The following is a 54,122-nucleotide window of genomic DNA, read 5'->3' as shown; positions in this document are numbered from 1 at the left end:
ACCGCCGGTCAAGGATCCGTAAACCATTTTCAGGCGAACTATCTTGCCTGTTTCCACCGGTGCCGGCCCACAGGCTCTCGCTTCGAGGCTCGGGCAGGCACCACGCTCGCTTCCCGGGGTTTGCGCCCCACACCCAGGATTTCTCCCAAATGGATCGCATTCGTCTGGTCGGCGGCAATGAACTGCGGGGCGAAATCCCCATCTCGGGCGCGAAAAACGCCGCCTTGCCGCTGATGATCGCCTCGCTGCTGACCGATGAGCCGCTGGTGCTGCAAAATGTGCCGCGCCTTGCCGACGTCAAGCAGCTCGAGCGTATTCTCGAGAATCACGGCGTCGATATTGCCGTGCATGGCCGCCGCCGCGGCGAGGAAGACGCTGTTGGCCAGCGCATGACGTTCCTCGCGGCAGATATCGTCGACACCACGGCCCCCTACGACCTCGTCAGCAAGATGCGCGCCAGCTTCTGGGTGATTGGCCCCTTGCTGGCTCGCTGCCACGAAGCGCGGGTTTCACTGCCCGGCGGCTGCGCCATCGGCACGCGCCCCGTGGATTTGTTCCTGTTCGGGCTCAAGCAGCTTGGCGCCAGCATCGATATCGACGACGGCTATGTGGTCGCCCGCGCTCCCAAGGGCGGCCTGCGAGGCGCCCATATCGTTTTTCCCAAGGTTTCGGTTGGCGCCACCCACACCATCCTGATGGCAGCCACGCTCGCCAAGGGCACGACGGTGATCGAAAATGCCGCCCAGGAACCCGAGATCACCAATGTCGCCGAGTGCCTAGTCGCCATGGGCGCTGACATCACCGGCATCGGCACCCGCACGCTGACCGTGGTCGGCGTCGACAAACTCCATGGCGCCACCGTGGATGTGATTCCCGACCGCATCGAAACCGGCACCTTTGCCATGGCCGCGGCTATGACCGGTGGCGATGTGCTGCTGCGCGGCGCCCGCGCCGAGCACCTGCAGTCAGCCTTGGGCATTCTGGGCCAGACCGGCTCGGAGATCATCATCGAGGACAAGGGCATTCGCGTGCGCCGCAACGGCAACGGCATTCAGCCCGTGGATGTGGAAACCGATCCTTTCCCGGGTTTTCCGACCGATCTGCAGGCCCAGTTCATGGCGCTGATGACCATGTCGACCGGCGTATCCAAGATCCGCGAAACCATCTTTGAGAATCGCTACATGCATGTGGCCGAGCTCGCCCGCTTTGGCGCCGATATCCACGTCGATGGGCAGGTGGCGACCATCACCGGCAAATCCCAGCTCAAGGGTGCCCAGGTCATGGCGACCGATCTGCGCGCTTCGGTGTCGCTGGTGATCGCCGGGCTCGCTGCGCGCGGGGAAACGGTGGTCAACCGCATTTACCATCTGGACCGGGGTTTCGAACGCCTCGAAGACAAGCTCAGCCGCTGCGGCGCCGAGATCGAGCGCATCGCGGGCTAACTGACGAGGGCCGGTTCTGTTGTGAACCGGCCCTATTTCTTGGCAAGTGCCTCAGCGGCAGGAGGCCACATCCACCAGGGCGTCCCGCTCGCGCGGGCCAACAACGCTCACGAGCTCGATCCGGAATGGCTTGCCAGATAGGGCAATCGCCGTGGCGCGGTGATTGCCGTCGAGGATGAAGTGCTCGCTTGGCGCGAACCGGTAGGTCGGCAGTTCAAGCTGGAGTGGCCCCGGGCTGCTTGCCCACTGCGCCACGAAATACTCGACGCTCGCCCGGTGCTCGGCCGGTATGCGGGCGAAGTTCTCCACCACATCGCCCATCCGCATCTGCTGCGAGGCGAGCCAGTGCAGGAAATGCGGCATGATCCGCCCGAGGCTCTTGCGGAAAAATGTATGAAAGCCGAGCAGTTCCTGGCGATTGGTCAAAATCCGACGCTCAATGGGCCAGCGTTCGGCGGCGAATCGCTCCCAGTTCAACCCAACCGTGATGTCGGGAAACCGCTCCCGGTAATCTGCGGCGGTCAGCTCGGGAGGGCGGAGCAGCGTTTGAGTCATAGTCGATTTGTATTTGTGACAATAACGTGACGCAAGAGCTCTGCCGCGCCCGGGCAATGCTCCGGGCCAGCACAGCTTTTCTGAGGGTCGTGACATTGCCCGCGAGGGGGCAAGCTTGTAGATCAGCTAAAGGGTGCCCAGATAGGCGTATTCCCACCCATACAAGGCTTGCCCCATGACCGTTCTGAAGCTCCTCGCGCTTGATAGCGAAGATCTGGAAGTGATTTCCGCCCATGTGCAGGATGCCGTGGTGCGGGTCAGCGACATGGGCTATGCCCGCGCCGATCGCCGCTTCGCCCTGCTGATGAACCGCTTCGATTGGGAAAGTGCCGATGCCCGCGGCAAGGGCTTGCGCAAGCGGGCCGGCCTGCACTTCGATAGGGTCAGCCATGTGGCGATTGCCGGTTTTGATCCCAATGCGCGCGATGGCGTCCTGGAATTGCTCGCCGTTACCTTTTCGGTTACCGACGATCCCGCTGGCATTGTCGAACTCAGCTTTGCCGGCGGTGGCACGGTGCGACTGACGGTGGAGTGCCTTGAGGCCCGGCTGGCTGATCTCGGCGCCGCCTGGGCGGCCGCTGCCAAGCCAGCCCACAGTCTCGAGTAACCATAAGGCCGCCTGATGCCCCTTCGCCTAAACACTGTCCAATCCGATTTTGAAGCGCAATTTGCCGCCCTGCTGGGTGGGAAGCGCGAAGCCTCGGTCGAGGTGGGCGATGTTGTTGCCGGCATCATTCGCGATGTGCGCACTTCAGGCGATGCGGCCGTGGTGGAGCTGACCAATCGCTTCGACAACGCGGGCGTGACCGCCCAGACCCTGCGCTTCACCCCCGAAGAAATCGACGCTGCCGCGGCCCAGGTGAGCGCCGATGTGGTGGCGGCGCTGCAAACCGCCCATGACCGAATTCGCTCGCATCACGAAAAGCAGTTGCCGCAGGATCATGTCTATACCGACGCGTTGGGCGTAACGCTCGGCAGCCGCTGGACCGCCGTGGATGCCGTGGGCATCTATGTGCCGGGTGGCCTGGCCTCATATCCTTCCTCGGTGCTGATGAACGCCGTGCCCGCGCGCGTTGCAGGTGTTGACCGCATCGCCATGGTAGTGCCCACGCCCAACGGGCAACTGAGCTCCTCCATTCTGGCGGCAGCGCGCATTGCCGGGGTGTCCGAGATTTATCGTGTTGGCGGTGCCCAGGCCGTGGCCGCTTTGGCCTATGGCACGGCAACCATCGCCCGGGTCGACAAGGTCGTGGGCCCCGGCAATGCCTATGTCGCGGCGGCCAAGCGCCAGGTTTTCGGGCAGGTCGGCATCGACATGATCGCCGGCCCGTCCGAAGTGCTGGTGATCGCCGACGGCTCCGCCAATCCCGCTTGGATAGCGGCCGATCTTATTGCCCAGGCCGAGCATGGCGGCGGTGCCCAATCCATTCTCGTCACCACCGAGCCGGACCTGGCCGACGCGGTTGCGGGCGAAGTGGATCGCCAGCTTTCCTTGCTGCCCAAAGAGGGCCTGGCGCGTGAAGGCTGGGACGTATTTGGCGCCATTATCGTCGTGCGTTCGCTCGGCGAAGCCGTGGAACTGGCCAACCGCATCGCTTCCGAGCATGTGGAACTGGCCGTCGACGATCCGCAGGCGCTGGTGCCCCGCATCCGCCATGCCGGCGCGCTGTTCCTGGGCCATCACACCCCCGAAGCCATTGGCGATTATGTCGGTGGCTCCAACCATGTGCTGCCCACCGCCCGCTCTGCTCGCTTTGCCTCGGGGCTGGGGGTGCTCGACTTCATGAAGCGCACCTCTATCCTGGGCTGCACGCCGGGTTCGCTCGCGGCGCTCGCTGACCCAGCCATCACCATTGCCAATGTGGAAGCACTCGAAGGACACGGGCGCTCCATCGCTATTCGGCTAAACCGTTGAGCATTTCGATGGAGCTACGATCGGCAAGCGCGGAAACGGACCGCCTCGTGACGGTCACGCTCGATCCCAACACCATCACCTCGATCAATCCCGACGAGGTGCATGAATGGCGCATTGCCATCTATGACCTCCTGGAAGACAACAGCTTCCGCCCCGCGCGGGTGGATGCTGTGGGACCCTTTGCGCTGCATATGTCGATCATAGGCAACTATATCGTGCTCGATGTGCGCCATCCCGAAACCTTCCAGCCCATTGCGGCCCATTACCTGTCGCTGACCCCGTTCCGCAGCCTGATTCGCGATTATTTCCGCATTCGCGACAGCTATTACGAGGCGATCCGCTCGGCCCAGCCGTTCCAGATCGAAACCGTCGACATGGCCCGCCGGGGCATGCATGACGAGGCGGCTGAGCTGCTGCGCACGCGCCTTGCCAACAAGCTCATTATCGATCTGCCCACCGCGCGGCGCCTTTTTACCCTGGTGTGCGCCGTCCAGCCCTATGCCAGCCGGATCGACCAGCGCAAAAGTGAGCTGCCGAGCGTTTTGTTCGTATGCTCGATGAACTCGGTACGCTCACCGATTGCCGCCGCGCTCGCGCGCCAGCTGTTCCCCGGGCGCCTGCTGGCCCGCTCGGTCGGGGTGAATGGCGGGGTGGCCGACCAGTTCGTCCATGAGGTCATGGCCGAAATCGGCATTGATATGTCGGTGCACACGCCCCATATCCTGGATGAACTCGTCGCCAACCGCTTCGACCTCGTTGTCACCCTTTCGGATGACGCCCCCGGGGCCGTGGAGCGCAAGGGCCTTGAGGCCAATGAGGTCCAGCATTGGCCCCTGGCTGATCCCTCCAGTGTGGAAGGCAATCGCGAGACAGTTCTTGGGGCCTATCGCGAGCTTCGCGACAGCCTGCGCCGGCGCGTGCGCGAGCAATTGGAGCCACTGGTTTCCGGTGGTTCACAAGTCCCTTGAATTCCGTTAGGTTGCGCGCAATTTCAGGACCCCGGCCGGCAGAACCTGCCCGCTGGGTTTCTTTTCAGGAGTTTTCATGGCGAAAGAAGAAGTCCTTGAGTTTCAAGGCACCGTAGTAGAGCTGCTTCCCAACGCGACCTTCCGGGTCAAGCTGGAAAACGATCACGAGATCATTGCGCACACTTCGGGTCGTATGCGCAAGAACCGCATTCGCGTGCTCACCGGGGACAAGGTGTTGTGTGAAATGACCCCTTATGACCTGACCAAAGGCCGCCTGACTTTCCGCTTCCGGTAAGGCCATTTGATGGCCACCCGTCCGGAACTCATTCTGGCATCTGCCTCGCCCCGGCGTTTGGCTCTGCTCAATCAAATCGGCATCGAGCCTGAGCACCTGGTGCCCACCCATGTCGATGAAACCCCCGAGAAGGCCGAGTTGCCGCGCAAGCTGGCAGCCCGTTTGGCTGATCTCAAGGCACTGACTGCCCAGCACAAGGCCCGCACGGCCGGCTTTGGCGGCGAAGCCTTGGTGCTGGCCGCCGATACGGTGGTGGCGGTGGGCCGGCGCGTCCTGCCCAAGGCCGAAACCATGGAAGAGGCTGCCAATTGCCTCAGCCTCTTGTCGGGCCGCTCGCATCGCGTCTTCACCGCGATCACCGTGCTCACCCCCGGCGGGGCCAAGCGCCAGCGCATTGTGGAAACGCGCCTGCGCTTCAAGCGCCTGTCGGTGCGCGAAATGGAGGCCTATCTCGCCAGTGCCGAATGGCAGGGCAAGGCCGGCGGCTACGCCATCCAGGGCATCGCGGGAGCTTTCGTGATCAAGCTCTCGGGCTCCTATTCCGGGGTTGTCGGGCTGCCCCTGACGGAGACTGCCGCGCTGCTGGCCGGCGAGGGCTATCCCGTGCACTTCAACTGGCTCAACAAATCCAGCCATTCAGGCGTGTGATGGCCCGGTTACCCACAACCAAGCCCTGTCCCATCTGCGGCAAGCCGCCGGTGGAAAAATTCCGCCCCTTCTGCTCGGCGCGCTGCGCCGACGTGGATCTCAACCGCTGGTTTACCGGCGCTTACGCCATCCCGGCCGAGCCCATTGGCGATGGGGAAGGGGGCGCTGGCGTGCCCGACGGCAGCGAGGAAGACGACGAGTTCTAAGCCCAAGACACGATTTGGTTTTCCACACGCTGCTTTGGCTCTTGCACCGGCAAAACCGATCTCCTATAAGGCCCTCGGCTTCAGCCAAGGCGGTTCACCCCGCCACTGCCCGGGTAGCTCAGTTGGTAGAGCAGCGGATTGAAAATCCGCGTGTCACTGGTTCGATTCCGGTCCCGGGCACCACTTCTTTCTCCAAAATCTGCTAGTTCTAAGTGGTCCCCTTCTTGGGACCAGCTTTCGCCATACGCACTGCCGTCTTTCTCGACACTTTGTGCCATTCATGGCAGATGGAGGCCAGCAAGAGGAGTGGCGATGCACGTCTATGTTTTCAGCGGCCAGGGATCGATCATCGGCTATTCCCCCGATCTGTCCGGGGCCAATCTGCCTGAACGGTTTGGGCCATGGGCCATGACCCGTGCACTCGACATGGTGGCGGGGGAAACCCAGCGGCCTTCCGTGGATACCGAGGCTTGCCTGAACGACATCGAGGCAGTCGGCTATCATCTCACCGAGCGGGGCCAGAGGATCACTGCCGACCAGGAAGCGGTCCGCACCACCGCACCCGTGCGCCGCACCTCGGCTTAGGCGCAAGTCGTTAGGCTTCGAGCTTGCCACCCACCGGTAGATAGGGGCTGCGAAAACCCATGGCCATCCATGCTCCCAACAGCTTGGCAAAGAACGACACGGACTGATGCTTGCGATTGGGCACGTCGCCGGGAAGCACCGAGGGATCGGGCAGGTCGGAGGTCATGGTGCGCATCTCCACCGGCGGCAGCGCCTCTTGGGGCCAAAGGCCAGCGTAAAGGCTGAACCAGTGCCCGCCCTTGAAATCAAGAAACACCGGCGTGTTGCAGCATGTTGCCACGACGCGCCGCGTGCCCGCGTCGGGCGACAGGCGGAATTCGCGTAAACTGCCGAGCCCGCCCAGGAACGTGACCCGGTCCTTGCGGTAAAGAACGAACCTGGTGGTACCGTGTTCGCCAAGGATCGGCGCTGCGCCCTCCAGTTGTTCGAGCCGGGCCCCGGCTTGCCGGCAACTGCTGCAGCAGCATTCGGTGCTGATGATGGGTGCGCCGCTCAGCACAAGGCGCACCTGGCCGCAGCGACACCCGATCTCGTTTATCCCCTTCATTGCCGGCTTCTCCCTTTCTCGTCTGGCCCGCCACGCTATGAAGCACAGGACGTTGACGGGGCGGTGATTCCGACACGGCAGCGGCAAGCTTTGCCGGGGCAGGGCCGGGTGACGCCAGCCAAGGCTGACGCCGCCCTTGTTTGCCCCAGCAAATGGCTTTTCGAGGGAAAACCAATCAGGCGGTAGGGCGAACCAGGCGATGGGCAATGGCAAAGCCGATGCGGCCGGTGAACAGCGTCAGCACAAAGGCGATGGGCCAGGCGGTGATGAACTGGCGTGGCCAGGCCTGCAGCCACTCGGTGGTCGGCCCCATCACCAGCAATCCCATGATGCCGGACATGGAAAGGGCCATCATGAAGGTGATGCAGAGCTGGGCTACGAGGAGGGTCTTCTTGTCGGTCATTGCGGTTCTCTCAAAGGAGGACGGCACATGACGAAAGCTCGCTTCCGCCAGGCACCATCCCGATATGGGTTGATGCCGTGGGTTCGCTGGAGCGACTGTATCCCGCTTGCGCAGGGGCCGGAATAACCACACCGGCCTCACAATTTTTTCGACTCGAAAGTTTTAGCTCAAAACGCGCCTGGCCGCAAACCGCCAGCTCACCGTCTTGTGCGGCTTCTTGACTGAACCAGGGTTGGACGCGGGCGTTAGCTGGCATTCCATTCAAAGGTGCACAATGCCTGCCAAGCTCAAACCTCTCAGCCAGCAGGTGATTGTGATCACCGGCGCGACCAGCGGCAATGGCCTGGCTACCGCCGAGCAGGCGGTGCGCCGCGGCGCCAAAGTCGTGCTCGCTGCCCGCAGTGCCGATGACCTGGAGCGGGTGGCGGTCCGCCTGCGAGCTGGGGGAGGGGAGGTCGCGATCTGCCCGGCCGATATGGCCGACGATGCTGCGGCCGAGCGCATCGCGCAAGCGGCCATCGACAGCTTTGGTGGCTTTGACACCTGGGTCAACAATGCGGCGGCGGCCACTTATGGAACCATGGAACAGGTGACGCTCGCGGATCATCGCCGGGTATTCGAGGTGAATTATTTCGGCGTGCTGATGGGCTCGCTGGTCGCCGCGCGCCATCTGCGCGCTAAGGGAGGCGCGATCATCAATCTAGGCTCAGTGCTGTCGGACCGCACCATGATCTTGCAGGGTCCGTATTCAGCCTCCAAACACGCCGTGCAGGCGGTGACGGACGCCCTGCGCATGGAACTGGAGGAGGAGGGGGCGCCCATTTCGGTCACCCTGATCAAGCCCGGCGCCATTCATACGCCGTTCCCCGAACATGCCCGCAATTATCTCGATGCGCCCCCGCGCCTGCCGCCCGTGCTTTATGATCCTGAGCTGGTGGCCGACGCGATCCTGTTTGCCGCCGAGCATCGGCGGCGGCAGCTTTATGTCGGGGGCGCCGGTTTCCTGATTACGCTGGCCGGACGGCTGGCGCCGCGCTTAACGGATCGTTTGCTGGAGGGCGTGGGGCGGCCGCTGCAGATTGCGCCCCGGGAGCCGGGCGACCCAAGCCTGCGCGACAATCTCTATCAGCCTCGTACGGACGGCAAGCGCGAGGGCAACCAAAACTTCCATGTGCGCCGCCACAGCACTTTGCTGGCGGCGCAAAAGCATCCCCTGGCTGCCACGCTGATCGCCGGGTTGGTGGGCGCGGTGGTTCTCAGTGCGCTGCAAGGGAGCGGGGGCAAGTCCCCGCACAGCTAAAGCGCTCCCCGCCGGGCAAGGCGGGCAAAAGCTGTTGATCCCGGCAGCTTTTTGCTTGCTGGCGATTAATCCTTCTTGCCGTTGTTCGCACCGGGCCCGTTGCCGTTGCCGTTGTTGGAGCCAGGGCCGGTGTCGCCTCTGCCAGGCCCCTTGTCGTCTTGATCGTGGTTGTGACCCGGCCCGCCGCCTGGATTGCCGCCATTGCCTTTGCCGTTGCCGTTATTGCCCTTGTCGTTGCCGTGATCATCCTTGTCAGGTTTGTCGGGGCCATTCCCATGGGCGTTCCCGTTATTTCCTGGTCCGGGACCGCCATTGCCGGGGCCGTTACCACCGTTGCCTTGGCCCCCGCCGTTGTTTCCACCGTTGCCGTTGCCGTTGCCGTTGCCGTTGCCCTGGCCATTGCCATTGTTGCCGTTCCCGGCTCCGCCGTTTCCGTTTCCGTTTCCGTTTCCGTTTCCGTTTCCGTTTCCGTTTGCGTTCCCGCTGTTTCCGTTCCCGTTATTGCCACCGTTGCCGCTGTTGCCAGAACCATTGCCGTTGCCGGCACCGTTGTTCCCGCCGCCATTGCCGGTGCTGCCCCCGTTATTGTCGGATGGCGTTGTGCCGGGTCGTCCTGGATCGGGTTGGGTGCCGCCGTCCGGTTGAGGGTTCGACTCGCTCGCCGTCGTGGAGGTGCTGGCCGGTTCGGCGGGAGCGCTGGATGGGGCAGCACTTGGCTGAGTGACGATCTCGCCGACCTCGGGGCCGACCGAAGCGGACTCGCCGGCTGCAACGCTGGCAACCTGCCCGCTATCATTGTCGCTGACCGAAACCTCGCCGCGCTCCACATCGACGCGCGATGCGGTGTCGCTGGTTTGCACGGAAAAGCGGGTGCCCTTAACTACGGCCGCGAGATAAGGTGTTTCCACCGCGAAGTGCTCGACATTGCGCACTTCGGCTTCCACGCCAACTTCGCCGAAATACTGGCGCACAGTAGTATAGGGCAACGCGCCGGCAGCCGCGTCAAAGATCTGAACCTGGGTGCCCGGGCTAAGATCAAGCCGCTCTTTGCCGCGCGTAAAGGTAACCCGCCCATCGGTAGCGGTCTGGATGGGTCGGTTGTCGGGCACCACGTCGCCGCGTTGCAGCTGCACCCATTGGCCGTTTTCAAGCGCGAACACCCCGCCGCGCAGCCGCTCGGCGACCCAATCGTCCGCCCAGCTTACACTTGTGGCCAAAGCAAAGGCGGCAACAGTCAGGAGGCCGGTACGCATGAACCGGCGGGATAAACTTGGGGAACGCATGAAAACACTCCAGAATTCATGGTAATAATGCCAGTGGAGTACCAGTAAACCCTTAAGATGTTCGGCAAAGTGGCGGCCAGCTGCGCGCGATATTTTAAGGCAATGTTAACCACGTTTGGTGCCAAGTGCGTGGATCACCGGAGCGCTTCGCATGAATCCCAAGTCCCTTGCCCTGCTTGCCTGCATCTCGCTGGCGGCTGTTCCAACCGTCGCGCAGGGCGCCGAGGCCTTTGCGCAGCTCGATGTGCCGGCGCTGCCGACCGAGTACGAAGTGGCTGTCGACTGGAGCGGCTTTTACGCCGGTGTTCTGGGGCAAGCCGTGGTCGGCCCGGACTCCACTGGCGGCATCGCCGCCGCTCTCGGCTATAGCTGGGCCGCTGGTGAACTGATCCTGAGCGGTGAAGCGGGCGTAGCCAGGTTTGGCGACGGCAGCGTCGATCTCTTCGCCCTGGCTCGCGCCGGCTTTCTCCCAAGCGAAACCCTGATGATCTTTGCCCTGGCTGACCTCGGCACCAACTCGGACACGGATGCCTTTGCCGGCCTCGGCGCCGGCGCCGAACTGGCGCTGTCCGCCAATTTTTCGCTGCGTGGGCAGTATGAGTACCGCACCGATCTCTCGTCGGACGATGCCCGCCACCTCGCCGCCTTCGGCTTTGCCTATCGGTTCTAGCGCGCTCGCCCCCCGTAACTCTCCTTTTCTCGCATCCAGTGCCTCGCCTTCGCGGCGAGGCATTGTTGCATCAGGCATGAGGCTGCCGAGTTACTTAGCCAGCCGCAACTGCGCCAGCTGCCCAGCAATGCGCCGGAACACGTCCTTGAGCTCGGCCGGGGTCTTTGGGAAATAGGCATATCCCTCCCCCGAGGAGCAATCAGTCAGCACTTTGGTCGCCTGCGCATTGGGGGAACTCAGCCCAATCGTAAACACCTTCATGTCCGCCGCCTTGGCCGTGGCGCAGGTGGTTACGGTTTTAGCATCCATGGCAGCTGTCATGGCAGCCGTGCTTAGAATGTTGCGTTCGTTCTCGTTGTTGGGAATGCCGTCGGTGTCCGCCAGCCGACCGTCTTTGGGAAACCCCCACGAAAAGTAGCTGTCGCTTCCGGGAGGTTGGTTATACCCATCGGTCATGATGATCAGGTTCTTGGACACAGCGGCGTTGGTGTTCACTAGAGCCTCGGTTAACGGCTCGGTGGGGGAAAGCGCATGCACGCCCCACATTGCCCCTTGCTGGATGTTGGTCTGGCCGTCAGGTGTCATCGCCCGAATACGCGCAAGAACGTCTGTAACCGAATGGGTCAGCGGCAGCAGGGGAACGCTCGGGCAGTCGGCATTGGGGCCGCTACCGGCCGCGTCAGCGACCGTGGTGCCGTTGTATTTGCACACCCGCTCCTGCAACTCGCGCGCGCTGAGCGGGCTGAAAGTCGAAGTGGTGGTCAATACCCCATTGGAGATGGAACTCTGTGTTTCCTCCGCATAGGTCCAGTTGGTGCCGATGCAACTCGACGTAGAATTCGTCGTCGAGTTGCCCACGCGGTGACTGTAAGTCGTCGTCGTCGGTCCGGTGCAATAGGCATAACCAAAGATGCTGCGACAGTCGGTTTGTTTCACAGTGCGGACGCAGTGGTCGATAGCGCAGCGTCCCGCGGTGATGTTCAGGTTGCCCAGGTCGGACAGATAATCATTACCGCCGTTCCGGTTGGTGTCAGGCGAGAACATCGGCAGGAACTTGAGCTGCGGTGTGTTCGGCTCCGCATCCGTGGTGTCATGCGGAGCCCGCCGGGCCTCCACGCAGCCGCGCCACGGCACTTTGGTTTGCTCGAACAGCTTTTTGCGATCGACGATGCCATCAAAGACATTGCTGTCATTGTCGTCATTATCGAAATTCGCCTTGGCGATCGCTGATGCCCCAGCCCAGTCGAGCCAGGCCGCATTGCTGAACTGCGTGCCCACATTGACCATGATGGTGAAGGGCACGATGCTGATGGCGACATTCTGGGCGGGGTTGCGCGTATCGAGCGGTGCACAGGCGTCGTTCACCTTGTCATAAAACAGGATATTGGTGGCGCAGGCGGCCGCTTCCTTGAGATATTCCATGCGCCGGCTCTGCCCCATGGAGCCGGAGTTATCCAGCACCATCGCTACTTCCAGCTCCAGCATCTGCCTGGTGGCCTCCGAAACGATCCGCGCTTCCAGTGAGGGAACCCCCACGAGCTGCACAAAGGCGGTGGGCACTTTGATATGCGCTTGCAAGAACAGGGTGCCGCTCGCCGGATCAGTCCGAATCGTCTCGATGCTTGCTTCCACCCGGAGATCGCCAATGCGTTCTACCAGCAGCGCCTCGGCCTTGTTCTCGATGTCCGCCCTGTTGATCGGAACCTTGAAGATCTCGCCTTGCAGCGCGAGTGCCGCCGCATCGAGAGCTAGCTGGCCGCGGTTGCGGGTCTGCTCCAGCGTCACATAATCCACCACGGCCCCGCCCATGGCCACCAACACAATGGCCATCAAGCCAAAGATCACGGCAAAGACCCCGCGCTCGTCGGAGCCGAAATTGCGGAGCAGGCAAAGCAAGCGAGGCATGGCGGGCGCACCCATGGCTAGAGGCCCCGGTGGCGAGGCCCCGCCATTTTGCGTGACAAACCCTTACTAAAGCACAATCACCTTGGTGCGCAGCTGCACCCGCTCATACAGGTCAACCACATCGTCATTGGTCATGCGGATACAGCCCGAGGAGACGTTCTGCCCAATGGTCCAGGGCTCATTGGTGCCGTGGATGCGATACAGGGTCGAGCCCAGGTAAAGGGCGCGGGCGCCCAGCGGGTTGTTGATGCCCCCTTCCATGTGGCGAGGCAGGTCTGGCCGACGCTTGAGCATGGCTGCTGGCGGCGTCCAGCTCGGCCATTCTGCCTTGCGGCTCACCCGGTGCGTGCCGCGCCACTCAAAGCCGCTCTTGGCCACGCCGATGCCATAGCGCAGCGCCTGGCCATCGCCGAGGATGTAATACAGGAAGTGCTCGGAGGTATCGATGATGATGGTTCCGGCGCGCTCCTTGGTCGTGACCTGCACCACGGTGCGTTGAAACTGCGCGGGAATGCGATTGCTGGATCGCACCATCACGACTTGCGGGGGTGGGCTGTAGCCGCCTGTCACGCCCGGAGGAGGGAGGAACCGCCAACCCGGAGGCAGGGCCTGCGCCGGCAGCGACACTGAAAGGCAAAGCATCAGCGCCAGGGCGCTTTTGAGGTAAGGTAAACCCATAGCAACAGCTCCAATCCGTTTATTGCCGGCCAATATGGCGTTAAATACCCAAAGCCTGATAAACCCAGAACGTTAATGGCCACCAAGCTGCCACAATTCGCTTTGGCTAAAACTGAACCAAGACCCGTGTTGTGACAACCATGCCTGAAGCATTGCCGGAGAGTAACCGGTGTCCATGGGCGGGCGCCGACCCGCTTTATCAGCATTACCACGATGCCGAGTGGGGCCGCCCCGTTACCGATGACCGGCGCTTGTTTGAAAAGATCTGCCTGGAGGGCTTCCAGTCCGGTCTGTCCTGGATCACCATCCTGCGCAAACGCGAGCGTTTTCGCGCGGTGTTCCATGATTTCGACATCGCGCGGGTTGCGGCGATGTCGACCGAAGACGTGGAAACCCTGCTGCTTGACCCCGGCATCATCCGCCACCGTGGCAAGATCAACGCCACGGTTAACAATGCCCGCTGCGCCTTGCAACTGATCGAGGAGTTCGGCTCGCTTGCCGCCTATTTCTGGCGCTTCGAGCCAGCCCCCGACCAGCGTCCCACCGACCTGAGTTGGGACGCCTTGCGTCTCGTCGCGCAAACCGATGCCTCGCGTGCCTTGTCCAAGGACCTCCGCAAGCGCGGCTTCAACTTTGTCGGCCCGACCACCTGCTACGCCTTCATGCAGGCAATGGGTCTGGTTAATGATCACGTTCACACTTGCTTTTGCCGTGCCGAAGTCGAGGCCGCGCGGGCAAGCCTGGTGCGCCCCAGCTTAGTTGTTGCTGGGGCGCAACAGCCCTGACCTTCTGCGACAACCTGCCGCATTCCCGCTTGCTCCTCGCAAGTTCGTGAGCTAAACGAGCGGGGTCCAGTAACGCCATTCGGGAGGCACCAGCAATGACAGTTTGCATTCGCGTACGCCGCCGAATGAATTCCATGCAGCTCCGACACCGAGGCTAAACCCTCCGTTTCCCCCCTGCCGGCACTCGTGCCACTAGACATCATCCAGCCTCCACATCGGTGATGCGCGTAAATCGGGTCGTTTGCGGCCAGGATTCCGCTCATCACCACCATCCAATAGAAGGCCGGCGCCTAATCGCGTCCGGAAGTTTGACGGGCGCAGCATTGTGCTGCGCGTTGAATATTCCATCGCCGATGCCGTGCAGCAGCGCGGCCTCGTCCCCGTGCTCATCGCGGCGCTGCGCGCTTATTGGAGCCGGCCACGCCTGCCTCCAGACCTGCCCGCTTACCTGCGGGCCGATATCGGGCTAGGGCCCGTGTCGGAGCCCGCGCACTGGCTTGACGTGCCGATCAATCCTCATGGTGGCGGTCCCACGCCGCCGCCGCCCTTGTGAGGGCAGGGGTGGGCTGGATTGACCCGGCCCACCCCTGTTGTCACCCCTTGGCCGATCCGCTAAGGACGACGCGTGCCCCAGGACCGCCCAATGACCCAAAAAGCCAAGCTGATCGCTCCGCGCCTGCCGCGCGGCTTTGAAGACCGCACGTCCGGCGAGATCGCGGCCGTTGATGCCATGGTGCAAACCATCCGCCAGGTCTATGAGCGCTATGGCTTTGATCCGGTGGAAACGCCGCTGTTTGAATACACCGAAACCCTCGGCAAATTCCTGCCCGATACCGACCGGCCCAATGCCGGCGTGTTTTCGCTCCAGGACGATGACGAGCAGTGGCTGAGCCTGCGTTATGACCTGACCGCGCCCCTCGCCCGCCACTTCGCCGAGAATTTCGAAACCCTGCCCAAGCCCTATCGCTCATATCGGCAGGGTTATGTGTTCCGCAACGAAAAGCCAGGCCCCGGCCGCTTCCGACAGTTCATGCAGTTCGATGCCGATACCGTTGGGGCCGCCGGCCCCGAGGCGGACGCCGAGATGTGCATGATGATGGCCGATGTCATGGATGCACTCGGCCTGCAGAACCAGTATGTGGTGCGCGTCAACAACCGCAAGGTGCTCGATGGCGTGCTGGCGACCGCCGGCGGCGGCACTGAAGAGCAAAAGCTCATCGTGCTGCGCGCCATCGACAAACTCGACAAGTTCGGCATCGACGGCGTCAAGCTGCTGCTGGGCGCCGGCCGCAAGGACGAAAGCGGCGACTTCACCAAGGGCGCCGGCCTGTCGGCCGAACAGATCGAGCCTATCTTGGGCTATCTCGAAAGCGGCACTCCGGCCCCGGGCGTCGAAAAGGGCAGCAACGCCCATGTGATCGCCACCATCAACAATCTTGCCGGCCTTATCGGCGGCTCAGCTACCGGGCTCGAAGGCGTTCAGGAACTTGCGTCCATCTTCGGCTTGGTCAGCGCCGCCGGCTTTGGCGGTCGCGTCGTGCTCGACCCTTCGGTCGTGCGTGGCCTCGAATATTACACCGGTCCAGTTTTCGAGATCGAACTCACCTTCAAGGTGCAAAACGAAAAGGGTCAGGACGTGGTGTTCGGCTCGGTAGGGGGCGGCGGGCGCTATGATGGCCTCGTGTCCCGCTTCCGGCGCGAACCTGTTCCGGCCACCGGCTTCTCCGTTGGCGTGTCGCGCCTGGCCAATGCCCTCAAGCTCACCGGCAATCTCAAGTCAGCCGAACCGGTCGGCCCGGTTGTCGTGCTGGTGATGGACAAGGACCAGACCGCCGGCTACGCGGCCATGGTTTCGGAACTGCGCGCCGCCGGCATTCGCGCCGAAATGTTTTTGGGCAACACCAAGAATTTCGGCAAGCAGGTCGCCTATGCCGACAAACGCAATTCTCCTGCCGTGATCATCGAAGGCTCGCTCGAGCGCGAAGGGGGCATTTTGCAGGTCAAGGATCTCGTGGCCGGCAAGCAGGCCGCCGCCGCCATCACCGACAATGCCGAATGGAAAGCCGCGCGACCCGGCCAGTTCGAGATCAAGCGCGAAGACCTGGTAAGCGCCATCCAGCAGCTGCTGAGCGAGCAATGACCGGGGGCCTGATCGGATCGGAAAGCACACCAGGAGCTCAAGGCTCCTGCCCTCCCTCCCCCTTGAGGGGAGGGCCGGGGAGGGGGTCATTCAGTGAGTTACCCAGCCAGGCTTATCCTCGATCCGGAGCGGTCGCATGACGCACGCCGCTTACCGTCGCGCCCAGCTCGAATCCCTGGTGGAGGCTCAGGGCGCCACCCGGGCCGCGCCGCCCCTGCTGCTGCCGGCCGATCCTTATTTCGACCTGGCCGGCGAGGAATTCGGGCGGCGCTTGTTGCTGACCTCGGGTGCCAGTAGCGCGGAATACTGCCTGCGCCCCGATTTCACCCTGCCCATCGTGGCCGATTACATCGCCAATGGCGCCGGTGAGCCGGCCGCTTTTTCCTATCTGGGTCCGATCTTTCGCCAGCGCGAGGGCCTTCCCGCCGAGTTCGACCAGGCGGGGCTTGAACTCGTCGCGCAGCCCAATGGCGATGTAGCCCTCGATCAGGTGCTGACCTTTGCCCGCGCCGCGCTCGACCTTTATGGCGTGCGCCCGCACATCCGGCTCGGCGGTGTTGGCTTGTTCGAGGCCTTGCTGGCCCAGGCCGACATGCCCGCGCCCTGGCGCCCCCGCATCCGCCACCGCTTCGGCCACACCGAGGCCATGGCTCGGCTGCTCAGCCGGCTGGAGGCCGCCCCGGACGCTCCCCGCGCCGAGCAGCCCACGCGCGAAGCGCTGATCGGCGAGATTACCGAAAACATGGTGGCGGCGGGCCTCAGCCTGTCGGAAGGACGCACCCCCACCGAAATCGCCGACCGCTATCTCGAGCAGCAGGCGCTTGATGCCGCCCATGTGCCCCCCACAACCCTGGCGCTGCTGCGGGACTATCTCGCCATTTCCGGCCCCGTATTGCAGGCGCTGACCCGGCTCGAAGCGCTGGCGGCGCGGCACCGGCTGATGCTGGGCGCCCCCATTCGCACTATTCGCCGGCATCTCGACAATCTGGGCGAAGCCCATGTGAGCTTTGACGCCAGCTTCTCGCCCCGGCTCGATTATTACACGGGCATTGTTTTCGAGATGCGCGGTCCCGGCGGCGCCGTCCTGGTGTCGGGCGGGCAATATGATCGGCTGCTCGAGCGCCTTGGCGCTACGGCGCCCATCGCCGCCTCCGGCTGCGCCGTGTGGGTTGATCGTTTGGAGGCCGAGTTAGCGCAATGACCGGCCTTACCCTTGCCGTGCCCTCCAAAGGGCGTCTTGAAGAGCAAACCCGCGACTGGTTCGCCGCCCGCGGCCTCGAGATCACCCGCCCCGGCGGCGCGCGCTCTTATCTGGGCGCAGTGGACGGACACCCCGAGATCACCGTGCGCTTTTACCCTGCGGCCGAGATTGCGCGCGAATTGATCCGCGGCACCATCGATCTGGGCGTCACCGGGCTCGACCTGATCCACGAAACCAGCGAAGTCGGGCCGGCCGCCGTCGCGGTTGCCGCCGAGCTGGGTTTTGGCAATGCCGATGTGGTGGTCGCAGTGCCCGATAGCTGGATCGATGTCACTCATCTCCATGATCTGGCCGATGTCGCTTCCGACTTCCGCTCCCGCCACGGCCGTTGGCTGCGCATTGCCACCAAATATATCACCGTCACCCGCCAGCATTTCGCCCGCGCCGGCATTGCCGAATACCGGACGGTGGAAAGCCTCGGGGCCACTGAAGCCGCGCCCGCATCCGGGGTGGCCGATATCATCGTCGATATCACCAGTACCGGCTCGACCCTTGCCGCCAACGGCCTGCGCGTATTGGAAGACGGCGTGATGTTGCGCAGCCAGGCCTGCCTGTTTGTGTCGCGTGGCGCCGATTGGACGCCCGAGCGTCGCGTGGCGCTCGAGAACATATTGGGCACGTTAGGGGCCGCCGCCGACTTCTAGCGCTGCGCCCCATTGCCAGCCCTCCCCATTGGCGGCTAAGCCAAGTGCCGACTCTTCCGCCCGCCGCCTAACCCCCGGACCCTGATATGCTGCTCGATCCCCTTGTGCTGCTGGCGCTCGCTGGCGCTGGCATGCTGGCTGGCTTTGTTGACGCCATTGCCGGGGGAGGGGGTATGATCTCGCTGCCCGCGCTGCTTTCGGCCGGCGTGCCGCCCGTGGCCGCGCTCGCGACCAACAAGCTGCAGGGCGTGGTGGGAACGAGCCTTGCGGCGCTGACCTATTGGCGGCGCGGCTTTGTCACCCTGCGCAAGCTGGTCCCGTCACTCTTCACCACCTATGCCGGCAGCCTTGTTGGCGCTCTCGTGGTCAAGCAGATCGACGTGACCCTACTCGATGTCGCGGTGCCGGTGGCGCTGATCGGGGTGGCGCTGTATTTCCTTTTCGCCCCCAACTTGTCCGACCTCGACCGCGCGCCGCGCCTGCGCTTTGAGCTTTTCGTGCCGCTGATGGGCTTTGTGCTCGGCTTTTACGATGGGGTGTTCGGTCCGGGCACTGGCTCGTTCTTCACCATCGGCTTTGTGATGCTGTTCGGGCTCGGCATTACCCGCGCTGCCGGCAACACCAAGATCCTCAACCTGACCTCAAACCTGTCGGCCCTGATCATCTTCATCATCGCCGGGGACGTGGTCTGGCCAGCCGCCATCGCCATGTCGGTTGGCCAGGTCGTGGGCGGCTATGCCGGCGCGCGCATCGGCATCCGGTTCGGGGCCAAGATCATCCGCCCGCTGGTGGTGGTCGTCTCGATCATCCTCGCCCTGCGCCTGCTGATCTTCCGCTAAAAAACCTAGTCCTCGGGCTCCAGCCCGGCGGCCTGGCGCAGCGCCGCGTTGATGCGCTCCTGCCAGCCCGGCCCATCCTCCTGAAAATGCTCCAGCACCGCCCGGTCGAGCCGCAGCGACACCAGTTCCTTGCCACCCGGTGGCGTAGCCGCCTTGGCGGGTGCCGCAGGTGCAGCTGGTTTGCTCGTGGCGCTCTTGAAGGCGGCTTCCGCCTGGTCGTAAGCGCTTCCGCGTCGTGGCGTCCGCATACAATCCTCGTGGGTTGAGAGCCCTCACTCTAGCGCGGGATCGGCGCAAGAAAAAGGCGCAGTGTTTCCACTGCGCCTTTCCAACCAAGATCGTGACTGGGAAGAAACGATCCTGAATTTTTTGCCTGAATGGCTGGACTAGAAGTCCATGCCGCCCATGCCGCCCATGCCGCCGCCGCCCGGCATTGCCGGTGCTGCGTCCTTGGGAGCCTCGACGATGAGGGCTTCGGTGGTGATCAGCAGCGAAGCAACCGAAGCTGCGTCCTGCAGAGCCGTGCGAACCACCTTGACCGGGTCGATAACGCCCAGCTGCACCAGATCGCCATACTCGCCGGTTGCGGCGTTGTAGCCGAAGGTGAGCGAGGAGTTCTCGAGGATCTTGCCCACAACTACGGAGCCTTCAGCGCCGGCGTTATTGGCAATGGTGCGTACGGGCTCCTGCAGAGCGCGCTTGACGATGGCGATACCAGCGTCCTGGTCGGCGTTGATGCCCTTGACGGTCATTGCGTTGGAAGCGCGCAGCAGCGCCACGCCACCACCAGCAACAATGCCTTCTTCAACGGCAGCACGGGTTGCGTTCAGAGCGTCGTCGACGCGGTCCTTGCGCTCCTTGACTTCCACTTCCGTGGAGCCGCCGACGCGGATCACGGCAACACCGCCAGCGAGCTTGGCCAGGCGTTCCTGCAGCTTTTCCTTGTCGTAGTCCGAAGTGGTTTCCTCGATCTGCGCCTTGATCTGGCCAACGCGACCCTGGATGTCTTCCTGGGTGCCGGCACCATCAACGATCGTGGTGTTTTCCTTGGTGATCTCGACGCGCTTGGCAGTGCCCAGCATGTCGATGGTCACGTTCTCGAGCTTGATGCCGAGATCTTCGGAGATCACCTGGCCACCGGTCAGGATGGCGATGTCTTCCAGCATGGCCTTGCGGCGGTCGCCAAAGCCAGGAGCCTTGACGGCAGCAACCTTGAGACCACCGCGCAGACGGTTGACGACGAGGGTCGCAAGAGCCTCACCTTCAATGTCTTCGGCAATGATCAGCAGCGGGCGCTGGCTCTGCACAACCGACTCGAGGATCGGCAGGATGGCCTGCAGGTTCGAGAGCTTCTTTTCGTGCAGGAGGATCACGGGATCTTCCAGAACGGCAGTCATCTTCTCGGCATTGGTCACGAAATAGGGGCTGAGATAGCCACGGTCGAACTGCATGCCTTCAACGACATCGAGCTCGGTCTCGGCAGTCTTGGCTTCCTCGACGGTGATCACACCCTCGTTGCCGACCTTCTGCATGGCTTCGGCAATCATGTCGCCGATGGACGATTCGCCATTGGCCGAAATGGTGCCGACCTGGGCGACTTCGGACGACGACTTGATCTTGGACGAAGCGGCCTTGAGCGAAGCCACGACTTCTTCCACGGCCATGTCGATGCCGCGCTTGAGATCCATTGGGTTGAAGCCGGCGGCAACAGCCTTGACGCCTTCAACAACAATGGCCTGACCCAGAACGGTCGCGGTGGTGGTGCCGTCGCCGGCGATATCGTTGGTCTTGGAGGCGACCGAACGCAGCAACTGCGCGCCCAGGTTCTCGAACTTGTCTTCCAGTTCGATTTCCTTGGCAACGGTCACGCCGTCCTTGGTGATGCGCGGAGCACCGAAGGACTTTTCGATAACGACGTTACGACCCTTGGGGCCCAGGGTCACCTTGACCGCATTGGCCAGGATGTTGACGCCACGCAGCATCTTGTCGCGCGCGTCGGTGGAGAACTTTACTTCTTTAGCTGCCATGTGAGGCGCTCCTTAAAGTGCAGACAGGGAAAAGGGCAGGGAAGCGGGCTATTTGACTGAGCAAATCGCCTTACGCTTCGACGATGCCCATGATGTCGGATTCTTTCATGATCAGCAGGTCTTCACCGTCGACCTTGACTTCGGTGCCGCTCCACTTGCCAAACAGCACGCGGTCGCCGGCCTTGACGTCCAGCGCCACAACCTTGCCGCTGTCATCGCGGGCACCTGGGCCAACTGCAACAATAACGCCTTCGGAGGGCTTTTCCTTGGCGGTGTCGGGAATGATGATCCCGCCTTTAGTCTTTTCCTCGCTGTCGAGACGGCGGACGACCACGCGGTCGTGGAGGGGACGGAAGCTCATGATTGCTCCTATAGCATCATCGGGACTGCAAATTCGCGCCCTTTGGCACTCACCGAGTGAGAGTGCTAACAGGGTGTCGCTGATATATGCAGGGGGCGCATCCGAGTCAAGCCGGGGCAGGGTGAACCCCGGGCGGGGATGATGCGTTGAGCACCGATACGCACAGCTAGAAAGGCACGAGATCATGACCGTTCAATGTCTTGATAAGGACATCAAGATCCGGCCGGCCGAAGGCCGCGTCCACGTCATCTTCGATGACGCGGAAATTGCCGATTCCATCCGGGCGCTGGAAGTCGATGAGCCCGGCTCCCCGCTGCGCATTTACCTGCCGCGCGAGGACATCCAGCCCGGTATTCTCGAGGCCACCGACACCCACACCACCTGCCCCTATAAGGGCGAGGCCTCCTACTACACCATCAAGACCCTGACGGCGACTGCCGAGGATGCTGCCTGGTATTATCCCGATCCTTGTCCACTGGTGGAGCCCATCCGCGATATGATCGCCTTCTGGGGCGACAAGATCGAATATCGCCGCACAGCGGTTTAACCGCCATTGCGGGTTGCCTTGGGGCTTTCATCGCCCCAGGGCTTGGGGCATAAGGGAAGCCATGAACACACCAGCTCAACCCCTCCAGATCCGCCTGCGCCTCAAGGGCGGCAGTGGCCAGAACGCCAATTGGCAATGGGAACTGCTCGATGCCGCCGGCGCCGTTGTCAAATCCGGCAGCGCCATGGGCCCCGAACACAAGGCCTTCGCCACCGCCCGCCAGGCCAAGGAAAAACTCGAAAAAGCCGCTGCCAACTAAGCCAGCGCAAACGAGACGCAAGTGACACTTTCCGGCGGGGCCAACCCGGCTTTTTCTCCACCTGCCACGGTTGCTCCGCTACGCGGCATCACCCTCAAGGTTGCTTCGGTCTGCGTTTTCGTAGCGATGTCGGCCCTGATCAAGGCGGCCGAGAACATCCCCGCGGGCGAACTCGTGTTCTACCGCTGCTTTTTCGCCATCGTGCCGGTGCTGGTTTATCTCGCGTGGCAGGGCAATCTGCGTTTCGGCCTGCACACCAACAATCCGTTCGGCCATGTGCTGCGTGGCCTCATCGGCATCGCCTCCATGGGCCTGAGCTTTTACGGGCTCACCATGCTGCCGCTGCCCGAGGCCATTGCCATTGGCTATGCCGCGCCGCTGGTCGTGGTGGTGCTGGGCGCCGTGCTGCTCAAGGAGCGGGTGCAGCTTTACCGCTGGACGGCGGTGATCGTGGGCCTCGTCGGCGTGATCATCATGCTTTGGCCGCGGCTCACCATCCTGAGCGGGCAAACCGCCATGGGCACCGGCGAAACCCTGGGGGCGCTCGCCGCGCTGCTTGCTGCCATCTTTTCGGCCTTTGCCATGATGCAGGTGCGCCGCCTCGTGCAAACCGAGCGCACCGAAACCATCGTGCTGTATTTCTTCATCACCGGCTCGGTGCTGTCGCTGTTGACCCTGCCGTTCGGCTGGGTTTGGCCGACGCTGGAGCAGACGGTGATCCTCGTCCTGGCGGGCATTGCCGGCGGCGTCGGGCAAATCCTCCTCACTGCCAGCTATCGCCATGCCGAAATGTCGGTGATCGCTCCGTTCGAATATACCTCGCTGCTGCTCGGCCTGGCGGTGGGTTACTTCGCTTTCGGCGACATCCCGACGCTGCCCATGCTGGGCGGCGCTGCGATCGTGATCGCCTCGGGCATCTTCATCATCTTCCGCGAGCACCGCCTGGGGCTCGATCGGAACAAGGCCCGCCAGGCCAGCAGCCTTTAGGCCGCATTGCCGGGGACGCGATAGCGCGATTGCACCAGGCCCGATGGAAAGGCCTGGGTTTCCACATGCTCGAGCACCAGGTCGGCCCCAAGCGGCCCGAACAGGGGAATGCCCTCGCCGATCAACACCGGAATACGGCTAATCACCAGATCCTCGATCAGCCCGGCGCGCAAAAACGCCTGGATCAGTTTGCCGCCATCCACATAAGCCGCGCGCCAGCCCCGGCCCGCGACCCGCTGCATCGCCTCCTCGGGCGTTGCATCCACAATCTCGACTTTGTCGGCAATCTCCTCGGGCAGATCGGTCTGGGTGATGCTGCCGCTCAGCACCAGCACGGGCTTGGAATAAAACCACGGCCGGAAATGCTTGATCACCTCATAGGTGCCGCGCCCCATGATCACCCCATCCACTCGTTCCATATGGGCGTTGAAACCGTGATCCTCGCCAAGCGTCGGGTAATCCGTCAGCCAGGCGATGTCGTCATTCTTGCGCGCGATAAAGCCATCCAGGCTGGTGCCGATAAACACATGACCAGTGGTCACAACTCACCTCCATTGCTGAACCGGGCTTGATCTAAATCCGTGCCCTGTCAAACCCTGGCAGCAGGCTAGCTGGCCACCTCCAGCCCAGCCCAGCCCTGGCGCTTGCGGTAGATGGTCGAGGGGCTGATCTCCAGGGCCGCTGCCGCCAGCGAGATATTGCCGCCAAAGCTGGCAATGGCATCCTCGATGATGCGCTGTTCCTGCTCCCACATTGGCCGCACCGGCGAACGGCGCTCGGCCCGATTGCCGCCGGGGCCCAGTTCGCCCACTGCAGCGCTCGAAGCCACCATGGCCGCACTGACCTCGCCGCCATCGGCGAGCACGGCGATGCGCCGCATCAGATTCTCCAATTGCCGCACATTGCCGGGCCATTCCGATCCGCCCAGCACCGCAACCGCCTCGGGCGAAAACCCGGAGAACTGCTTGCCCTGCTCGCGCCCGAACCGCTCAAGGAAATGGCGGGCGAGGGGCAACACGTCGCTTGGCCGTTGCCGCAGCGGCGGCAGGTGGATCGGCAACACATGCAGCCGGTAAAACAGGTCTTCGCGCAATTGGCGGGTTTCGATCAGCTGCGTCAGCGGCTCCTTGGTGGCGCAAACCACTCGTATATCGAGCGCGTTGGTTGGCGCCTCGCCCTCGCCAGTGATCCGGCCGGTCTGCAACAGGTGCAGCAGCTTGGCCTGCAGTTCGGGGTCGAGTTGCGCAACTTCGTCAAGAAACAGCGTGCCGCCATCCGCCCGCCGCGCCGCGCCCACGCCATCCGAGCCGGCGCCGAACAATTCGCGTGCCAGGGAATCAGCGTCGGCTGCCGCGCAGTTCACCACGACCATGGGGCGGCCAGCGCGTGGGCTGCTGCCATGCAGCGCCTCGGCGCACAAATTCTTGCCAGTGCCGCTTTCCCCGGTGATGAACACCGGGGCAGGGGAAGGCGCGATCCGCATGATCTGCTCGTAAACGGCCTGCATCGCCCCTGAGCCACCCACAAAGCCGGCAAAGTCGGCCGAGGGCGGGGGCAGGGCGGGCTCACCCAAAAGGGCACTGGCCTTGCCGTGGCGCTGTGCCAACTCGCCGATTCGCGTCAACAGCGTCGCCCCGTCAACCGGCTTGGTCAGGCAATCATGCGCCCCAGCCCGCATCGCCACCAGCGATGCCGACACCGAACCACCATCCGACAGGGCAATCACCAGCGCGCCATCGGCCAGTTTGACCAGTCGCGCCATCGCCTCGTCAGTGCCGGGATCTTCAAGGCTTCCGAGATCCACCAGCACCAGGTCAAAGGCTTCGCGCCGCAAGGTTTCCGCCCCGGTCCGGCCGCAGGCCGCCAGGGCAAGCTGTGGCGCTGGCCGCAATTGCCCCGAGAGAGCTTCTTTGAGATGCCGCACCGATCGCTGATCACGCTCGATCAGGAGCAGCCGGCCCGGCACTGCCAGGGGTCCCCCAGTGTTTGTCCGCATTGCGGCTTTGCCTTTGGTATAGTTCGACGCCCGCCGATTGTTCTCCAACAGGGTAAATATTCCGTTCCAGCCCGGGCCGGGGCGATGCTAAGAACATTGGGGCCGAATCCCGGCGTCCGTTAGGGGATCGCATCGCGCTGTGCAGGGCCTGGTTTACACCTTTATCGCGGTTTCAGCGGCAGCAGCCGGAACTGCGGCCTATTTCGGGCTCGCCTTCACCCCCGCCCAGGCGATTCTCGCCGCGCTGGTTTTCGGCTGCATCGCCGTGACCGCCCATGAGCGTGTCCTGCGCCAGCGCGCCGAGCAGCGGCTCGAGCGCGCCATCGAGGAATTGTCGCGCCTCCTGTCCACCGATGCCAAGGCCGGCGCCGTGCTCGGCCAGCGCATCAACGCCATGGCCGACCTCAATGCCGGCCCGCGCCTAGGCGCCGTCGAAGCCGACATCTCCGTTCTGGGCACCGTTATCCGCCAGGTCGCCGAAGCCGTCGCCGATATCGAGGAAAGGGCGGCCCAACCTCAGACCGCACCCGCCGCGCTGCGACCTGCCCCAGCCGCGACCATCGTGCCGCCACCACGCGATCCTACGATTCCGCTCGAAACCGTGCGGCGCGCCTTTGGCGAAGGGCGGCTGCTCTTTCACGTCCAGCCCGTCGTGACCTTGCCCCAGCGCCGCCCCACCGGCTTTGATCTGGTGCCACGCCTCGCCCTCGAAGCGGGCGCATTGGCTGAACCGGCCGATTTCCTGCCCCGCCAGGGCGGCGCCGATGTGCTGCGTCAGCTCGAAAGCATCGGTTTGCTCGAAGCCGTTACCCTGGCCCGCCGGGCCCGCACTGCCGGGCAAAGGCCCAATCTCTTTGTGCCGCTGTCGCGGGCGACCCTGGGCGACGGCCAGGCCGCCGAAGGGTTGATCGCTTCGCTCGAAGCCAATCGCCCCGTCGCGCCCAGCCTGATCTTTGCGATCGAAGAAGCAGAATGGCTGTCCCTGACCACCGCCGAGCGCGCCGTGGCCGACGCCGTCCACAAGAAGGGCTCAGGCTACAGCATCCTGGCCGTGCAATCGCTGCGCCTCGATGTGGGCGAACTTGCCGCCCGCGGCGTGCGCTCCCTACGGATCGATGCCGCCCGGTTCCTCCACGCCCCCGAATCCCTCACCGATTTCCACGCCGCCGATATTGCCGATTATCTCGCCCGTTTCGGGGTGATCCTGCTCGCCACCGGTGTGACCGCCGAAGCACAGATCCCCGAGCTGATCGATGCACGCATCAGCCTCGTGCAGGGGCCCCATCTGGGCGCTGCCGCCCCGCTGCGCGGCGATCTGCTGCTCGATGGCGGCCGCCAGCCCGGCCCGCCCCTGCGTCGGGCCGAGGGTTGAGCCGACCACTCCCGTGCTGTTTGGGCTTGATCGGCGCCCCCAAGCTGCCACATAGCACGCAGCAGTTTATTTCGGAGTTCCCCATGACGCCCCATCCCGCCTCCATTTCCGGCCTGTCCGATCTTGCCGGGCGCTATGATGCGGTGCTGAGCGATGTGTGGGGTGTGATCCATAATGGCGTCTCCGCCTTCCCCAGCGCCGTCGACGCCCTGGTCAAATACCGCGAAGCGGGCGGCACGGCGGTGCTGATCACCAATGCCCCGCGCCCTTCGGGCCCCATCGTCGAGATGCTCGATCGCCTGGGCGTGCCCCGCACCGCCTATGACGCGATCGTTTCCTCGGGCGATGCCACCCGCACCATGATCGCTAGATATTCCGGCCGCGCGATCCACCATGTCGGCCCCGCCACCGAAGACGATGCCCTTTACGAGGGCCTCAATGTTCGCCGCGCCAGCGCCGACGAAGCCGAAGTTGTCGTGGTCACCGATCTCGATGACGATACCCACACCCCCGAAATGTATCGGGAACGCGCCGAGCACTGGCTCGCGCGCAAGCTCCCCATGATCTGCGCCAATCCCGACCGCGTCGTGGAACATGGCGACCGCCTGATCTATTGCGGCGGCGCGCTGGGCGACCTCTACGAAGCCATGGGCGGGATCGTGCACATGGCCGGCAAACCCTATCGCCCCATCTATGAGGAAGCCTTCCGCCTCGCCGAACAGGCCGCTGGCAAGCCCCTCGACAAAAGCCGCGTGCTCGCCATTGGCGACAGCGTGCGCACCGATGCCACCGGCGCCGCCCAGTTCGGGCTCGACCTGCTGTTCATCACCGGCTCGATCCACGCGGCCGAACTCGATGCCTTTGGCAGCCCCGATCCGCAGCTGATCGCCGATCTCGTGGCCCCCAGTGGCGCCCGCCTTGCCGGCTTCCTGCCGCGCCTCACCTGGTAGGCGCGCGTGGCCTTTATTCGACTATCCAGCCTCGATGACGTCCCCGCCGCCCTGCGGGGCGCCTATGTCGCCATCGGCAATTTCGATGGCTTTCATCGCGGCCACCAGTCGATCCTGGCCGCCCTCAAGACCGAAGCGGCGCGGGCCAAGGCGCCCGCGGTGCTGCTGACCTTCGAGCCGCATCCGCGCGATGTGTTTGCGCCCTCGCCCTTCATGTTCCGCCTCACCGATGGCGACGCCAAAGCGCGGCTGGCGGAAGCCCTCGGGCTCGATGGCATCGTCATCCTCCCCTTCGATCGCGCCTTTTCCCAGATCGAGGCGGAAGACTTCGTGTCCCGCTTTCTCGTCGATGCCATGAACGTCGCCGGCGTCATTGTCGGCTCCGACTTTCATTTCGGCCGCGGCCGGCGCGGCACGCCCACTTTCCTCAAGGCGGCGGGGGAGGCGGCGGGCTTTGCCGTCCAGACCCTTGATCTGATGGACGAGGGCGACGAGCCCATCTCCTCCTCGCGCATCCGCGCCGCCCTCTCGGAAGGGGCGGTCACCGCGGCCAATCGGCTTTTGGGCTACCACTGGTTCTTTGATGGTTGCGTCGTGCGCGGGGACCAGCGCGGCCGCGAACTGGGCTACCCCACGGCCAACACCATGACCCCCAACGGCTTCCAGCTTGCCCAGGGCGTCTATGCCGTGCGCGCCCGCCTCGGCAATCGCCTTTTTGGCGGCGTTGCCGCCTATGGCAAGCCCATGTTCGACAACCAGCGCCCGCCCTTTGAAACCCACCTCTTCGACTTCGACGAGGACATCTATGGGCAAACCATCACCGTCGCCCTGGTCGGCCATATCCGCGGCCAGGAAGTGTTCAGCGGCCTCGATGAACTGATCGCCGCCATGGACCGCGACTCGGGCAAAGCCCGCACCCTCCTCACCCAAGCCACCCCCCTCAGCCCGCTCGACGAACAGCTGGGTTTCGTCGGCTAGCCCAAGAACTCGGCCCCATGAGCCATCGCCTCCCTCCCCCCTTGAGGGGAGGGACCGAGGGTGGGGGTTCCGGCTTTGCCTCCGAGTGGAGCCTGGGTACGGTTCCCCTTCGCTCCTCCACTCAAGCTCAGCCGCCTGCACCCCCACCCTAGCCCTCCCCTCAAGGGGGAGGGGACCTATCGTGCCCAACTCCTTGCTCTCGGCTCCTGCCCTCCCTCCCCCTTGAGGGGAGGGCCGGGGAGGGGGTGGTGCGGTGGGCCACTGATGAACCCCCACCCCCAACCCCTCCCCTCAAGGAGGAGGGGAGGCTCTCCACCGGGCTCTAGGCGGGAGTTCAGCAAGCGGTCCACTGCGCTTAAATATCTCCTCGCAAGCCAAATCCCGCAGCCATCGCCTCCCTCCCCCTTGAGGGGAGGGCCGGAGAGGGGGTGGTTATGTGGGCCACTGATCGACCCCCGCCCCCAACCGCTCCCCTCAAGGGGGAGAACCCGCCGCACTCCGCGTCCGCCGGCATTCACGCGGAACTGACGGCCCCCATCACCCCCACCCACCGCAAATCAACCTTTGCCCCTCGCGCCTCACCTTGCTAAAAGGCCGCCAACCTCCCCCAAAGATTGCCGCCTCCATGACCGATACCGCTGCAAGCGCCACCGAAACCGATTATTCGTCGACGCTGTTTTTGCCGCAGACCGAGTTCCCCATGCGCGCCGGGCTCCCCGATCGCGAGCCGCTCTGGCTCAAGCGCTGGGAAGAGATGGATCTTTATGCCCGCCAGCGCGAACAAGCGGCCGATCGTCCGCTGTTTACGCTCCATGACGGCCCTCCCTATGCCAATGGCAACATCCATATCGGCCACGCGCTCAACAAGACGCTCAAGGACATGGTGTCGCGCTCCATGCAGATGCTCGGTTTCAACTCGGCCTATGTGCCCGGCTGGGACTGCCATGGCCTGCCTATCGAATGGAAGATCGAGGAGCAGTATCGCGCCAAGGGCCGCGACAAGAACGAAGTGCCGATCATCGAATTCCGCCAGGAATGCCGCGCCTTTGCCGAGCAATGGGTCGATATCCAGCGCGACGAGTTCAAGCGTCTGGGCGTGCTGGGTGAATGGGACAATCCCTATCTGACCATGAGCTTTGACGCCGAAGCCCAGATCGCGCGCGAGCTGATGAAGGTTGCCGCTTCCGGCCAGCTTTATCGCGGCTCCAAGCCGGTGATGTGGTCGGTCGTGGAGCGCACCGCCCTCGCCGAAGCCGAGATCGAATATCAGGATTATGAAAGCGACACGATCTGGGTGAAATTCCCGGTGCATGGCGCTTCAGCCGAAGCCGGCGCGGATTTCGCCGCCACCGCCCGCCAGGTGCGCGACCTCGGTTCCGCCTTTGTGCTGATCTGGACCACCACCCCCTGGACCATCCCCGCCAACCGGGCGATCTCCTATTCCTCCAAGGTCGCTTATGGTCTCTACGAGATCACCGCGGCTCCTGAAGGCAATTGGGCCACGACTGGCGAAAAATACGTCATCGCCGACAAGCTCGCGGCCGAAGTCTTTGCCAAGGCCAAGGTCGAAAGCTTCACGCGCCTTGGCGATGTTGATCCCGGCCAGATCACCGCCTGCCACCATCCGCTGCGCGGCCTTGCCGACGGCTACACTTTCGATGTGCCGCTGCTCGATGGCGAACACGTCACCGATGATGCCGGCACCGGCTTTGTGCATACCGCGCCCAGCCACGGCCTCGATGACTTTGAAATCTGGATGAACTCGGGCCGGCTCCTCGCCGAGCGCGGCATCGACACCTCCATCCCCTTTGCCGTGGACGATGCCGGTTTTTACACCGCCGAAGCCCCGGGCTTCGAAGGCGCCCGCGTCATCGATGACAACGGCAAGAAGGGCGACGCCAACAATCGCGTGATTGCAGCCCTGGCCGAGCGCGGCATGATGGTTGCCCGCGGCCGCGTCAAGCACTCCTATCCCCATTCCTGGCGCTCCAAGAAGCCGGTTATCTTCCGCAACACGCCCCAGTGGTTCGTTTACATGGACCGCGCCATCGAGGGCGTTGCCGGCGATACCTTGCGCCACCGTGCGCTCAACGCGATCGACGCCACCAAATTCTATCCGCCTGCGGGGCAGAACCGCCTGCGCTCGATGATGGAAGACCGCCCCGATTGGGTGCTGTCGCGCCAGCGCGCCTGGGGCGTGCCGATCACCGTCTTCGTGCATCGCCAGACCAACGAAATCCTCAAGGACGAAGCGGTCAACCATAGCATCGCCCAGGCCTTTGAGGCCGAAGGCGCCGATGCCTGGTACGCCGAAGGCGCCGCCCAGCGGTTCCTCGGCGAGAGCTACGACGCGGCGGACTACGAGATGGTCCGCGACGTGCTCGATGTGTGGTTCGACAGTGGCTCGACCCACGCCTTTGTGCTGCGCAACAAGCAGAAATGGCCCTACCTCAAATTCCCCGCCTCCATGTATCTGGAAGGCTCGGACCAGCATCGCGGCTGGTTCCATTCCTCGCTGCTCGAGAGCTGCGCCACCAACGGCTTTGCCCCCTATGAAAGCGTGCTGACGCACGGCTTCACCATGGATGGGGAAGGGCGCAAGATGAGCAAGTCCCTGGGCAACACCGTTGCCCCGCAGGACATCATCAAGCAATACGGCGCCGATATCCTGCGCCTCTGGGTGGCGTCCTCCGATTATTCCGAGGATCTGCGCCTGGGCAAGGAGATCGTCCAGACCACGGTGGATGCGTATCGCAAGCTGCGCAACACCCTGCGCTGGCTCCTGGGCAATCTTGCCCATTACCAGCCCGCCGATGCGACCGAGCCCGCCGACATGCCCGAGCTCGAGCAGCTGATCCTGCATCGCCTGGCCCAACTCGATGGCCAGGTGCGCGCCGCCTACAAGGAATATGACTATCGCCGTGTGGTGACGCTGCTCACCAATTTCATGAATATCGAGCTGTCGGCGTTCTATTTCGATATCCGCAAGGATGCGCTCTATTGCGACCCGATCTCCTCGGTGCGCCGCCGCTCTGCCCTGACCGTGCTCAATGGGCTTTTTGATTGCCTCACGGCCTGGCTCGCGCCCATCCTCGTTTTCACCATGGAAGAGGTTTGGCTCGAGCGGCACAAGGAAGCCGATGCCTCCGTGCATCTGCGCTTGTTCCCCGAAGTGCCCGCCGCCTGGCTCAACGACGAACTGGCCGCCAAATGGCAGCTGATCCGCAATGTGCGCCGCGTCGTCACCGGGGCGCTCGAGATCGAACGCCGCGAAAAGCGCATCGGCTCCTCGCTCGAAGCGGCCCCCAAAGTGTTCATCAGCGACCCCGCTTTGCTCGCCGCAGTGCAGGGTGAAGACCTGGCCGACATCGCCATCACCTCGGCGGTTGAACTGGTCGGGGGCGAAGGCCCCGCCGATGCCTTCCGCCTCGATGATGTGCCCGGCGTAGCGGTCGTGCCGGCATTGGCAGAGGGCCGGCGTTGCGCCCGCTCCTGGAAGGTTCTGCCCGAAGTGGGCAGTGATCCCGACTTCCCCGACGTCACCCTGCGCGACGCCCAGGCCCTGCGCGAACGCGCCGCCGCCGGTCTCTAGCCTGGTGCCCGAGCTTCGATCTCAGCTCCGCACGTCCCTTCACCTCCCCCTCCGTGGGGGAGGCCGGGTGGGGGCGAACGACTCCCGATCTTCGCACGACCCCGCGACATCCCCCAATTGGTTGGACGCCTCCCGATGAATCTGCGCGCCCTTGCCGACCCCTCCGTTTACGTCTCGCTCGCCGCAGCCGTGCTCGTTTTCGGCCTCGATCGGGCGCACAAGACCATGCAGGTGTCCGCCAACTGCATTTCGCTTCTGGCGGGTGCCTGCGTTGATCACTTCGAGGCTTTCATCCCCTTTTCCATGAGTGGCTGGAGCGGCGGGGAAGTGGTGCGCGTCACCCCGTTCTTTGATTATGTCCTCGTCTGGAACACCGGCATTTCCTATGGCCTGCTCGACGGCTTGCCGGTCTGGACCCTGGGGCTCGTCATGCTGGTCGCCGTCGTCGCCCTCGCCATCTGGTGGGTGCGCGCCGATAGTGCTCTGCTGCGTCTCGGGCTGGGCCTGTGCATTGGCGGCGCGCTGTCCAATGGCGTTGACCGGTTGATCTACGGCGCCGTGGCCGATTTCTTTCATTTCCACTGGGGCACGCTGTCGTTCTACATCTTCAACCTGGCCGATGTGGCGATCACTGCCGGAGTCGTCTTGCTGTTGCTCGACATGCTGGGCGTTGGCCGTCCACGCCCCGCTACGCCCGCTGCTTGAACATGCTCGCGCCCCAATCTGGTTTTAGGCGCGGAACTAGTTTATAAGCACTCCCGACATTCTGAAGGACGTTTCATGCGCATGGGATCCACCGGGCCACAGACTGCTGCAAAGCGAGCTTCCCTTTGGGGCAAAGCCGGCTTGGCTCTGCTGCTGACCCTGACTATGGCGGCCTGCACCACCGTGGAAGGCACCAATGCCTTGACCGATGTCGGCACTTTCGAGCGCGAGGTGATGACTTCGACTGCCCGCGGAGTCGGCCTGCTCAACCGCGCCGACCCTAAGGAAGATCTGACCCAGGCCCGCGCCCCGCTGGTGCTGCCGCGCGATGCCGCCTCGCTTCCGGCGCCGACCCAGTCGGCTGCCGCCCAGTTGCCCGTCAACAGCGATCGCGTCCAGCTCAACACCGCCGGCATGAGCGAAGCCGAGATCAAGCGCCTGCGCAATGCCCGTGTCGTCGATACCCGCACCATCGCCGGTCGTCCCCTGACCGAGCAGGAAACCTCGGCGCTGACCGCCCGCATGCAGGGCGCCAATATGGAGGTCAGCACCACCGGCAAGCGCCCGCTTTATCTGCCGCCTGACGACTATTTTACTCGCGTGGGTGATGCCGATTTGCTGTGCCGCACCCCGAGCGGGGAAGTGGTCTCGCTGCGCGACCGCCGCTGCCCGGCCGATGTGCGCCGCGCCATCGAGGCCCAGCAGCCCCAGGTCACGAGCCCTGGCACTTTGGGCGCCGGCCCCAATGCCAGCATGAAGAGCATGACCAGCAGATAGGCTCAGGCCGCACTCGTTATTCAGCCCCGCCCATTGCGGCGGGGCTTCTTGTTTCCGCGCCGCCCCTTTGGGTCCCGCATGAAAGGCACCGAACTCATGGCCGACCAACCAGCCTCCCCCGATACCGGCGATCGTCTCGCCAAGGTCATCGCCCGCTCCGGGCTTTGCTCGCGCCGTGATGCCGAAGTGTGGATCACCGAGGGGCGCGTCGCCGTCAACGGCAAGAAGGTCATCACCCCCGCCTTCAACGTCACCGACCGCGACAAGGTCACCGTCGATGGCGCCCCGCTCGCCGCCCGCCAGGGCACCCGCGTGTGGCTTTATCACAAGCCCGCTGGCCTCGTGGTCACCGAGAAAGACCCTGAAGGCCGCCCCACCATCTTTGAAGCGCTCGAAACCCACGGCCTGCCACGCGTCGTGTCGGTCGGCCGGCTCGACATCAACACCGAAGGCCTTTTGCTCCTCACCAATGATGGCGGCCTCAAGCGCGTGCTCGAACTGCCCGCCACCGGCTGGCTGCGCCGCTATCGCGTGCGCGCCCATGGCACCGTGACCCAGGCCGCCCTTGATCGCCTCAAGGACGGCACCGAGATCGATGGCGTCAAATACGGCTCCATCGAAGCCACCCTCGAGCGCGAGCAGGGCTCCAATGTCTGGCTCGTCATGGCACTGCGCGAAGGCAAGAACCGCGAGGTCAAGAACGTGCTGGGCGCGCTCGGACTTGAGGTTAATCGCCTGATCCGCGTCTCCTATGGCCCGTTCCAGCTCGGCGACATCCCTGTCGGGGCCATCGAAACCGTGCGGGCGGCCACCCTGCGCGACCAGCTCGGCAAAAAACTCGCCGAAGCGGCCGATGTGGATTTCGACAGCGAAATGCCTGAAGCCAATGCGCTGATCGGCAAGCCCACGCGCGACCGCCTGACCGGCCGCGGCACCAACACGGTCGAGATCGCCCGCCAGCGCTTCCGCTTCACTGACCACGCCGAAAAAACCGAGGAAGAACTGCGCGCCGAACGCCCGCGTCAGGATCGTCCGGGTCGGTTTGACAACCGCAAGCCCGGCCCGCGCCGCGTCGAGGAGCGCGAGGAATACGAGGCGCCACCGCGCCGCGTGATCTTTGATGATGGCCGTGAAGAAGAATTCGTGGCCAAGCGTTCCACCCGCGCCCCCGCCTTCCGCGACAGGGACGACCAGCCCGCCCGCAGCTTTGGCAAGGCCCCCGAGCGTCCCGCCAAGCCCGCCTTCGACAAGCCCCGCGGCCCTGGCCGCGAGGATGGTGACCGCAGCGGTCCAAAATCTTTTGGCGACAAGCCCAAGCGTTCATTCGGTGACCGTCCCTCCGGCGGCAAATCCTTTGGTGATCGCCCCGGCGGCGCCAAGTCCTTTGGTGATCGCCCCGGCGGCACCAAGTCCTTTGGTGATCGCCCCGGCGGCACCAAGTCCTTTGGTGATCGCCCCGGCGGCAAGTCCTTTGGTGGGCGTCCTGGTGGCAACAAGTCCTTTGGCGATCGGCCCCGTCCGCCACGCTCCGAAGGTGGCGCCGAGCGCCCAGCGCGGGAGTTCACCGGCACGCCCCGTGGTCCGCGCCGCAGCGATGCCGAACGCCCGCAGCGCGATTTCCAGCCGCGCACGCGCGCCGACGCCGAGGCCGCGGGCGCGCCCCGCGCTTACACCCCGCGCCCCGACACCGATCGTGCGCCCTCGCGCCCTGGCCGCAATTTCTCCGACAAACCGCGCGGCAATCGCCCCGATGGCGATCGCCCACAGCGCGGTCCTCGCCCTGCCGGTGATCGGCCGCAACGCCCAGCTGGTGCTCGCCCTGGTGGCCCTCGTCCCGGCCGCGACGAGTTCGGCTCGGAAGCCAAGACCTATGGCAAGCCCAAGGTTCGCCCCGACGGCAAGCCCCATCCCAAGCGCGAAGGCGCGGCCCCGGCCCGCGGTCCGCGTCCCGGCGGCTTCGGCAAGCCCGGCGGCTTCGGCAAGCCCGGTGGCGCCCGCCCCGGTGCTTCCGGTGGCGCCCGCCCTGGTGGCGGCGGTCGTCCGGGTGGTGCTGGTCGGCCAGCGGGTGGGGCAGGGCGCCCATCGGGCCCCCGCCGGCCAAAACCCTGACCGCAAGCGTGCCGAAAGGGGTTTGAGCTAGATGCGCATCGTTGCTGGCCGCTTTCGCGGCAAGGGGCTCAATTCGCCATCCGATCTCTCGATCCGGCCCACCGCCGATCGGGTTCGCGAATCCATGTTCAACATCCTCGCGTCCCGCCTTGGGCCGGTGTTGGATGGTGTTCGCGTGCTTGATTTGTTTGCCGGCACCGGCGCGCTGGGGCTCGAAGCCCTGTCGCGCGGCGCCAGTCACGTCACCTTTGTCGATACCGGCGCTGAAGCCCGTGGGCTGATCCGCGACCATATCGAGGCTTTTGGCGCCGGGGGCATCACCAAGCTCCTGCGCCGCGACGCCACCGATCTGGGCGTGCCCGGCTCGATGAAGCCCTTCAACCTCGTTTTTCTCGATCCGCCCTACGGCCAGCAGCTCGGCGAACAAGCGCTTGCGGGCCTGCGCGATAACAACTGGCTCGCCCCCGGGGCCACCATCGTCTGGGAAGAAAGCCGCGACGCCACCCTCGACATCCCCGCCGGCTTCACCCTCACCGACCGCCGCGAATACGGCGCCGCCGCCATCCACTTTTTGGTCTTTGGCGAGCCGGAAGCAGCGGTCGAGGCGTAGGTAAGCCGGTGGCGAGGCCCCATCGCCTCCCTCCCCCTTGAGGGGAGGGATCGAGGGTGGGGGTTCAGGCCGTCGGACAAACTCGTCACGGGGGAAGACCCACCGCTCGAACCCCCACCCCAGCCCTCCCCTCAAGGGGGAGGGGGCGCATCGCGCATCTGGACGGTCAGGAGTACTTAACAGCGTGGGAGGTCCAATCTCTCCCACCCACCAGCTGTCACCCCGGTTTTGAGCCGGAGCCCATCCCGAAATTCTTCCGCTTGCCCCAACGGCCCGGCCCCATCGCCTCCCTCCCCCTTGAGGGGAGGGATCGAGGGTGGGGGCCGGCCGTGGGATACACTCGAAACGGGGGAGACCCACGGCTCGAACCCCCACCCCAGCCCTCCCCTCAAGGGGGAGGGGGCGCATCGCGCATCTGGACGGTCAGGAGGACTTAACAGCGTGGGAGGTCCAATCTCCCTCGCCCCCAGCTGTCACCCCGACCCTGAGCCGGGGCCCGTCCCGAAATTCTTCCGCTTTCGCCAACGGCGGGGCCCCATCGCCTCCCTCCCCCTTGAGGGGAGGGATCGAGGGTGGGGGTTCAGGCCGTCGGGAAAACTCTTAACGGGGGAAGACCTACCGCCCGAACCCCCACCCCAGCCCTCCCCTCAAGGGGGAGGGAGGGCATCGAGCCTAGCCCCTACACCCCCACACAAGCCTCGCACCGCCCGCGAATTTCCATCGTCGTGCGCTCAACCTTGAACCCGGTCTTGCCCGCCCATTCCCCCAGCCGGCTTTCGATCACGGGGTCAGCAAATTCATCGACCTTGCCGCACCCTTCGCAAATGGCAAAGGCAATCAGCCCCTTGCGATGGCAGTGCTCGTCCGCACAGGCAACGAACGCATTGAGCGATTCCAGCCGGTGGGCGAGGCCCCGTTCCACCAGCTTGTCGAGCGCGCGATAAACCTGCAGCGGCGCCCGCAAACCGTCCTCGCGCAGCCGGTCGAGAATGTCATAGGCGCTGAGGGGAGCCGAGGACCCGGTCAGCGCGCCCAGCACCAGCCCTTGGTTGCGCGTCAGGTCGGTGGGTGCGGCGTGGCTATGCGCCATGAATTTTCCTCCCAAACAATTTGTGGACCGGCACGGCGAGCGAAACCAGAAACACCAGCAAGGCCGCCACGACGATGGAGGGTCCGGAGGCCGTATCCCAGTTGCGCGAGCCGAACAGCCCTCCCACCACGGCAATCACCCCGAGCCCCGCCGCAACCGCGGCCATGCCTTCAGGCGTTGCGCTTAGGCGCCGCGCGGTTGCCGCCGGAATGATCAGCAAGGAGGTAATCAACAGCACGCCCACCAGTTTCATAGCAATGGCAATGACGCTGGCCATCAGGATCATGAGGATGATCCGGCTCGCTTCCGGGCGCAGCCCTTCGGCTTCCGCCAGCTCGGTGCTGACCGTCGAAGCCAGCAGCGGCCGCCAGGCCAGCGCCAGCACGACGAGGATCGCCGTGCCCCCGCCATAGATCACCATGATATCCTCGACCGAAACGGCAAGAATATCGCCAAACAAAAAGCCCATCAGGTCGATCCGCACCGTGGTCAAAAAGCCCACCAGCACCAGTCCGACCGCGAGGGTCGAGTGGCTCAAAATGCCCAGCAGCGCATCGGTCGAGAGCGTCGCCTGCCGCTGCAACAGCAGCAGCGCTCCGGCGACGAGCGCCGCAACCGCAAACACGCCCAGCGTCATGTTGAGTGACAAGATGATCGACAGCGCCACGCCGAGCAGCGCCGAATGGGCCATGGTGTCGCCGAAATAGGCCATCCGCCGCCACACCACAAAACACCCCAGCGGCCCCGCCACCAGCGCCAGCCCAATCCCGGCGATGAGGGAGCGCGAGAAAAAGTCACCCAGCATATGTGTGTTCCTCGATAATCGATGGGCGGGAGATGAAGTCACCGGATACTTGCGCCTCTCCAACGACCCCCACCCCAACCCTCCCCTCAAGGGGGAGGGAGGCCCTAGCTCTTACACCTCGGCATGATTTTCGGTCAGAGGGAAAGAACTCCAGATCACTGCCCCCGGTGCTCTTGTCCTCCCGCCCCCTTGAGGGGAGGGGTCGAGGGAGGGGGTCGTCGAAACCGCCCCGATCCGCCAAACGCGCGGTCCCGTTCCCTCCCCCTTGAGGGGAGGGCTAGGGTGGGGGTTCGGGCGCCTCCAACATACTCGGCTTTCATGCCCCTAGTGCCCATGCCGGTGCCCCCCATGCCCGTGCGAATGAGCATGCTCATGCACCGCCCCCGCCGCCACCACGCACCCATCATCATGATGCTCATGGTCGTGGTGGTGCTCATAAATCGCCAGCGTTTCCGCCGCGCGCGGCCCGAACAGCGCGAGATATTCCGGGCTGCGCTTGACCGCCGCCGGCGTGCCCGTGCAGCACACATGTCCATTGAGGCAGATCACCGTGTCGGTTTCCGCCATCACCACATGCAAATCATGGCTGATCATCAGGATACCGGCGCGCGAGCTGTGGCGGATCTGGCGCACCAATTCATAGAGCGCCACTTCGCCGGCAAAATCGACGCCCTGCACCGGCTCGTCCAGCACCAGAAGGTCCGGCTTGCGGATGGTGGCGCGGGCAAACAACACGCGCTGGAATTCCCCGCCCGACAATTCCTGCACCGCCGCTCCGAGGAGCCGCCGCGCCCCGACCAGATCGAGCGCCGCCTCGATTTCGCTGCGGCTGAAGCGGCCGGTCAGCGTCATCAGCCGCTCCACCGTCAGCGGCAGCGTCCAGTCGATGGTCAGCTTTTGCGGCACATAGCCGATGCGCAGCCCCGGCAGGCGCGCCACCGTGCCCGTTGTCGGCTTGAGCACGCCCGTCGCCATCTTGGCCGTGGTGGATTTGCCCGAACCATTGGGCCCGATCAGCGTCACGATCTCGCCGCGCCGGATGGCCAGGTCGACCCCTTCCACCAGCACGCGCGCGCCCCGGCGCACGCCGGCGCCGCTCATGCTGATCAATGTTTCGCGTCCTGCCTGCCCGTCCATTTCCGCTCCATCACGTCGCTTGACAGCGTTCTAAACGTTATAGCATAACGCAGCAAGAACGTAATAACATAACAGGATTGCGCCGATGAAGCTGCTCCCCCTTGCCTTGGTTTCGAGCCTGCTGCTGGGCAGCACGGCCATGGCCGCGCCCAATGTGGTAGCCTCGATCAAGCCGGTGCACTCCCTCGTTGCAGCAGTAATGGAGGGGGTAGGGGAGCCGACCCTCATCGTGCGGGGCGCCGCTTCCCCCCACACCTATGCCCTGCGTCCGTCCGATGCCGGCGCGCTGCAGGATGCCGATCTCGTGTTCTGGACCGGCGCTGGCATGGAGCTGTTCCTCGCCGATGCACTGACCACGCTTTCAGGCGAAGCCGAAGTGGTGGAACTGAGCCAGGCGCCTGGCATCACCCTCCTGCCGGTCCGCGAAGGCGGCACGTTCGAAGCCCACAGCCACGAGGGCGAGGGTCATGACCATGAGCACGACCACGAGGGTCACGATCACGAAGGCCATGATCACGAAGAGCACGACCACGAGGCGCACGATCACGAAGAGCACGCCCACGAAGGGCACGACCACGACCATGGCGGCGACATGCATTTCTGGCTCGATCCGCAAAACGCCATGCACATGGTCGATGCCATCGCCGCAGCGCTGAGCCAAGCTGATCCCGGTAACGCCACGGCCTACGCCGCCAATGCCGAGCGCGAAAAAGCCGACCTCGTCGCGCTGCAAGCCGAACTGACCGCGACCCTCGCGCCCGTTGCCGACAAGCCCTTCCTCGTCTTTCATGACGCTTACCAGTATTTCGAGAACCGCTTTGGCCTCACCGTCGCGGGCTCCGTCACCGTCACCCCCGACGTTATGCCCGGCGCCCAGCGGATCGACGCCCTGCGCGCCCGCGTGGCCGAACTCGGGGCCACCTGCGTCTTTGCCGAACCCAATTTCGAGCCGACCATCATCGCCGCCATCACCGAGGGCAGCACGGCCAAAGCCGGTGTGCTCGACCCCGAAGGCGGGGCCCTCACCGAAGGTCCCGACCTTTACCCCGAACTGCTGCGCGGCCTCGCCAATGGGCTCCTGGACTGCCTGGGCTAGCTAACCCAGCGGCCCCTTGAAGATAAAGAATGCCCCGAGCGCAATGAGCCCGAACCCGATCCCGTGGTTCCAGGTGAACTGCTCGCCCAGATACGTGGCGCTGAACAGCACAAAGACCGACAGGGAAATCACCTCCTGAATGGTCTTGAGTTCGGCGCCGCTATAAACCCCGTAGCCGATGCGATTGGCGGGCACCGCCAGCCAATACTCGAAAAACGCGATGCCCCAGCTGGCCAGCACCACCACCCACAGCGCCGTGCCGGGGAATTTGAGGTGCCCATACCAGGCAAAGGTCATGAAGAGGTTGGACGCGATCAAGAGCCCGATCGGCGCCAGCGTGGCGAAGTTCCAGCCCATCGCGATTACCGCGCGCCCTTGGTGGGCTGCTCGAGCGCATACAGCGCATCGCTGATCGACTCGACCTTCTTGCGCAGCAGCTCCTGGGCGTCATGCAGCCCGCGATTATAGTAATAGGCGCCCATCTTTTCGGCGAAAAAGGTCATCAGCATCTCGGCCGGCATCGGCCCGATGGTCTGGTCCAGTTCCAGCCGGAAATAATCCTGGATCTCCGCCACCATGGCCTTGGTTTCGTCGCGGCTGAACTTGATCGGCTTCATTGCGGGCAGGGCTCCAGAATCGGCGGCACGATAATGCCGCGATCGCCCGTCCGGCAAGCGCCACGCCGCGATTGACCCCTCCGGCCCGCCATGCGAGAACACAGCCTGTGTCGGTTCCCCAAGCCCGTTGTGGCGCGGGGATCAAAAGGGAACACGGTGCGGATTACCCATCAGGGGCCAAAACCGTGGCTGCCCCCGCAACTGTAAGCGGTGCGCTCCTCTCCTTATGCCACTGGCAGCCAAGCTGCCGGGAAGGCGGGAGGCGCTCTATTCACCGCAAGCCAGGAGACCTGCCGGCACAGCAACGAGCTTGTAAGCTCTTTTTCGTTCCGCGCACGGAGGGTGCCGCATGAATACCACCACGGTTTCGACTGGCCTTCAGTCTCTTTCGTTGTCCCAGCGTCTTGTCGCCGGCTCGCTCGCGCTCCTGCTTGGGCTGACCCTCCTGGTCGGCACCGGCTTTGCCGGCGATTATCGCCTGCACAACGGCGCCCATGACACCCGCCACGCCATGGGCTTTCCCTGCCACTAGGGCGGGCACGAGAGACGACCAAAAATGTTCCGCAATCTGTTTTTTGCTGCGCTGGTCGCAGCCCTTTGTGCTGCCCTTGTGGCATCTACGATCCAGCATTTCCGCGTCACCCCGCTGATCCTGCATGCCGAAAGCTTTGAAGGGGAGGGTGGCCATTCCCATGGTGAGGAGGCCACTCCGGCCGAGCATACCCACGCCCCCGGCACCCCGGCCCATGATCATGGCGCCGACGAATGGGCGCCCCAGGATGGTCTTGAGCGCACCCTCTATACCGTGCTCGCCAATCTGCTCGCCGCCGCTGGCTTTGCCCTCGTGATCGGCGCCGTAGGCCTCCTCGCCAATATTCCCAACACGGCCGGTAATGCTCTGCTGTGGAGCCTGGCCGGCTTTGCCAGCTTCACCCTCGCGCCCGCCTTTGGCCTGCCGCCCGAACTGCCCGGCATCCCCGCCGCCGATCTGGGCGCCCGCCAGCTCTGGTGGGTCGCGACGGCCCTTGCCACCGGCGCCGCCTGCCTGCTCCTCGCCAAGACCCGGGCGGGCTGGGCCATTGCCGTGGCGCTCGCACTCGTCCTCGCGCCGCACATCGTGGGCGCCCCCGCGGCTCCCGAAGAGCCAAGCGCCGTTCCCGCCCATCTCGCCACCGCCTTTGCCGCCGCCACCATCGGCACTTCAGCCGTGTTCTGGCTGGTGCTGGGTGTCGTCTTTGGCCTCGCCAATGATCGCCTCGCCCGCCGCGAGGCTTCCCACCCCATCGGAGCTCCCGCATGACCACCAAGATTCCTACCACCGTCATCACCGGCTTTCTGGGCGCGGGCAAGACCACCCTTGTGCGTCACCTCCTCGCCCATGCCCCCAGGGGCAAGCGCATCGCCCTCATCATCAATGAATTCGGCGATCTCGGCGTCGACAAGGACATCCTGGCCGGCTGCGGCGACGAGACCTGCCGTGAAGAGGACATGGTCGAGCTGTCCAATGGCTGCATCTGCTGCACCGTGGCCGACGAGTTCATCCCGACCATGCAGGCACTGCTGAATCGCCCTGAAAAATTCGATCACATCGTCATCGAAACCTCGGGCCTCGCCCTGCCCCAGCCCCTGATCCGCGCCTTCAACTGGCCCGAGATCAAGGCGCAGGTGACCGTCGATGGCGTCGTGACCGTCGCCGATGCCGCCGCTCTTGCCGAGGGCCGCTTTGCCGCCGATGAAGCCGCCGTCGACCGGCAGCGCCGCCTCGACGAAATGCTCGACCACGAAACGCCCTTGGGCGAGCTCTTCGAGGATCAGCTGGCCGCCGCCGACATGGTCATCATCAACAAGACCGATCTGGTGGATCCCGCCACCCTCGAAAAAGTCGAGCAGAACATCCGCGCCGAGCTGCGCCCCGGCGTCGGCATTGTTCGCGCCGCCAATGGCCATGTCGATATCGCGGCGCTTCTGGGCCTTGGCATGGCTTCGGAAGACGACATCGCCAACCGCCCCAGCCACCACGAACTCGAGCACGAGGGCGAAGGGCACGAGCACGACGATTTCGACAGCTTTTCGCTCCAGCTCCCCGCCATCGCCGGCAAGGACGAGCTGCTCGCCATCATCGAGGACACGATCCGCACCCATGACGTGCTGCGCCTCAAGGGCTTTGCCGCTGTCCCTGGCGCCGCTGCGCGCCTCGCCGTCCAGGCCGTCGGCCCTCGCATCACCGCCTATTTCGACCGCCCCTGGGCACCCGGCGAAGCCAGGCAGACCGCGCTCGTCGTCATCGGCCAATCCCCGCTCGACCACGCCGCCATCACCCAAAGCCTGCGCCGCGCCGAACCCGTGGCGGCATAAGTTCCAAGAGAATGGCTCCACGCACCGGGACAGGTCTGCACCCCCGCCCCAGCCCTCCTCCCAAGGGGGAGGGGGCCGCATTGCGCCTTGGGCACGATCTAGCCCAACCCACCAGCCCAAAGCCCCTCCCCCTTGAGGGGAGGGGTCGGGGTGGGGGTGCAGGCGCTTCCGCCAATCCGGTCTTCGTGGGAGCCTGACCATGCACCTCCTTTCCGCCCAGGCCGGTGCCATCCAGCAGGAAGGCGAGGCCATCGATCTCGCCCAAACCCCTGGCGCCTTCATCTTCGCCTCCTCGGCCGATAGCGAACTCGCCATGCTCGCCGCCGCGGCCGATCGCGCGGGGGAAACCGAACTGCGCCTCGCCAACACGCTGCGCCTTTCCAACAATCTGTCCGTCGATCTCTGGCTCGAGCAGACCGTCCGTCACGCCCGCCTCATCGTCCTGCGCCTCATCGGCGGCGCCGCCTATTTCCAGTATGGCGTCGATGAGATCACCGCCCTCTGCGCCAACCGCAAGATCCCCCTTGCCCTGCTGCCCGGCGACGCCAATCCCGACCCCATCCTGCAAGCGCGCTCCACGCTCCACCCCGAAGACTGGACCCGCCTCCACGCCCTCCTCATCGCCGGTGGCCCCGCCAATGCTGACGCGATCCTTGAAGCCTTCCATGCTCTTGCGCTTCCGTGTCCATTGGCACCGTCCCGAAGCCCCTCCCCCTTGAGGGGAGGGGTTGGGGTGGGGGTGCAGGCCCCTCAGCCGAACCACGAGCTTCGGCCAGACCACCCGGCGGCTGAGGGTCACGAAATGCGTGCCGGCGCGACCCGAGGGAACGGAGTTTTAAGTTCACTCCAGCCCCAGCCCTTCGCCCGCTTCTCCCTCTGGCACCCCGCCACCGGCATCACCGACGAAACCGGCCTAAGGCACCGGCATCTCGAGCTTTCGCCTCCCTCCCCCTTGAGGGGAGGGACCGAGGGTGGGGGTCATTCGGCTCCTGCTGTAACGGCCCCCCACATCCCCATCCTCTTCTACCGCGCCGCGCTCGAAGGCGCCGGCACCGCCACCCTGCAGGCCCTTGTTGCCGAGATCGAGAACCAAGGCCTGCTGCCGGTCCCGATCCTCGTGTCCTCGCTCAAGGAAGCCGCCTGCGTGCGCTTCGTGCAGAATGTGCTCGAGAGCTTCCCGCCCGCCGCCATCTTCAACCTGACCGGCTTTGCCCTCGCGCTGGACCCCGACGACACCAAGTCCGACCCCTTCAGCGGCACCGATGCCCCCGTCATCCAGTTGATCCAGTCCGGCCGCTCGGAAACGCAATGGCAGGCCGACCCGCAGGGTCTGTCATCCAAGGACATGGCGATGTTCCTCGTCATGCCCGAACTCGATGGCCGCATCGGCGGCCTCCTCGTCGGCCACAAAGCCGATGCCGTCTGGCACACCAGCACCCAATGCCCGCTCAGCGCCTATGCTCCCGACCATTCCGGCATCGGGCGCGCCGTCCAGCTCGCCCGCAACTGGGCCCGCCTGCGCGCCACCCCCCGGCCTGAGCGCAAACTCGCCCTCATCCTCGCCAACTACCCCCTCCGCGACGGCCGCCTCGCCAACGGCGTCGGCTACGACGCCCCGGAGTCGACGGTGGCAATCCTCAAGGCGCTAGATGCGGCCGGGTACACGCTTTCCAACCAACCACCGGCCCTCTCCCCCTCCCCCTTGAGGGGAGGGGGCAGGGGTGGGGGTTCAGGCTTATCCTCTTGGTCCGGCGGACCCGGCCACGCCAACGCTCGCCTGGCTCGCCCGCTCAAAAACACCGATCGCGCCCGCCAGCTCCGCTCCACTTCTCCACCGCCCGAGCGCGTGCTTTGGCGCATGCTGCGCGAAAGCTTTCCCGATCAGCATTTTCGCCGCCAGGTTCCCATCGGCTCTTATTTCGCTGATTTCGCCTCACACCGCGCCAAATTGGTGATCGAACTGGATGGCGATACGCATGGCACCGACGCGGCCAAGCGTTACGATGCCGCCCGCGACCGGTTCCTGAACCAGGCTGGTTATCGTGTGCTGCGCTTCACCAACCATGATGTCTCCAGCAATCTGGACGGTGTGTGGGCAGTAACGTCGCAGCATCTGGCGGGCCTCAGCACCCCCACCCCTGACCCCTCCCCTCAAGGGGGAGGGGAACCGGTCGCGTTCGTCACAGTTGCTGCGCCGGCCACTGGCCTGAGGCCCCTCCCCCTTGAGGGGAGGGGTTGGGGTGGGGGTGCTGAACCCGCAACCTACCCAAAATCCTCAGCCGAGCTCATCGCCGCCCTTCAGTCCGGCCCCACCAACGCCAACCCGCAGCGCGGCTCATCCGCCGCCACGCTCTCGCTCGCCCGCTATCGCGAGCTCTTCGCCGCGCTGCCCCAAGCGATCCAAACCGAGGTCACCGCCCGCTGGGGTGATCCCGCCACCGACCCGTTCGTGCGCGACGACACTTTCCATCTCCCGGCGCTCGTCTTCGGCAATGTCACCATCCTGCTGCAGCCGGGCCGCGGTTATGGGCTCGATGAAACCCAGAGCTATCACGACCCTTATCTCCCCCCGCCCCATGCCTATCTCGCTGCCTATCTCTGGCTGCGGCATGACTGGGGCGCCCAGGCGCTGATCCACAACGGCAAGCATGGCACGCTGGAATGGCTACCCGGCAAATCCACCGCGCTCGACGCGGCGAGCTATCCCGATGCGCTTTGGGGCGGGCTGCCCCATCTCTACCCCTTCATCGTCAACGATCCCGGCGAGGGCACGCAGGCCAAGCGGCGCACCGGGGCGGTCATCATCGATCACCTCATTCCCCCGCTCACGCGCGCGGAAACCTATGGCCCCCTCAAGGACCTCGAAGCGCTGCTCGATGAATATTATGCCGCTTCGGGCATGGACCGGCGCCGCCTTGCCGATCTGCGCCGCCGCATCCTTGATTTCACCCGCGACAGCCGGCTCGACCGCGATATCGGCCTGCCGGAGGACGAAACCGCGGCCCTGCTCAAGATCGACAATTTCCTTTGCGACCTCAAGGAAGCCCAGATCCGCGATGGCCTGCACGTCTTTGGCCAGTCGCCGACGGCCGAGCTCGAACGCGATCTCATCGTCGCCCTGGCCCGCGTCCCGCGTGGCGACGCCCCGGGCGAGCGCTCCCTCATCCGCGCCCTCGCCGATGACCTCAAGCTCGGTTTCGACCCCCTGACCGCCAAATTGGGCGACCCCTGGGCCGGCCCGGATCTATCTGCATTGGCCTGCCTCCCCCTTGAGGGGAGGGCCGGGGAGGGGGTCCCTCCGCTCCGTCACCGCACCGTTGGCGACATCGTCGAACAACTCGAACACCTCGCCGCCGAACTCGTCTCCGGCCGCGCGCCCGAGCCCGGCTGGACCCAAACCGCCGCCGTGCTCGAAACCGTCGAAGCCGTCATCCGCCCGCGCCTGCGCGCTTCGGGCCCCGCCGAAATGGCCGCGCTGCTCGATGGACTCGACGGCAAGTCTGTTCGCCCGGGCCCTTCGGGCGCACCTTCGCGCGGGCGTCTCGATGTGCTGCCCACCGGGCGCAATTTCTTTTCGGTCGATACCCGCGCCGTGCCCACGCCCACCGCCTGGGAGCTGGGCCGCAAATCGGCGGAAAACCTGATCCTGCGCCATTTCCAGGATACCGGCACCTATCTGCAGGCCGCCGCCATCTCGGTCTGGGGCACCGCCAATATGCGCACCGGCGGCGACGACCTCGCCCAAGCCATGGCGCTCATCGGCGTCAAACCGGTCTGGGATCCCGGCTCGCTGCGCGTTTCGGGTTACGAGATCATCCCGCTCGCCAGGCTCGGTCGTCCGCGCGTCGATGTCACCCTGCGCATCTCGGGCTTTTTCCGCGATGCTTTCCCCGCCCAGATCACCCTCTTTGATCGGGCGGTCCGTGCTGTGGGAGCCCTCGATGAACCCACCGAGGACAACCCCGTCGCCGCGCGCATGCGCGCCGAGGCGCTGGGGCTGATGGCGCAGGGGCAAAGCGAAGCCGAGGCGTTCCTTGCCGCCGGCCACCGCATCTTTGGCTCGCGCCCCGGCACCTATGGCGCCGGCCTCGGCGCCCTCATCGATGCCGGCACCTGGCAAAACAAGGCCGAGCTCGCCGCCCGGGTCCTTGATTGGGGCCACTATGCCTATGGCGCCAAATCAGTCGGCACCCCGCAGCGCGACGGTTTCGCTGCGCGCCTCGCTGCCGTGGACGCGGTGATCCACAACCAGGACAATCGCGAGCACGACCTGCTCGATTCCGACAACTACTACCAGTTCGAGGGTGGCCTTGCCGCCGCCGCCGAAACGCTGAGTGGCCACCAGCCCGCCGCCTATCACAACGATCATTCCCGCCCCGAACGCCCGCTGATCCGGACCCTCGGCGAGGAAATCAGCCACGTCATGCGCTCGCGCGTCGTCAACCCGAAATGGATTGCCGGGGTCAAGCGCCACGGCTATCGCGGCGCCTTCGAGATCATCGCCACGGTGGATTTCATGTTCGCCTTCGCCGCCACGACCGGCGCCGTGCAGACCCACCATTTCGACCTCGCCTTCGAGGCCTTCATCGAGGACGACGCCACGCGCGACTTCCTCGCCACCGCCAATCCCTTCGGCTATGCCGAATTGCTCAAGAAATTCAACGAGGCCCGCGAGCGCGGTTTTTGGACCCCGCGCTCCAACTCGGCCTTTGCCTATCTGGAGACCGCGCCATGACCGACCAGCCCGCCAAGCCGCTCAAGAAGACCGACGGGATGAGCGAGGCCGAGCGCGACGCCTACCACGCCGAAAAAATGCGCAAGAAAAAGGAGGCCCGCAACAAGATCCTTGCCACCAAGACCGCGGAAAAGGGCCTCCTCATCGTCCACACCGGCAAGGGCAAGGGCAAATCCACCGCCGCTTTCGGCATGGTGTTCCGCGCGCTGGGCAATGGCATGCGCGTGGGCGTCGTGCAGTTCGTCAAGGGCGTCTGGAACACCGGCGAGCGCACCGTGCTCGACAAATTCCCCGATCAGGTCACCATCAATGCCATGGGCGAGGGTTTCACCTGGGACGTTGCCGATCGCCAGCGCGACCTTGCTGCCGCGCGCAAGGCCTGGGAGCAGGCCAAGGCGCTGATCCTTGACCCCAGCTACAAGCTCGTCCTCCTCGACGAGCTCAATATCTGCCTGCGCTACGACTATCTCCCGATCGAGGAGGTGGTCGAGTTCCTGCGCAACAAGCCCACCGACAAGCATGTCATCGTCACCGGCCGCAATGCCAAGGATGAACTGATCGAAATCGCCGATCTCGTCACCGAAATGACCGAGATCAAGCACCATTTCCGCGCCGGGGTGAAAGCCCAGGCCGGCATCGAGTTTTAGCAGCCCACCTTCCGCAGCGAGCGCCCGAGCCGGTCCAGCACCGGGCGCATTTCGCCGAATTGCGCCGCCGAGATTTCGATCTGCCAGCTTGCGGTGCTTCGCCGGTCGCACAAAAGGATGGTGCGGCCAAACCGCATCCGCGAGCCTTTCACGGCCGAAAAACTCGCCCAGTCGGGCGTCACCATTTGCTCCCCCGCCCGCCAGCCGCTGCGTTCCAGCTCACGCCCGATCCGCGCCACCGTTCCCGCAAACGGGCCGCGCATCGGCTCGCCCCAGGCGTGCAAGCTCACCGCTTCGCCTGCCAGCTCGAAACTCTGCTCCGCCTCATCGCCTTCGCCCGCGACAAACCCGGCCGGCACCTCCAGTGCAAAGCCGAACCGCGTGTTCTCGTAACGCAGCGCCTCTTGCCCCCAAGCGGGCGCCGCCAGCAGCATCAGGCCCAACATGGCCAGCAGCCGCATTACAGCACCACGATCCCGGCATGCTTGGCCTTGTTTTCCGGCTCCACGTGAATCGTGATCTGTGCATCCTTGACCGCTTCGCGCAGCTTGCTTTCGATCCCGTCGCAAATCCGGTGCGCTTCATCGACGCTGAGCGCGCCGGGCACCACCAGGTGAAAATCTATAAACACCATGCGCCCGGCCTGCCGCGTGCGGATATCATGGGCCTCGATGGCGCCGGTGGCATTGGTCGCGATCACCTCGCGAATGGTTTTCTGCGTTTCGGCCGGCACGGCGACATCCATGAGGCCCCCCACGCTCGCGCGCACCACGCCCCAGCCCGACCACAGGATGTTGACCGCGACCAGCGCCGCGAGGATCGGGTCGAGCAGCGCCCAGCCGGTCATCACCGCCAGGCCCAGCCCCACCAGCACCCCGATTGTGGACACGACATCGGTCAACAGATGCTTGCCATCGGCTTCAAGCGCCGGCGAGCCTTCCGCGCGGCCATGGCGCAGCAATACGCCCGCCCAAACGAGGTTGATCACCGTGGCCACCGCCGCCAGCAGCAATCCCTGCCAGGGCGCATCGGGCAGCCGGGGGTGGAAAAACCCGACCCATGCCTCGCGCAGGATCAGGATCGCGGCCACGATGATCATCACGCCTACGATCACCGCCGAAAAATACTCGGCCTTGCCATAGCCATAGGGCAGGGCGGCATCGGCCGGCCGTTGGGCCAGCCGCACCGCGATCAATGCTGTGAGGGCCGTCACCACATTGACGATGGATTCCAACGCGTCGGAAAACAGCGCCACCGACCCGGTGAGCCACCAGGCGAGGAACTTGATGCCAAGCACCACCAGCCCAACCAGCAGGCTTGCAGCAGCGATGTGAAGGGTTCTTTGCATGGCCTCGATCCGTCCGGCCTCCTTGTTGCGCCTGCGGCAAACGGGGAGGGCGGCCTGATAGCCCGTTCCGGCCAGCGCAACAATGATTGTCTTTGCAACTGCTTTTCATCTGCAAGGCCCCTGTGGGAAAGCGGCTGTTTTTGCCTGCAGGACCGGCACGTCCAGGCTCATCGCCCGCGAGCGCAACGCTCGCACTGGCCTCAAGAGCCGCCCTACCCACAAGTGTCGTCCCGACCTTGAGCCGGGATCCATCCTGAAGTGGCAGCAGCTACAGCAATGGGCCGTCAGGCTGCGGGCGCCACGCCCCCAGGCTCATCCCACTGGTGGACTGATCCGCCGCTCGGCGCGGTAAAGCCCGATGCTGTGGATAAACACCAGCACCCCCAAGCCCTCCAGTGCTTCCTCGATGATCGCCGCGAGGCGATAGGAGGCGGCGGTCACATCCCCCGTGGCATCCGAATAAAGCTTGCCCCCGATCAGCTCCATGCCGATGGCGCCGCCGATAAACAACGCTGCCGCCAGCAGCATGGTCGCGCGCGCACGTCCCGGCAGCGCCCGCAAAAAGCGAATAAAGGCCACCAACCCCAGTAGGCACAGCGCCGCCACCGGTAGCACCCAGGCGAAGGTCAGGAACCCCGATGTGCCAAGGCTCGAACCTACCGGCGCCGACAGCAACTCATGAACGCTCAGCGCCTCGTCGGCCGATAGCCCGAAAAACACCACACCCAGCAGCGTCCACTGCGCCCCGATCAGCCGCTCCCGGCGATAAACCCTGGCCCCGGTATCGAGCAGCATCAGGCCTGCGCCCGCCAGCAGCAGCTGGGAAAACCAGGTGTAAACGCTGCGCTCCACATCGAGGTCGAGCAGCCAGATCCTATCCTCCCCGTCCAGTCCCAGCCCATGCTGCACCACGGCAGCACCGATCAGCACCGCCCAGATCAGCAGCGGCACGAGGATAGGGCGGACAACCGGCCGCGCGGCGTCCAGCCTGCGGGCGTGCTCCTCTGTTATCTCGGTCATCGCTTCGCCCCGGCCCAGTGTCATTGGACTGTCATAATTGACCCCGGCTGCCGGACGATCTACCCGTCATGGCGCGTATAACCGCTCCGGCCGAGTACCTAATCCAAATGGCCTAGCAACCCCCTTCAGAGCCGCCGCAAGGGGCGCCCCCGGCCTGGCATCTCAACTCTAAGAGCTATTCGCCCGGTCCTACCGGCGCCGCATTCCGCCGCATTGATTGCCCCTATCGGCTCGGGCGCTTACAAGCCGCAGGGCAAGCGGCATCGAGCCTCATGCTGCACACGGGAGCAACCACATCGCCATGGGGCAGGGCACTGTGCATACCATTCCAGCCGAGCCGGCCCGGGTATTGGCCGGAATTGGCTCGCGCCGCCTAACCGATCCACAGGAGATCATCGCCCTTGTCGGGCAATGCCTCGAGGAAGCCGGCATGCCATTGGCCACATTGGTGGCCCTTGCCAGCCATGCCCGCAAGGCCGGGGATCCGGCGTTGCTTGCTGCCGCAGACGGGCTCGGCGTTCCCCTCCGCCTGCTTGATGGTCACGCCCTACGGGCAGCCGTCCCCACTCCATCAAGCGTGGTTGAGCGCCATACCGGGCTCCCCTCCATTGCCGAAGCCTGTGCCCTTGCCGCCGGCACGCTGCTGCTGCCCAAGCGGCAAACCGCTCGCGTCACCTGCGCGCTCGCTTTGTGCCGCCCCAGTTGGCAGCTCGATCGCTTCGGCCAGCCCGCGCCTCAGCCAGCCAATGCCGCCACGCAGGCCTCCACATCGGCGACCTCGCGCGCCGGCGGATAAGCTGGACGCGCGACCATGATCACATTAGTCCTGCGCTGGCGCGCCGCCTCGAGCTTGTCGGCGGTTTGTGCGCCGCCGGAGTTCTTGCTGACCAGATGTGTGATTGCTTCCCGCTCCAGCAGCGCCAGTTCCCCTTCAAGTCGGTAGGGTGGGCGCGACAGAATTATTTCGGCATGCGGCGGCAGTGGCTTTGCCGGCGGCTCGATCAAGCGCACCACAAACCGGCAATCCCGGCGGCGGAGAAAGGCCTCGAGCCCACCATGTCCGGTGGTCAGCAGCACTTTGGCGCCCGCAGGGATGGCCGCGGCCGCGGCGGCCAGGTCGGGCACATGGGTCCAGGGCGCCTCGGGCGGCTCCCGCCAGGCTGGCCGCACCAGCCGCAACAGCGGGACGCCAGCGCCGTTTGCCGCGGCAACCGCATTGGCCGACATTCCGGCAGCATAGGGATGGGTCGCATCGATCAGCCAATCAAACCCGCTCGCCTGGAGAAAGGCCGCGAGGCCCTCAGCCCCGCCCAACGAGCCAATCCGCAATTGTCCCGCCGGAACCATCGGGTCCTGCGTACGTCCAGCCAACGAAGTCGTCACTTGGTGCCCGAGCGCCACCAGCCGCTCGGCCAGCTTGCGTGCCTCCCCCGTTCCGCCCAGCACCAGGATATTCATCTGTTCGCCATCTGCTTGTTCGCTCCCCGCCATTGTGGCGGCTCCGCCCGCGCGCCTCAAGGCAATCCCTGCCGCTTTCCCGCCGCAGCCCTGCGGCAAGGTGGTGCGGCGTGAGCCGGGGCTTTGTGGTTGCGGCCCCCCGCTCGGGTTCTGGCAAGACGGTCATCACCCTTGGCCTGCTCGCCGCCTTTCGGGCGCGTGGCACGGTCGTGGCCCCCGCCAAGGTTGGTCCCGATTATATCGACCCCACTTTTCTTGGTCGCGCCGCCGGCCGCGACGCGGTCAATCTCGATCCCTGGTCCATGACGCCGGCTCGCCTGCGCCATCTCGCGGGCGTTCAGTCCACCGGCGCCGACCTCCTGATCGTTGAAGGGGTCATGGGCTTGTTTGACGCCGGCGCCGATGGCTGGGGCTCCACTGCCGATCTTGCCCAGATGTTGGACCTGCCCGTGGTGCTGGTGGTCGATGCCGACAAGCAAAGCCAGTCCGTTGCGCCCCTGGTCGCCGGCTTTGCCCATTGGCGATCCGGCGTGCGCATCGCGGGCATCATTCTCAATCGCGTCGCTTCCGCCAAGCATGAGCGCATGCTGCTTGAAGCGCTGCTGCCCACCGGCATCCCCTGTCTTGGCGCCATTCCGCGCAACACCGAATTGGCGCTCCCCGAGCGCCACCTCGGGCTTGTCCTGCCCGGCGAGATCGAGGGTATCGCCGATTTCCTCCAAACCGCCGCCACCAGCATGGGCGACTATCTCGATCTCGATCGGCTCCAGGCACTCGGCGCGCCCCTCGCCGCAGCCGATGGCGGGAGCACCGCGCTGCCCCCGCTGGGTCAGCGCATCGCCATTGCGCGCGACGCGGCGTTCGCCTTTCTTTATCCGCACCTGCTGGATGGCTGGCGCGAGCAGGGGGCCGAACTGCTGTTCTTTTCCCCGCTGGCCAACGAGCCGCCCGCGCCGGGGGCTGACGCCGTGTTCTTGCCCGGCGGTTATCCCGAACTCCATGGTCCCGCCCTTGCCGCCGCGGCGCGGTTCAAAGCCGGCCTGCTTGCCGCTCGCGACCGCAATGCGCTGATCTATGGCGAATGCGGGGGCTTCATGGTTCTGGGCGACGCTTTGGTGGACAAAGCGGGCAAGGAACACGCCATGGCCGGCCTCTTGCCCGTTACGACCCGCATCGATCGCCCCAAGCGCATTCTCGGCTATCGGCGCCTGCGCCACACCGGCGCCTTGCCCTTTCCTCCCAATCTGCACGGTCACGAATTTCACTATTCCTCCGCCAAGCAGTCGCGCCTGCCGCCCCTTTTTATCGCAGCTGACGCGCGCGGGGTTAACTTGCCGCCTATGGGTGCGGTGATCGGTCGGGTGATGGGCTCTTATGCCCATGTCGTGGATGCCGCCCCATGAGCGCCCGCGCCCTCATGGTCATGGGCACCGGCTCCGATGTTGGCAAGTCGCTGATCGTGGCCGGCCTCTGCC

Annotated in this window: 56 protein-coding genes, 1 tRNA gene, 1 pseudogene and 1 riboswitch (1 of these 59 only partly in view); of the genes and pseudogenes, 38 read left to right on the top strand and 20 right to left on the bottom strand. The window is 64.8% G+C overall.

Going from position 1 to position 54,122, the window contains the following annotated elements:
- Positions 1–149 precede the first annotated feature (149 nt).
- Complete coding sequence (murA, locus tag AC3YMN_RS15415; RefSeq protein ID WP_172122512.1) at positions 150–1,442, top strand: UDP-N-acetylglucosamine 1-carboxyvinyltransferase; 1,293 nt, start codon at positions 150–152, stop codon at positions 1,440–1,442.
- A 51-nt stretch (positions 1,443–1,493) separates the two neighbouring features.
- On the opposite strand, the gene AC3YMN_RS15410 is transcribed toward murA, so the two are convergent.
- Positions 1,494–1,997, bottom strand: a complete 504-nt coding sequence (locus AC3YMN_RS15410) for a hypothetical protein (protein ID WP_489890668.1) — start codon at positions 1,995–1,997, stop codon at positions 1,494–1,496.
- Between the two features lie 175 nt (positions 1,998–2,172).
- Here AC3YMN_RS15410 and AC3YMN_RS15405 point away from each other — a divergent pair, with 175 nt between their 5' ends.
- From AC3YMN_RS15405 to AC3YMN_RS15365, 9 genes and pseudogenes are all read left to right on the top strand, one after another.
- Entirely contained in the window at positions 2,173–2,604 is a 432-nt protein-coding gene (locus AC3YMN_RS15405; protein WP_489890667.1) for a DUF2948 family protein, read from the top strand.
- Between the two features lie 15 nt (positions 2,605–2,619).
- Complete coding sequence (gene hisD / locus AC3YMN_RS15400) at positions 2,620–3,912, top strand: histidinol dehydrogenase (protein ID WP_489890666.1); 1,293 nt, start codon at positions 2,620–2,622, stop codon at positions 3,910–3,912.
- Positions 3,913–3,920: 8 nt separating this feature from the next.
- Positions 3,921–4,394, top strand: a pseudogene (locus AC3YMN_RS15395) (UPF0262 family protein); the annotation flags it as partial.
- On the top strand, positions 4,392–4,880 hold the full coding sequence (locus tag AC3YMN_RS15390; protein ID WP_282567579.1) for an arsenate reductase ArsC: 489 nt from the start codon (positions 4,392–4,394) through the stop codon (positions 4,878–4,880). The pseudogene AC3YMN_RS15395 and the gene AC3YMN_RS15390, both read left to right, overlap by 3 nt.
- A 76-nt stretch (positions 4,881–4,956) precedes the next feature.
- The gene (infA, locus tag AC3YMN_RS15385; protein ID WP_127752095.1) at positions 4,957–5,175 is read left to right on the top strand and encodes a translation initiation factor IF-1; all 219 of its coding nucleotides are present in this window, start codon (positions 4,957–4,959) and stop codon (positions 5,173–5,175) included.
- Between the two features lie 9 nt (positions 5,176–5,184).
- Positions 5,185–5,823: a Maf family nucleotide pyrophosphatase gene (locus tag AC3YMN_RS15380; RefSeq protein WP_172122516.1), complete on the top strand. Its 639-nt coding sequence runs from the start codon at positions 5,185–5,187 to the stop codon at positions 5,821–5,823.
- Positions 5,823–6,029 carry a DNA gyrase inhibitor YacG gene (gene yacG / locus AC3YMN_RS15375; protein WP_127752097.1) on the top strand — a complete coding sequence of 69 codons (207 nt, stop codon included), beginning with the start codon at positions 5,823–5,825 and terminating at the stop codon, positions 6,027–6,029. The genes AC3YMN_RS15380 and yacG overlap by 1 nt, the downstream gene beginning before the upstream one ends.
- Positions 6,030–6,136: 107 nt before the next feature.
- Positions 6,137–6,212, top strand: a tRNA-Phe gene (locus tag AC3YMN_RS15370).
- A 129-nt stretch (positions 6,213–6,341) separates the two neighbouring features.
- Positions 6,342–6,614 carry a hypothetical protein gene (locus tag AC3YMN_RS15365; protein ID WP_489890665.1) on the top strand — a complete coding sequence of 91 codons (273 nt, stop codon included), beginning with the start codon at positions 6,342–6,344 and terminating at the stop codon, positions 6,612–6,614.
- 10 nt (positions 6,615–6,624) lie between these two features.
- Here AC3YMN_RS15365 and AC3YMN_RS15360 read toward each other — a convergent pair whose 3' ends face one another.
- Both AC3YMN_RS15360 and AC3YMN_RS15355 read right to left on the bottom strand, forming a co-directional pair.
- Complete coding sequence (locus AC3YMN_RS15360) at positions 6,625–7,161, bottom strand: GFA family protein (RefSeq protein WP_489890664.1); 537 nt, start codon at positions 7,159–7,161, stop codon at positions 6,625–6,627.
- A 175-nt stretch (positions 7,162–7,336) separates the two neighbouring features.
- The gene (locus AC3YMN_RS15355) at positions 7,337–7,564 is read right to left on the bottom strand and encodes a DUF2798 domain-containing protein (protein ID WP_489890663.1); all 228 of its coding nucleotides are present in this window, start codon (positions 7,562–7,564) and stop codon (positions 7,337–7,339) included.
- 274 nt (positions 7,565–7,838) lie between these two features.
- On the opposite strand from AC3YMN_RS15355, the gene AC3YMN_RS15350 reads away from it, so the two are divergent.
- Entirely contained in the window at positions 7,839–8,864 is a 1,026-nt protein-coding gene (locus AC3YMN_RS15350) for an SDR family oxidoreductase (RefSeq protein WP_489890662.1), read from the top strand.
- 65 nt (positions 8,865–8,929) lie between these two features.
- Here the strand turns inward: AC3YMN_RS15350 and AC3YMN_RS15345 are convergent, their stop codons facing one another.
- A complete protein-coding gene (locus AC3YMN_RS15345) occupies positions 8,930–9,976 on the bottom strand; it encodes a FecR domain-containing protein (RefSeq protein WP_489890661.1) in 1,047 nt (348 codons plus the stop codon).
- Between the two features lie 322 nt (positions 9,977–10,298).
- Here AC3YMN_RS15345 and AC3YMN_RS15340 point away from each other — a divergent pair, with 322 nt between their 5' ends.
- Positions 10,299–10,817 (top strand): outer membrane protein, encoded by a 519-nt coding sequence (locus AC3YMN_RS15340; protein ID WP_489890660.1) that lies wholly within the window; start codon positions 10,299–10,301, stop codon positions 10,815–10,817.
- 90 nt (positions 10,818–10,907) lie between these two features.
- Here the strand turns inward: AC3YMN_RS15340 and AC3YMN_RS15335 are convergent, their stop codons facing one another.
- Together AC3YMN_RS15335 and AC3YMN_RS15330 are read right to left on the bottom strand one after the other, a co-directional pair.
- The gene (locus AC3YMN_RS15335; protein ID WP_489890659.1) at positions 10,908–12,722 is read right to left on the bottom strand and encodes a TadE/TadG family type IV pilus assembly protein; all 1,815 of its coding nucleotides are present in this window, start codon (positions 12,720–12,722) and stop codon (positions 10,908–10,910) included.
- Positions 12,723–12,788: 66 nt separating this feature from the next.
- Complete coding sequence (locus tag AC3YMN_RS15330) at positions 12,789–13,400, bottom strand: L,D-transpeptidase family protein (protein ID WP_172122533.1); 612 nt, start codon at positions 13,398–13,400, stop codon at positions 12,789–12,791.
- 140 nt (positions 13,401–13,540) lie between these two features.
- Between AC3YMN_RS15330 and AC3YMN_RS15325 the strand changes: the two genes are divergently transcribed.
- The 6 genes from AC3YMN_RS15325 to AC3YMN_RS15300 all read left to right on the top strand — a co-directional run bounded on the left by AC3YMN_RS15325 (position 13,541) and on the right by AC3YMN_RS15300 (position 19,069).
- Positions 13,541–14,185 carry a DNA-3-methyladenine glycosylase I gene (locus tag AC3YMN_RS15325; protein ID WP_489890720.1) on the top strand — a complete coding sequence of 215 codons (645 nt, stop codon included), beginning with the start codon at positions 13,541–13,543 and terminating at the stop codon, positions 14,183–14,185.
- A 325-nt stretch (positions 14,186–14,510) separates the two neighbouring features.
- Positions 14,511–14,738, top strand: coding sequence for a hypothetical protein (locus tag AC3YMN_RS15320; RefSeq protein WP_489890658.1), 228 nt, complete (start codon positions 14,511–14,513; stop codon positions 14,736–14,738).
- A 90-nt stretch (positions 14,739–14,828) separates the two neighbouring features.
- Complete coding sequence (gene hisS, locus AC3YMN_RS15315; RefSeq protein ID WP_489890657.1) at positions 14,829–16,325, top strand: histidine--tRNA ligase; 1,497 nt, start codon at positions 14,829–14,831, stop codon at positions 16,323–16,325.
- Positions 16,326–16,461: 136 nt separating this feature from the next.
- Entirely contained in the window at positions 16,462–17,526 is a 1,065-nt protein-coding gene (locus tag AC3YMN_RS15310; RefSeq protein ID WP_489890656.1) for an ATP phosphoribosyltransferase regulatory subunit, read from the top strand.
- Positions 17,523–18,230 carry an ATP phosphoribosyltransferase gene (hisG, locus tag AC3YMN_RS15305; RefSeq protein ID WP_127752121.1) on the top strand — a complete coding sequence of 236 codons (708 nt, stop codon included), beginning with the start codon at positions 17,523–17,525 and terminating at the stop codon, positions 18,228–18,230. The genes AC3YMN_RS15310 and hisG overlap by 4 nt, the downstream gene beginning before the upstream one ends.
- 86 nt (positions 18,231–18,316) lie before the next feature.
- Positions 18,317–19,069: a TSUP family transporter gene (locus AC3YMN_RS15300; RefSeq protein WP_248305231.1), complete on the top strand. Its 753-nt coding sequence runs from the start codon at positions 18,317–18,319 to the stop codon at positions 19,067–19,069.
- Positions 19,070–19,074: 5 nt separating this feature from the next.
- Here the strand turns inward: AC3YMN_RS15300 and AC3YMN_RS15295 are convergent, their stop codons facing one another.
- The 3 genes from AC3YMN_RS15295 to groES form a co-directional block, all read right to left on the bottom strand.
- On the bottom strand, positions 19,075–19,317 hold the full coding sequence (locus AC3YMN_RS15295) for a BrnA antitoxin family protein (protein WP_172122539.1): 243 nt from the start codon (positions 19,315–19,317) through the stop codon (positions 19,075–19,077).
- Between the two features lie 138 nt (positions 19,318–19,455).
- Positions 19,456–21,096 carry a chaperonin GroEL gene (gene groL / locus AC3YMN_RS15290; RefSeq protein WP_127752123.1) on the bottom strand — a complete coding sequence of 547 codons (1,641 nt, stop codon included), beginning with the start codon at positions 21,094–21,096 and terminating at the stop codon, positions 19,456–19,458.
- A gap of 70 nt (positions 21,097–21,166) precedes the next feature.
- A complete protein-coding gene (gene groES / locus AC3YMN_RS15285) occupies positions 21,167–21,457 on the bottom strand; it encodes a co-chaperone GroES (RefSeq protein WP_127752124.1) in 291 nt (96 codons plus the stop codon).
- A gap of 184 nt (positions 21,458–21,641) precedes the next feature.
- On the opposite strand from groES, the gene AC3YMN_RS15280 reads away from it, so the two are divergent.
- From AC3YMN_RS15280 to AC3YMN_RS15270, 3 genes are all read left to right on the top strand, one after another.
- Entirely contained in the window at positions 21,642–22,004 is a 363-nt protein-coding gene (locus AC3YMN_RS15280) for a DUF427 domain-containing protein (RefSeq protein ID WP_127752125.1), read from the top strand.
- 61 nt (positions 22,005–22,065) lie between these two features.
- The gene (locus AC3YMN_RS15275) at positions 22,066–22,263 is read left to right on the top strand and encodes a hypothetical protein (protein ID WP_127752126.1); all 198 of its coding nucleotides are present in this window, start codon (positions 22,066–22,068) and stop codon (positions 22,261–22,263) included.
- A 21-nt stretch (positions 22,264–22,284) separates the two neighbouring features.
- Complete coding sequence (locus tag AC3YMN_RS15270) at positions 22,285–23,250, top strand: DMT family transporter (protein WP_349236674.1); 966 nt, start codon at positions 22,285–22,287, stop codon at positions 23,248–23,250.
- Here AC3YMN_RS15270 and AC3YMN_RS15265 read toward each other — a convergent pair.
- Both AC3YMN_RS15265 and AC3YMN_RS15260 read right to left on the bottom strand, forming a co-directional pair.
- Entirely contained in the window at positions 23,247–23,792 is a 546-nt protein-coding gene (locus AC3YMN_RS15265; RefSeq protein WP_489890655.1) for a dihydrofolate reductase family protein, read from the bottom strand. The two genes, AC3YMN_RS15270 and AC3YMN_RS15265, sit on opposite strands and share 4 nt — an antisense overlap.
- 65 nt (positions 23,793–23,857) lie before the next feature.
- Positions 23,858–25,246 (bottom strand): sigma-54-dependent transcriptional regulator, encoded by a 1,389-nt coding sequence (locus tag AC3YMN_RS15260; RefSeq protein ID WP_489890654.1) that lies wholly within the window; start codon positions 25,244–25,246, stop codon positions 23,858–23,860.
- 139 nt (positions 25,247–25,385) lie between these two features.
- Here AC3YMN_RS15260 and AC3YMN_RS15255 point away from each other — a divergent pair, with 139 nt between their 5' ends.
- The 8 genes from AC3YMN_RS15255 (at position 25,386) to rsmD (ending at position 36,339) form a co-directional block, all read left to right on the top strand.
- Entirely contained in the window at positions 25,386–26,618 is a 1,233-nt protein-coding gene (locus AC3YMN_RS15255; RefSeq protein ID WP_489890653.1) for an EAL domain-containing protein, read from the top strand.
- Between the two features lie 83 nt (positions 26,619–26,701).
- Complete coding sequence (locus tag AC3YMN_RS15250; RefSeq protein ID WP_489890652.1) at positions 26,702–27,568, top strand: TIGR01459 family HAD-type hydrolase; 867 nt, start codon at positions 26,702–26,704, stop codon at positions 27,566–27,568.
- A gap of 6 nt (positions 27,569–27,574) precedes the next feature.
- On the top strand, positions 27,575–28,546 hold the full coding sequence (locus tag AC3YMN_RS15245) for a bifunctional riboflavin kinase/FAD synthetase (protein ID WP_127752131.1): 972 nt from the start codon (positions 27,575–27,577) through the stop codon (positions 28,544–28,546).
- A gap of 625 nt (positions 28,547–29,171) precedes the next feature.
- Entirely contained in the window at positions 29,172–32,138 is a 2,967-nt protein-coding gene (gene ileS / locus AC3YMN_RS15240; RefSeq protein WP_489890651.1) for an isoleucine--tRNA ligase, read from the top strand.
- A gap of 135 nt (positions 32,139–32,273) precedes the next feature.
- Positions 32,274–32,843 (top strand): signal peptidase II, encoded by a 570-nt coding sequence (gene lspA, locus AC3YMN_RS15235; RefSeq protein WP_489890650.1) that lies wholly within the window; start codon positions 32,274–32,276, stop codon positions 32,841–32,843.
- A 141-nt stretch (positions 32,844–32,984) separates the two neighbouring features.
- Positions 32,985–33,620: a hypothetical protein gene (locus AC3YMN_RS15230; RefSeq protein WP_489890649.1), complete on the top strand. Its 636-nt coding sequence runs from the start codon at positions 32,985–32,987 to the stop codon at positions 33,618–33,620.
- 78 nt (positions 33,621–33,698) lie between these two features.
- Positions 33,699–35,729: a pseudouridine synthase gene (locus tag AC3YMN_RS15225; RefSeq protein ID WP_489890648.1), complete on the top strand. Its 2,031-nt coding sequence runs from the start codon at positions 33,699–33,701 to the stop codon at positions 35,727–35,729.
- 31 nt (positions 35,730–35,760) lie between these two features.
- Positions 35,761–36,339 (top strand): 16S rRNA (guanine(966)-N(2))-methyltransferase RsmD, encoded by a 579-nt coding sequence (gene rsmD, locus AC3YMN_RS15220; protein ID WP_489890647.1) that lies wholly within the window; start codon positions 35,761–35,763, stop codon positions 36,337–36,339.
- A 679-nt stretch (positions 36,340–37,018) separates the two neighbouring features.
- Here the strand turns inward: rsmD and AC3YMN_RS15215 are convergent.
- From AC3YMN_RS15215 to AC3YMN_RS15205, 3 genes are all read right to left on the bottom strand, one after another.
- Positions 37,019–37,429, bottom strand: coding sequence for a Fur family transcriptional regulator (locus AC3YMN_RS15215; RefSeq protein ID WP_489890646.1), 411 nt, complete (start codon positions 37,427–37,429; stop codon positions 37,019–37,021).
- The gene (locus tag AC3YMN_RS15210) at positions 37,419–38,234 is read right to left on the bottom strand and encodes a metal ABC transporter permease (RefSeq protein WP_489890645.1); all 816 of its coding nucleotides are present in this window, start codon (positions 38,232–38,234) and stop codon (positions 37,419–37,421) included. The genes AC3YMN_RS15215 and AC3YMN_RS15210 overlap by 11 nt, the downstream gene beginning before the upstream one ends.
- 324 nt (positions 38,235–38,558) lie before the next feature.
- Positions 38,559–39,371, bottom strand: a complete 813-nt coding sequence (locus tag AC3YMN_RS15205) for an ATP-binding cassette domain-containing protein (protein ID WP_489890644.1) — start codon at positions 39,369–39,371, stop codon at positions 38,559–38,561.
- 85 nt (positions 39,372–39,456) lie between these two features.
- On the opposite strand from AC3YMN_RS15205, the gene znuA reads away from it, so the two are divergent.
- Positions 39,457–40,467 (top strand): zinc ABC transporter substrate-binding protein ZnuA, encoded by a 1,011-nt coding sequence (znuA, locus tag AC3YMN_RS15200; RefSeq protein ID WP_489890643.1) that lies wholly within the window; start codon positions 39,457–39,459, stop codon positions 40,465–40,467.
- Here znuA and AC3YMN_RS15195 read toward each other — a convergent pair whose 3' ends face one another.
- Both AC3YMN_RS15195 and AC3YMN_RS15190 read right to left on the bottom strand, forming a co-directional pair.
- Positions 40,468–40,830: a DMT family protein gene (locus tag AC3YMN_RS15195; RefSeq protein WP_489890719.1), complete on the bottom strand. Its 363-nt coding sequence runs from the start codon at positions 40,828–40,830 to the stop codon at positions 40,468–40,470.
- Complete coding sequence (locus AC3YMN_RS15190) at positions 40,830–41,084, bottom strand: DUF2164 domain-containing protein (RefSeq protein ID WP_172122554.1); 255 nt, start codon at positions 41,082–41,084, stop codon at positions 40,830–40,832. Before AC3YMN_RS15190 ends, AC3YMN_RS15195 begins: the two co-directional genes overlap by 1 nt.
- A 94-nt stretch (positions 41,085–41,178) precedes the next feature.
- Positions 41,179–41,396, top strand: a riboswitch (cobalamin riboswitch).
- A 37-nt stretch (positions 41,397–41,433) separates the two neighbouring features.
- Here AC3YMN_RS15190 and AC3YMN_RS15185 point away from each other — a divergent pair.
- The 5 genes from AC3YMN_RS15185 (at position 41,434) to cobO (ending at position 48,821) form a co-directional block, all read left to right on the top strand.
- Complete coding sequence (locus AC3YMN_RS15185; RefSeq protein ID WP_172122555.1) at positions 41,434–41,616, top strand: CbtB domain-containing protein; 183 nt, start codon at positions 41,434–41,436, stop codon at positions 41,614–41,616.
- Between the two features lie 24 nt (positions 41,617–41,640).
- Entirely contained in the window at positions 41,641–42,384 is a 744-nt protein-coding gene (locus AC3YMN_RS15180) for a CbtA family protein (protein WP_489890642.1), read from the top strand.
- Positions 42,381–43,439: a cobalamin biosynthesis protein CobW gene (cobW, locus tag AC3YMN_RS15175; protein WP_489890641.1), complete on the top strand. Its 1,059-nt coding sequence runs from the start codon at positions 42,381–42,383 to the stop codon at positions 43,437–43,439. The genes AC3YMN_RS15180 and cobW overlap by 4 nt, the downstream gene beginning before the upstream one ends.
- A gap of 199 nt (positions 43,440–43,638) precedes the next feature.
- Positions 43,639–48,174: a cobaltochelatase subunit CobN gene (gene cobN / locus AC3YMN_RS15170; protein WP_489890640.1), complete on the top strand. Its 4,536-nt coding sequence runs from the start codon at positions 43,639–43,641 to the stop codon at positions 48,172–48,174.
- A gap of 38 nt (positions 48,175–48,212) precedes the next feature.
- Complete coding sequence (gene cobO, locus AC3YMN_RS15165; RefSeq protein WP_489890718.1) at positions 48,213–48,821, top strand: cob(I)yrinic acid a,c-diamide adenosyltransferase; 609 nt, start codon at positions 48,213–48,215, stop codon at positions 48,819–48,821.
- On the opposite strand, the gene AC3YMN_RS15160 is transcribed toward cobO, so the two are convergent.
- From AC3YMN_RS15160 to AC3YMN_RS15150, 3 genes are all read right to left on the bottom strand, one after another.
- Positions 48,818–49,282 (bottom strand): hypothetical protein, encoded by a 465-nt coding sequence (locus AC3YMN_RS15160; RefSeq protein WP_489890639.1) that lies wholly within the window; start codon positions 49,280–49,282, stop codon positions 48,818–48,820. The two genes, cobO and AC3YMN_RS15160, sit on opposite strands and share 4 nt — an antisense overlap.
- Complete coding sequence (locus AC3YMN_RS15155; RefSeq protein WP_489890638.1) at positions 49,282–50,169, bottom strand: cation diffusion facilitator family transporter; 888 nt, start codon at positions 50,167–50,169, stop codon at positions 49,282–49,284. Before AC3YMN_RS15155 ends, AC3YMN_RS15160 begins: the two co-directional genes overlap by 1 nt.
- A gap of 312 nt (positions 50,170–50,481) precedes the next feature.
- A complete protein-coding gene (locus tag AC3YMN_RS15150) occupies positions 50,482–51,189 on the bottom strand; it encodes a DUF8692 domain-containing protein (protein ID WP_489890637.1) in 708 nt (235 codons plus the stop codon).
- Positions 51,190–51,505: 316 nt separating this feature from the next.
- Between AC3YMN_RS15150 and AC3YMN_RS15145 the strand changes: the two genes are divergently transcribed.
- A complete protein-coding gene (locus tag AC3YMN_RS15145) occupies positions 51,506–51,985 on the top strand; it encodes a cobalamin biosynthesis protein (protein ID WP_489890636.1) in 480 nt (159 codons plus the stop codon).
- Here the strand turns inward: AC3YMN_RS15145 and AC3YMN_RS15140 are convergent.
- Positions 51,925–52,680: a cobalt-precorrin-6A reductase gene (locus tag AC3YMN_RS15140; protein ID WP_489890635.1), complete on the bottom strand. Its 756-nt coding sequence runs from the start codon at positions 52,678–52,680 to the stop codon at positions 51,925–51,927. The genes AC3YMN_RS15145 and AC3YMN_RS15140 overlap by 61 nt on opposite strands.
- Before the next feature lie 77 nt (positions 52,681–52,757).
- Here AC3YMN_RS15140 and AC3YMN_RS15135 point away from each other — a divergent pair, with 77 nt between their 5' ends.
- Both AC3YMN_RS15135 and AC3YMN_RS15130 read left to right on the top strand, forming a co-directional pair.
- Positions 52,758–54,050, top strand: coding sequence for a cobyrinic acid a,c-diamide synthase CobB (locus AC3YMN_RS15135; RefSeq protein WP_489890634.1), 1,293 nt, complete (start codon positions 52,758–52,760; stop codon positions 54,048–54,050).
- Positions 54,047–54,122, top strand: the beginning of a protein-coding gene (locus tag AC3YMN_RS15130; RefSeq protein ID WP_489890633.1) for a cobyric acid synthase. The gene runs 1,391 nt beyond the window's last position; the window shows 76 of its 1,467 coding nt (coding positions 1–76); it begins with the start codon at positions 54,047–54,049; its stop codon lies beyond the right edge, outside the window. Before AC3YMN_RS15135 ends, AC3YMN_RS15130 begins: the two co-directional genes overlap by 4 nt.

It is taken from the genome of Devosia sp. Z11_6 (assembly GCF_058133665.1).
The sequence above is the reverse complement of the archived record's forward strand: the minus strand, read 5'-3'. Positions and strand labels throughout refer to the sequence as shown.

Excerpts from the sequence above, each read along its gene's own strand:
- murA (WP_172122512.1), top strand. The coding sequence starts at position 150 with ATGGATCGCATTCGTCTGGTCGGCGGCAATGAACTGCGGGGCGAAATC.
- AC3YMN_RS15410 (WP_489890668.1), bottom strand. The coding sequence starts at position 1,997 with ATGACTCAAACGCTGCTCCGCCCTCCCGAGCTGACCGCCGCAGATTAC.
- AC3YMN_RS15405 (WP_489890667.1), top strand. The coding sequence starts at position 2,173 with ATGACCGTTCTGAAGCTCCTCGCGCTTGATAGCGAAGATCTGGAAGTG.
- hisD (WP_489890666.1), top strand. The coding sequence starts at position 2,620 with ATGCCCCTTCGCCTAAACACTGTCCAATCCGATTTTGAAGCGCAATTT.
- infA (WP_127752095.1), top strand. The coding sequence starts at position 4,957 with ATGGCGAAAGAAGAAGTCCTTGAGTTTCAAGGCACCGTAGTAGAGCTG.
- AC3YMN_RS15380 (WP_172122516.1), top strand. The coding sequence starts at position 5,185 with ATGGCCACCCGTCCGGAACTCATTCTGGCATCTGCCTCGCCCCGGCGT.
- yacG (WP_127752097.1), top strand. The coding sequence starts at position 5,823 with ATGGCCCGGTTACCCACAACCAAGCCCTGTCCCATCTGCGGCAAGCCG.
- AC3YMN_RS15365 (WP_489890665.1), top strand. The coding sequence starts at position 6,342 with ATGCACGTCTATGTTTTCAGCGGCCAGGGATCGATCATCGGCTATTCC.
- AC3YMN_RS15360 (WP_489890664.1), bottom strand. The coding sequence starts at position 7,161 with ATGAAGGGGATAAACGAGATCGGGTGTCGCTGCGGCCAGGTGCGCCTT.
- AC3YMN_RS15355 (WP_489890663.1), bottom strand. The coding sequence starts at position 7,564 with ATGACCGACAAGAAGACCCTCCTCGTAGCCCAGCTCTGCATCACCTTC.
- AC3YMN_RS15350 (WP_489890662.1), top strand. The coding sequence starts at position 7,839 with ATGCCTGCCAAGCTCAAACCTCTCAGCCAGCAGGTGATTGTGATCACC.
- AC3YMN_RS15340 (WP_489890660.1), top strand. The coding sequence starts at position 10,299 with ATGAATCCCAAGTCCCTTGCCCTGCTTGCCTGCATCTCGCTGGCGGCT.
- AC3YMN_RS15335 (WP_489890659.1), bottom strand. The coding sequence starts at position 12,722 with ATGCCTCGCTTGCTTTGCCTGCTCCGCAATTTCGGCTCCGACGAGCGC.
- AC3YMN_RS15330 (WP_172122533.1), bottom strand. The coding sequence starts at position 13,400 with ATGGGTTTACCTTACCTCAAAAGCGCCCTGGCGCTGATGCTTTGCCTT.
- AC3YMN_RS15325 (WP_489890720.1), top strand. The coding sequence starts at position 13,541 with ATGCCTGAAGCATTGCCGGAGAGTAACCGGTGTCCATGGGCGGGCGCC.
- hisS (WP_489890657.1), top strand. The coding sequence starts at position 14,829 with ATGACCCAAAAAGCCAAGCTGATCGCTCCGCGCCTGCCGCGCGGCTTT.
- AC3YMN_RS15310 (WP_489890656.1), top strand. The coding sequence starts at position 16,462 with ATGACGCACGCCGCTTACCGTCGCGCCCAGCTCGAATCCCTGGTGGAG.
- hisG (WP_127752121.1), top strand. The coding sequence starts at position 17,523 with ATGACCGGCCTTACCCTTGCCGTGCCCTCCAAAGGGCGTCTTGAAGAG.
- AC3YMN_RS15300 (WP_248305231.1), top strand. The coding sequence starts at position 18,317 with ATGCTGCTCGATCCCCTTGTGCTGCTGGCGCTCGCTGGCGCTGGCATG.
- AC3YMN_RS15295 (WP_172122539.1), bottom strand. The coding sequence starts at position 19,317 with ATGCGGACGCCACGACGCGGAAGCGCTTACGACCAGGCGGAAGCCGCC.
- groL (WP_127752123.1), bottom strand. The coding sequence starts at position 21,096 with ATGGCAGCTAAAGAAGTAAAGTTCTCCACCGACGCGCGCGACAAGATG.
- groES (WP_127752124.1), bottom strand. The coding sequence starts at position 21,457 with ATGAGCTTCCGTCCCCTCCACGACCGCGTGGTCGTCCGCCGTCTCGAC.
- AC3YMN_RS15280 (WP_127752125.1), top strand. The coding sequence starts at position 21,642 with ATGACCGTTCAATGTCTTGATAAGGACATCAAGATCCGGCCGGCCGAA.
- AC3YMN_RS15275 (WP_127752126.1), top strand. The coding sequence starts at position 22,066 with ATGAACACACCAGCTCAACCCCTCCAGATCCGCCTGCGCCTCAAGGGC.
- AC3YMN_RS15260 (WP_489890654.1), bottom strand. The coding sequence starts at position 25,246 with ATGCGGACAAACACTGGGGGACCCCTGGCAGTGCCGGGCCGGCTGCTC.
- AC3YMN_RS15250 (WP_489890652.1), top strand. The coding sequence starts at position 26,702 with ATGACGCCCCATCCCGCCTCCATTTCCGGCCTGTCCGATCTTGCCGGG.
- ileS (WP_489890651.1), top strand. The coding sequence starts at position 29,172 with ATGACCGATACCGCTGCAAGCGCCACCGAAACCGATTATTCGTCGACG.
- lspA (WP_489890650.1), top strand. The coding sequence starts at position 32,274 with ATGAATCTGCGCGCCCTTGCCGACCCCTCCGTTTACGTCTCGCTCGCC.
- AC3YMN_RS15225 (WP_489890648.1), top strand. The coding sequence starts at position 33,699 with ATGAAAGGCACCGAACTCATGGCCGACCAACCAGCCTCCCCCGATACC.
- rsmD (WP_489890647.1), top strand. The coding sequence starts at position 35,761 with ATGCGCATCGTTGCTGGCCGCTTTCGCGGCAAGGGGCTCAATTCGCCA.
- AC3YMN_RS15215 (WP_489890646.1), bottom strand. The coding sequence starts at position 37,429 with ATGGCGCATAGCCACGCCGCACCCACCGACCTGACGCGCAACCAAGGG.
- AC3YMN_RS15210 (WP_489890645.1), bottom strand. The coding sequence starts at position 38,234 with ATGCTGGGTGACTTTTTCTCGCGCTCCCTCATCGCCGGGATTGGGCTG.
- AC3YMN_RS15205 (WP_489890644.1), bottom strand. The coding sequence starts at position 39,371 with ATGGACGGGCAGGCAGGACGCGAAACATTGATCAGCATGAGCGGCGCC.
- znuA (WP_489890643.1), top strand. The coding sequence starts at position 39,457 with ATGAAGCTGCTCCCCCTTGCCTTGGTTTCGAGCCTGCTGCTGGGCAGC.
- AC3YMN_RS15190 (WP_172122554.1), bottom strand. The coding sequence starts at position 41,084 with ATGAAGCCGATCAAGTTCAGCCGCGACGAAACCAAGGCCATGGTGGCG.
- AC3YMN_RS15185 (WP_172122555.1), top strand. The coding sequence starts at position 41,434 with ATGAATACCACCACGGTTTCGACTGGCCTTCAGTCTCTTTCGTTGTCC.
- AC3YMN_RS15180 (WP_489890642.1), top strand. The coding sequence starts at position 41,641 with ATGTTCCGCAATCTGTTTTTTGCTGCGCTGGTCGCAGCCCTTTGTGCT.
- cobW (WP_489890641.1), top strand. The coding sequence starts at position 42,381 with ATGACCACCAAGATTCCTACCACCGTCATCACCGGCTTTCTGGGCGCG.
- cobN (WP_489890640.1), top strand. The coding sequence starts at position 43,639 with ATGCACCTCCTTTCCGCCCAGGCCGGTGCCATCCAGCAGGAAGGCGAG.
- cobO (WP_489890718.1), top strand. The coding sequence starts at position 48,213 with ATGAGCGAGGCCGAGCGCGACGCCTACCACGCCGAAAAAATGCGCAAG.
- AC3YMN_RS15160 (WP_489890639.1), bottom strand. The coding sequence starts at position 49,282 with ATGCGGCTGCTGGCCATGTTGGGCCTGATGCTGCTGGCGGCGCCCGCT.
- AC3YMN_RS15155 (WP_489890638.1), bottom strand. The coding sequence starts at position 50,169 with ATGCAAAGAACCCTTCACATCGCTGCTGCAAGCCTGCTGGTTGGGCTG.
- AC3YMN_RS15150 (WP_489890637.1), bottom strand. The coding sequence starts at position 51,189 with ATGACCGAGATAACAGAGGAGCACGCCCGCAGGCTGGACGCCGCGCGG.
- AC3YMN_RS15140 (WP_489890635.1), bottom strand. The coding sequence starts at position 52,680 with ATGGCGGGGAGCGAACAAGCAGATGGCGAACAGATGAATATCCTGGTG.